Genomic DNA, 57,248 nt, shown 5'->3' on the forward strand with positions numbered 1-57,248 from the left:
TTTCCTTAGTGGTTGGTCGATGTGTACCCACAATGGACTTTCACCACCTAGATAGTTGCCATGCCTGGCACACAATAAAAAGGATGCCACTCACGGCACCCCTTACCTATTCACAATTTTTTTCAAATGCAGCGGTTAAATTATTCATAATATCTTCCATTGAGTGACTTTCAATTTCATGTCTTGGAATAAAATGAACAACTTGTTTACCTTTTAACAACGCCATTGACGGCGAGGATGGCTCATAGCCTTCGAAATATTCTCTCATTGTTGAGGTCGCTTCTTTATCTTGTCCTGCGAATACGGTCACTAAGTGTGAGGGCTTCTTTTCAGAAATAAGTACTGCTTGTGTTGCTGCCGGTCTTGCCAATCCTGCTGCACAACCACAAACTGAATTCACCACTACTAATGTTGTCCCTGCAATCTCACTTATAAATTCTGTAACCTCTTGGCTTGTTGTTAGCTCTTTAAACCCAGCATTCACGAGTTCGGCTCTCATTGGTTTAACCACTTGTTTCATATATTCATCATACGCCATTGACATAAATACACCCCTAATCTTACATTTTCCTATGTAAAAGCATACTACAAGCACTTTGCTTGAAGCAACTTTTAACTATGAATTTCGATTTTCTGTCATTTGCTTCCAAATCGAACCTTTTGCCTCTTCCCCGCCTTCAATACGCTCAATCGCAATCTTAATTTGCATGCTAACCTCAAACTCCGAATCATTTTGAGCTTCTTTCAAGGCTGGAAGTGCGGTTTCGTCACCTTCCTCAAATAAAAACATGGCGGCCCTCCAGCGAATCAGCTTGTTCCGATCTTTTAGGGCTTCAATCATCGGCTGTGTGGCTTTTTTATTACCAATATCAGATAAGCAGTCCCCAGCTGTTCTTCTAACAGTTACAGTTGAATCTTTTAAAGCAAAAAATAACAGAGGTAGAACTTCCTCACTTTTTATCATTCCTAAATATACTGTAGCTTGTCTACGGATAGAAGGTTTTTCATCCTTTAGAGCCTTTGCGAGAACTTGAAGATCCTCCAATGTTGGATTCATTTGTTCTAAGTGGTTATATCGATTTTTCCAATCCTTCTCATCAAGCATTTCTAATGTAACCGGGTAGCTCTTTCGTTGGATTGGACTGCTCTCTTTTGAGTGAGCCTGAGAGATCATTCGATTTAGCCGCTCATCTGAATAAATAGCAGAAATTTCATCAACGACTTCTTTTGCAATTTCATCCATTACCCCATAACGAATGCCTTGTTCCTTCCACTTTCTCTCTTTAACTAAATTTTCAGAAGCACACTCTGATGCCATCGCCGCCTTCATAAATCTTTCTGGCAAGCCTACTCTTTGCTCTGTTGCTCCGTCTGTAATCTTTAACTGCATGGGAATACCACGGAACTGCTGGACAAACACCCTTACTTCTCCGAAAGCATCTTTTGCTTGTATACTGTTGCTTTCATTTGTTTTTTCTTCTCCAAAGACTTCACGAACGCTCGCTAAAATATCCTTCCAATCGTACTTGGAATTACGTTCAATTGCTAGAAAGTCCGCAACATGATAAACACCTTTTACACCTTCAATGTTTAAAAGGTGTTGAATTGGCTCTGGTGCTTCCTCGATATTCTTCTTCGTATAATTATTTCTCTCATGACTCTTTAGTTCTTGGTCTAATAAGACCTTCATTGTATTCGGACTAGGAGTTGGCTCAATAGATTTAATGTTCATGACATTTCCTCCAGTATCTTTAATATAAAAATAGTAACATACGAACAATCACGATTCCATTTATGGGTATTTTGCGTTATTTCAACTTGTAACAAGATTGCACGAAGGATTCTGTCATATTTTGTTTGCCTTTTAAATATCGATAACATAGCTAGATATTTTAAACACCTAGATATTCACCAAGGAGGGTACACCATGAAAAAACGGAATGGAGTTGGGGAAGCACTATTCATTACAACAGTAGCTGCTGGCATTGTCTTAATGTCTCCTGAACAAACCCAAGCATCTGAAGCCCAACCATTAATGTCCAACCAGGAAACCTTTAATACGAACCAAGTTCTTAGATATGGTTATAAAGGTCATTCAGTAACGTCTCTTCAACTTGAGCTAAAAGCACTTCAGTTCTATACAGGTAAGGTAGATGGGCATTTTGGTCCGGCTACTCAGTCTGCCGTAAAGGAATTTCAATTTGTTCATCATATAAAGGTTGACGGGATTGCTGGACCAACTACCTTGAACCGATTATTTTTCTCGACTGATACAATAACGTATCAACAATTTACTTCGAGTAAGCTCTTAAGTGGAGATAAAGGCGAACAAGTAAGGCAGCTTCAAGAAAAGTTAAGCAAGCTTGGATATTACGTTTATAGTATTGATGGTAGCTTTGGACCTCTAACTAAAGGGGCAGTGACGGACTATCAGAATAAGTATGGAATTCCTGTAGATGGTGTTGCAGGTCCGGCTACATTAAAGCACTTGTTTTCAAATCAAAATGTAAAGGGTAAAACGATCGTTTCAAAAACGGTAAAGAAGCAGAGTTCTTATTCAGTCGATACCTCGCTTATCAAGCATGCTACACAATTAGTTGGAGTACCCTACAAATGGGGTGGTACTTCTGCAAATGGATTTGATTGCAGTGGTTTTTTGCAATTTGTTTTTTCACAAAAAGGGTTCTCCATTCCAAGAACAGTTAGTGACATTTGGAACTCCGGCGTTGGAGTGTCCAAACCAAGTGTTGGCGATCTAGTCTTTTTCCAAACTTATAAAAAAGGACCATCTCACGCTGGAATTTATTTGGGAGACGGTAAATTTATTCACTCTGGTTCAAAAGGTGTAACCATTAGTCAAATGAATATTTCCTATTGGGAACAACGATATCTTGGGTCAAAAAGAATTGTTCAATATAATTAAGAGGTCAAAATACTTAAAAGTAGCATTGAGTATCAATCAATGCTACTTTCTTCATGATTTAAATTTGTTAATGCATCTATATCATTTATGTTTTGAAACACTTTGGAATCAACCATTAAATCCGTTTCGTTTACATATCGTACGTTTACCTCTTTTAGTAATGACATCAGCCGAAAACTCTTGCTAAGTAAGAGTTCTTTTATTTTGGGGTAAATGGAACAATGGTATAAACCAACTAGTGGCTGCACCCTACCCTCTATCACGGGTATAATGGCCTGTATAGCTTCGTCCCGTTGAGTAAGGAGCTCCGTAATCACAAGATTTTGGATAGCTGGAATATCACAAGACAAAACCATATACCAATCTGCTTTCACATGCTTCATTGCGGAGAAAATACCAGCCATTGGACCATTTCCTTGAAAAAGGTTATCATCTACTATGACGGGTAGATTTGTGGTCATCTTAAATCTGTCAACTAAGGAAGGGTGACTTACAATAACTTGTGTGTTTGTTACCTCTTCCAATGCTTTGAACGAATACTCCCAAAACGGAACTTCTTTAAATTGGGCAAATGCTTTTGGTGCCCCGAATCTCCTTGACTCTCCACCTGCAAGGATTACTCCACAAACATCATACTCCAAGCTAAAACCTCCTTTAAGAAAAGCGCAAGAGCCTTGTTCAGACCAGGCATAGCAAATGAATGTTCTCAAGCCATAAAGGCGCTCTTTGCCTTTTTGGCTTGAGATTATTTGACCTCGAGGGGCTAGGCGTTGGAGCTAGACATAGACCCTGTTTGAACAAACTTATACTTTTGTATCTTTTAAAAAAGACTTCTAGTCACCTAGAAGCCCATCTCTTGAACTATTGTTCATCTAATTCTTCAATAAGTTCTGATAAGTAAGACCAACGTTCAACAGTCTCATTTAATTCCTGCTTTAGCTTTCGTTCCTTATCCATCAAAGATGAGATCTCTCCATAATTGGAACCTGCTTCAGCTATTTTCTTTGAAATGGTTACTAGTTCTGCTTCAAGACTTGAAATTTTGTCTTCAATACCATCCCAATCCTTTTGTTCTTGAAAAGACAACTTCCTTTTTTTTGTTTTTTCCTCTTTTTCAACTATTGGTGTGACTTGCTTTCCTTTTCCAGAAGTAGCTTTTTCATCCGCTTTTTTCTTTTCCAAGTAGTCGCTATAGCTACCAAAGTAGGTAGACACTTTCCCTCCACCTTCAACAATTAACAGTTGCTCTACGACCTTGTCTAAATAGTATCGATCATGGGAAACGGATATAACTACGCCAGGATATTGTTCTAAATAATCCTCTAAAACCGTTAAAGTTTCCGTATCCAAATCATTCGTAGGTTCATCCAGTAATAAGATATTCGGCTCTTCCATTAATATTTTAAGTAGATACAGCCTTCTTCTTTCACCACCAGAAAGCTTACCTATTGGAGTCCCGTGAGTAGATGGTAGAAATAGGAATCGTTCAAGCATTTGAGATGCTGAAACAGAAGAACCATCCTTTACTTGAATAACGGAAGCCGATTCTTTTATATAGTCTAGCATCCTTTGACCAAGATCCATTTCCTCATTTTCTTGCGTGTAATAGCCTATTTTTACGGTTTGACCAATATCAATATGACCACTGTCCGGTGAATAAATTCCTGCAACCATATTTAACAAAGATGATTTGCCGGTACCATTCTTCCCAATGATTCCAATTCGGTCATGAGGCTTTAATAAAAAGCTAAAGTTTTCTATAATTTTTTTCGTTTCGAATGATTTGGAGACCTTGTCAAATTCTATAATCTTCTTACCTAATCGATTACTGTTCAAGCTTAAATCGACTTTACCCGTTTTTTGAGGAACATCTACTTGGTCAAGTTGTTCAAAGCGCTGTATTCTTGCTTGCTGCTTCGTAGTTCGAGCTTTAGCACCTTTTCTAATCCATTCCAGCTCTTTTTTATAAAGCTGTTCATGCTTATGCCATGACTTTTGGTCCTCTACCATTCGAATTGTTTTTGCCTCTAGGTAATAAGAGTAATTACCTTTATAGGTAAACAGCTTCCCTTGATCTAATTCAATAATGCGATTGGCCACACGATCTAGGAAATAACGATCATGGGTCACAAACAATAAAGAACCCTGGTATTTACTAAGCCATTCTTCTAGCCACTCAATTAATTCTGCATCTAGATGGTTGGTTGGTTCATCTAAAATCAGGAGATCTGGCATTTCAATGAGACACTGTGCAAGAGCTACCCTCTTCTTTTGACCACCTGAAAGTTCTTTAATGACTTGATTAAAATCAGTAATACCTAGCTTTGTTAAAATAGCCTTGCCATTCGCATTCGCATCCCAAGCACCCAGTGTGTCCATTTCTTGCTGCAGGGCGTATAAAGTATCTAATAATTGTTCATCTGAAGGTCTTTCTTCCAAATCTATAAGAATCTTTTCATAGTCTCTTACGACAATGTTAGTTGGTGTATCTTTATAAAATAGCTGCTCGATCACGGTAAGGTCATCTTTTTGGTCAGGGTGCTGAGATAAAAAAGTAATGGTGTAATCCTTGGAAGTCACAACATTACCACTATCTGGGGTCTCAAATCCTGCAATTATTTTTAAGAGAGTGGATTTACCCGTACCATTTACCCCAATAATTCCGATTCGTTCTTGTTCAGTAATACTAAATGAAATATCTTGAAATAATTTCTTTTCTACGTATGTTTTAGAAATATGCTCAACTGTCATCATTTTCATGCTTGTCCATACCATTCCTTCATAAACTGATTTATAAAATTTTCCATATATTCATGTCTTTGCTCCGCTATTCTTTTAGCGGAGTCTGTATTCATTAAGCTTTTCAGCTTAAGCAATTTTTCATAAAAGTGATTGATTGATGTAGATTTCCCATTTCGATACTCGTCTTTAGTCATGGTATCTCTAGCTGGTAAGTTTGGGTCGTGCATGATATCACCAATAGATCCAGCATAAGCGAATGTTCTAGCTATCCCAATTGCACCAATAGCATCCAAACGATCTGCATCCTGTACAACTTTTCCCTCAATTGTAGAAAGTAACGTATGATTCCCACCTTTAAAAGACATATTTTGAATAATCGTCAAAATATGCTGTTTCACGGATTCCTCTAATTTACATACTTCTAGCCATTCTGCAACCTTTTTCAAACCAGCTTCTTCTGACACATTGAGTTTTTCATCGGCTACATCATGCAAAAGAGCTGACATCTCGACAACAAACAAGTTAGCCTCTTCTTGTTCTGCAAGCATTCTTGCTAAATTATGTACTCGAACGATGTGCCACCAATCATGACCACTTGCATCATTCTCTAAAATTTTCTTAACAAATTCCTTTGTTCTCTCAATCATTTCGTCCATACATAGCTCCTTTAATCACAGCAAGTATATCTATTTTACCACTATTTCTGGGTAAAAGCTGATTTTACCTGCGGACAACTGGCAATATGCCTAGTATGACATATGCTGATGTATACGAACAACATCATGTTCAAGGAATTTTCCCCATTAGGAGCGATGTAGGATGAATTCAAATAGAGAGATTGGAACGGCATGGTTTGGACGACACGTCGTGATTATTAGATGTATGCCTTACACAAATCAATTGATCGGGATGCACACAAGCTTACATGCACCGACTGAACCCCCGTCTGTCTATTGTGCAGAAACATTATCACAATTTTTCAGTATCGGCTATACTCCTATTGGAACGTACACGGTTTCAGCTTCCGAAGTGCAATATGTTCTTATTAAATAAATTTTCCTTATTCTACTTGTACCAGCTTATTCCAATCGTGTTCGCTCCTGCATGCACACAAACAACAGCTCCAAGTGGACAAGTACTAATTGTGAGATTTGGATATAGTTCTTGAATCTTTTGTTTCCAAGCATCAGCCACTTCGGGATATCTACCATAAATCAAAGTAAGTTCCTTAATTGTAGGATGATTGGACAAGGCCGTCGTAAAAATATCAATCATTCTTTGTTCAGCCTTTTTCTCAGTTCGTACTTTTTCTGATATTTTCAATTCGCCATCATTTAAGGCTAAAATTGGTTTAATTTTCAAAGCGGATCCTATTAAATATTGAGCACCATTCATTCTCCCACCGCGGTGTAGTTGTTCGAGACTCCCAATCAATACATATGTTTCATGCTGATTTGCCAAAATTGTTAAATCCTTTACGATATCGTCGAAACTTTTATCTTCGTGCTGAAGCTCTAATCCTCGTTGAATGATCTTACCCATTGGTAAAGATATGACTCTAGAATCAATAACTTCAATCGGAAAATCAACCATATTTGCTGCTTGTACACTAGTAGAATACGTGCCACTTAGCTTGCTTGAAACATGAACAGCTATGATTGCGTCATAGTTCGTTTTTAATGATTCATAAAGCTCTACAAATGTCCCGACAGCTGGTTGGGAGGAGGTAGGTAGCTTTGATGAGGCTTCAAGCTTTTGAAAAAATTCATCCGGTTCTAAATCTATTCCATCTCTAAACTCTTCTCCATTAAACATAATAAGCATCGGAACACTATAAATATCTGGATGGTTCCTATATTTTTCATCTAAATTAACTGTACTATCAGTCACCCACGCAATTTTCATAAAAAAACCCCTTTTTATCAAATTATACAGAATCTTCTTTAAATATTCATCACAGTAATATAAATTTATAATTGATAGACTGAGTACTACCTAATATATTGTTTGCTATGAGTATTGATTACATAATTAGAGCATTGGAGTTGTTAATTATGCACCTATTTCATTTTAGTGAAGATTCTTCCATACGTATTTTCCATCCTCGCCCACACCCAACGCATCCAAACCTGCCAAATTTGGTATGGGCAATTGATGAAGATCGTTCTCCTATGTATTTAGTACCGAGAGATTGTCCGAGGATTGCTTACTGGCCTGTCCATAGTACTTCCCTTAGAAGACAAAGAGCTTTTCTATAACCAAACATCTGCAAAGATGATTATCACTGTGGAGCAGCGTTGGTTCCAGACCATTCGGTCTACCTCATTAACACAGTATACTTTTTTGAGTTCCTTATTTTCAAACTTTGATGAAGGTGCTGGCTATTACACTTCAACTAAAACAATCAATCCTGTGAAAGTAGAACAGCTACATAATTTACTAGACCACTTAACTTCTAAAGATGTGGAAGTTAGGTTTACTCCCTCTCTCAAACCTTTAAGCCAATGGCTTCTTGGTCAAAGCTACCACTTTTCAATGATTAGAATGAGAAATGCAAAATGAAAAGCTGTCAAGGATGCTTGACAGCTTTTATGTATTAAATAGAAAATTTTGGGCTTGCTGTCGGATCTGGGTGTTTATCTACCGCTAGAAACTGACTGGCTGTTGGATCTGGGTGTTTATCTACTGCAAAAAATTGATTGGCTGTTGGATCTGGATGCTTATCTACTGCAAAAAATTGACTGGCTGTTGGATCTGGATGCTTATCTACTGCAAAAAATTGACTGGCTGTTGGATCTGGATGCTTATCTACTGCAATCATTTGACTGGCTGTTGGATCTGGGTGCTTATCTACTGCAATCATTTGACTGGCTGTTGGATCTGGGTGCTTATCTACTGCAATCATTTGACTGGCTGTTGGATCTGGGTGCTTATCTACTGCAACCATTTGACTGTCTGTTGGATTTGGGCGCTTATCGACATTTGTTAAATTAGTAAAGTCTTTCACCGTCATTGGAGACGCTAGGAAAGCTAATAAAATAAATACGTGTAGATATACATTCGAAATTGATTTTTTCATATAACTTCTCTCCTCTTAATTTATATATTATTAACTCTCTTTAAAGCATCATTAGAAACCCTTAAGTAAGTACTAGCCTGTTTATATTTATAACCTTTTTCAAAATACTTCGCTAAAACATCAGAATAATCTGCCACATACTTATAATTTTTATGCTTCTCAAAGTATGGTATTACAAGTTCTTTCAAGAAATCTTCAAATTCAATTGTGCTCTCAGTCATTAAATATTGGTATGTTTTAAAGTGATAAAAGTATTCTTTGGTCTCTTCACTTCCTGTTAATTTCTCTAAACCCTTACTCACCCATTTCAAACCGTGTTTAAATTCTTTTTTATTGTAGTACTCTTTAATAATGGCATGAATTGTAGGGAAAGTTTGCTTGTAATTAACATCTTCATGAAAGGCGATACTTTTTTCATAGTGTTTAATTCCAAGTTCTGTTTTCCCTTGAATAGAGTATAGATATCCTAAATTGTGATGAATGAAGCCTTTTAAATTAGAGTTATCGAGTGTGTTTGCAATTTTATCTGCCAACAAATAGCTCTCTTCTGCTTTATTTAACTCGTCACTTCTTCTGTATGATATTCCTAAAAGAATTTGACATTCTGCACTTCTTTTGTAGTTATAATGAGCTTGATAAATAGCTAGTGCCTGATTTGTATAGTTTATACATAGTGTAACTTTCCAGAGCTGGCTAGTTGTTAAACCTAGGGAGTAATAAAGATCTGCTTCCTCCCATTTTTCAAACACACTTCTTAAAAGAATGCTTTCTGCTTTTTTATAGCAATTATAAGCATCGTTATATTTTTCTATAATGTAATCATGTAATCCAGTAAATTTATACAAATAATAATTTAATTCCTCCGTAAATATATCTGCTATTTCATTCAATTTTTCTAATGTTTTCATAGCCTCATCTAATTTACGAACTTGTAAAAAATACCTAAGTTCAAATAACATAAAATAAACAAGAGATGATGAATCTCGTGATCTCTCCATCTGATCTTTAATCTTTGGGTATAAATTCTCTGCCTCTTCTGTTTCACCTGAGATAATTAACTTATACCAATCCTTCAACTCCTCTATAAGCAACGGCTCTTCTTCGTCTAGGAATCTAATGCCTAGTCTTTCACAGAGACGATCAACAACATCGAGACTTGGAAGGCTTTGATTGTTTTCTATTTTGGATAAGTAGGATATGGAGATAACGCCACTAGCTAGTTCGTCTTGTGTTTTGTTTTGCTGGATCCTAAAGAATCGTAAACGATCTCCAATTTTCATTTTCATCAACTCCACTGCGATTCTATTTTACTATATGATTACATTCTCTATTTAAATTCATTTTCCTGCTAATTCGATGTTGGGAAAATAGGGGGTCAAAAACACGAATGATTCGTGTTTTTAGGTACCTACTTTCCCAACATTTGAAGTTTTATTGATATAATCTGTATTTTTTTGTAAAAAGCGACTAATTTAAGATCGCAATGGAGAAATCTTGAGGTCCTGAAGGCACATTATAGGCATCAACTTCAATGGTATATGTCCCCTTTTCTGAAAGTGAGACAAACACATTTTCAACATTGTTTTTGGAATCCCAGTTATTATTGTATGGACTAGTGAAATCATTACCCACAAAAACTTTCCCAGTTGGTGATGTAATAATTAAATCAAGGTCATTAACTAGAGTAGTAGCTGCAGTAGTACTACCAGGATAATCGGTCCAAACAAGGGAAATTTTCAACTGATCTGTACCATCTGCTGCAAATGTAAAGCTAGCTTTTTCACCCGTTCTTAAAGCACTCGTTTCATTAACGTAAGCAATATTTAGTGAGCGATCTAACGAAACTCGACCCCATCCTTGGTTATTACTAGGGAATCCTTGACCAACATCAACTGCTCCTGCTACAAGAGCCGCCTTAATCAAAGATGGCTTAGGTGTTACCCCCCTTGTGTCCATAAAGTGCTCACGTAATAATGCCACACTTCCCGCAACTATTGGCGTTGCCATAGAAGTACCACCCATGTACGCATACTTACTGCTATAGTTAGCCCAGAAAGAAGAATCCGGAGCTAGAGATGATCTTGCGGAAAGAATGTAAGTACCCGGTGCCATAATGTCAGGCTTGATACGTCCGTCCGTTGTAGGTCCTCTTGAAGAAAACGTTGCCACATGATTTTGGTTATCTGCATTGGTACCAAAGCTTGGGCGATAATTTTCAGTTGCACCAACTGTAATTGAATTTTTCGCAGTACCTGGAGCACTAATCGTACGAGTACCAGAGCCCTCGTTTCCTGCTGCAAACAATAGAGTCATATCGTTGTTCCAAACATATTCATCTACTTGTCTAGAATCTATTGTGTATGCACCGTTCACGGGTGAACCCCAAGAGTTTGTATGAATTCTTGCTCCTGCATTATATGCTTGTGAGAAGAGAGTCTTTAAATCACTAGGTAAGCCACCAAGGCCACCTGAGCTATCCATAATAGATTGGAAAATTAGATTTGCTCTAGGTGCCATCCCTTTTGATAATGTTCCATTTCCAAGAACAGAACCGGCGACGTGAGTCCCGTGACCATTTGGATCATTCGAGTTATTCGTTCTTCCCCATGCATAAATGTTGGAGATATGACCTCTAAATGCTTCATGCATCGTACTATCATTCTTGCCTGTATCTAGACCAGTGTCCGCAACAGCTACCGTCTGCCCGAGTCCATCTAATCCATAAGTAGTTTTCAATGTATTAACACGGATTATTTTAGCTGCTTCATCATTCATCAGCTTATACTCAGAATCCTTTGAAACAAATGCTACATCGTTCCTAGAAGCATATTGAATCAGTTCATCAAGGCCTTTCGCTTGAATCTTTTCTTTCTTTCCTTTGACTGTTTGAATGGTTGCTTTGACTAAGGCTGATGTTCCTTGTTGAACGAGTTGAGGATCAAATTTGTAGAGTGGTTTAAGTGCCTCGACTGTTTCAACGTTTTGTATGTTTTTTATAGTAGTTAAATTAACTCCTTTTGTATCTACGATAAAAGCATAATCTGGAATATAATCTCCCATAACTACACCCGTTGACACTAAGGCTTGCTTTTCTTTTTCTGTGATCGGACCACTAAATTGAACGACATAAAGAGAGTTGTCAGCTGGTACCTTTTCTAGTTTCTTTTGAAGTCCTTTAGGTAGTTTAGAAAGACTGTCTTCAATAAGAAATCTGGCTTTCCCATATGACCCTTTTTTGTTCTCACTTTGCGTGGATTGTTTCACCTCAACAAATGTCAGTTCTCCATTTGAGGCTGTTGTATTGTTTGGACTTGCAAATACTAAGGATGCCATTAGTGCCGCTGTTGTTAAGGTTGCGAAGATTGCATTTTTTCTCTTGCTCATCTTTTCACTCTCCCCAATTTTTAATTCTCATCATCTACTTCTTACTGTAACAGAGTTTGAATATTTTGAGTATTGGTATAATTGGGGTCAAAAACATGCGATTAGAGGTCCTTTTCCCCACCTATTTTCCCAATACGAAAAGTTTGAATATGTGCTATACTAATTTGTTAAACAAAAAAAGCACGAGATCACTCTCGCACCTTCACCACGCTTATCTTAAAAATGGTTTGATTTTGGGAAATACCTTTACTGCGGTGTTAAAGAATACATCCTGATGGTATTCTACTGGTATAATTTCTCGAATAAATTCAATGTAAGGCTTAATTGGGGTTAATGGCCAATCCGTGCCAAACAAAAACTTCTCGTAATTGTTCGTGAAGGTCAATGCATGAAGGAGGTGGTCGAAAAACCTTGATTGCTGCAGGCGTCTTATGTCCCCATTCGCTCCGACAACTAATCCTGATAAATCAGCGAAAACATTGCTGTTTTTATAGACAACCTCTGCTCCGTCTAAAACCCAAGGATCCCCGAAATGAGCCATCATAATTTTCATATCCCGATGCTTGACTGCCACTTCATCAATGGCCAAAGGGTGGGAGAAACGAAGTCTACCACGCTCAGAATAGGTATCTCCTGTATGAAAAACAACAGGAACCCCATATTCCTTTGCTACTTTATAGACAGGCTCATACACCTCGTCATATGCGTAGAATGGATAATAGCCTAAATAGATTTTTATTCCTACACACTCTGGCTTATCAAGGTCGTTTTTCAACGCTTCCAAAGATCCCTTATCAAGCTTAAAAGGATTAATCCCTGCAGCATAAACAATATTTTTTGGTATCTCACTTGATAAATCAATCCCCATAGGGGACAGGGAAGCGGAGTCTGGAAACCCCTCCCCATCTGTTTCTGTAACCCCCATGGCAATTCCTAGGACCACATTATTTTCCTTAAACTCCTTTTGAATACCCTCAAAAGAATAATCAACCTTTGAAATGTCCTGTGCGGTATCATGGAAGCTTCTTATATCTGAATAATGAATATGTGCATCTATAATCTTCATTTTATCCCTCATTAAACGTGATCCTTTGTAGCTGTTTCACTTCGTCTTTCGTTACTATCGTATCAAGAGCAACAAAGAAAGTGGGTGATGATAGCCACTCTTTACCATCCGCTAAGTGAAGCTCTCTCCAAATGGACATTGACTGAACCTCTTTGTTGACATATGATTCGATTTCCAGAGCTTCTCGATCCGCCACAATTTGGAGAATATGCTCATCTTTGGTTGATCCAACTAACACATGGTCACAAAGACTTGACGCAAACTCCGTCTTGCCAGCGACATACCTCTCTTTTTCTCCATTACTCTTAATCCAGCCTTGATCCATTGTTTCTCCTGGCATAAAAGCACATTCTGAATACCATTTTTTATAATGAAGATAGGCTCCAGTGTTTTGTATAAACTTCGTGGCATATGCAACAATCGGAACACCAGGTAGCATGACATAATATTGTTCCATTCCAAGACCTTTATATTCTTCATTTTCCGCAAAGATTGTGGAGATCTTGATTCCTTTCCACTCTTTTTTGAATGAGTCGATTAGAACGGCCTCAGAAACAGTCGACTTCTCTTTTGCAAAGGATTTATGGTTGATTCCTTCGAAGCTTGTACGGATTCCTCCACTCCATGGATTCCACCACGACTTCGGTTGTAAATTCGGGAATGATGAATGCAGCCATTCCTTTCCAAAAGCTGATAAAGAAAATAGGGCAGGATAAAAAGATTCAGCAGCAGCAATAGACAAATGACCGTTAGAAGCTTTCCATTCTTCATGCCCATCTTTATATTCCTTCTGAATAGTAATTTCGTCCTTACTAGGATTAAAAACTAGCGTCCGCTTTGAAGATTGAGTCCCGTTAATTTCATAATTCGCAAGAGCAAATGAAAGTGGCGACACGGCTTTTTGAACAATAGCTGATGACTTTCTAACCTCGTCTTGTAATGAATAGGAGTTACATAGAACCTTTTCCTGTTCATTTGACAATTCAACCGTTCCTTGAAAAAAACTAGACTTCTTATCTTGTAAACTTATTTCTATTTCCTGATCATTTACAGCTAAAGCGGTTAACATTAAATCCTCTGCTGTAGCTACTCTATCCATTTTTCTCTTATTGGCAAAATCTCTAAATTCTTCCCATGATTGGTATGCGCCAAAAGATAGGTAAACGGGGTCTGTCTTGAATTCAGTTCCCGAGGGTAGGATGCCAAGCTCATGCTCTACGTACATATACCAGGTTTCAAAGCTAACCTTAGAGCTTTTTGGCCAGCAAATACCATGTGCATATGGAGAATGTCTAGAAAACAACCAGTTCTCAGTTAAATCCTTACTGTCCCATAGTCCGTATTCTGCACTTGCTTGTTCATTTAGCTCTACTACTTGGTTATTTGAGGCAAAAACTGGTTTATAGAGTTCATGATAGATGGGTTGATACACCCAAATAGGTTGATCTGTTTCACTGCTACCGTTATTTCTGACGATGTACGACTGCTCAAGCAATCCTTCTGCATAAAGCTTTGAAACACTTACAAGCTCAGTATTCGGAAAATCATTTGATACGTAAGTAGCGTTTAAAACCATTGCCCCTTCTTGATTTTCGTATTGAACAGATTTCGGTTTTCTCTTTGAGAATTCACTTGAATAGGGCTTACCAAGCTTAGGGAAGAGACCAATGGTTTTCTGCGTATCCTTTGTTTTCCTTCCTGCAACAAGTTCATTATCAAACTTTCTCAAATACAAGTGATATAAACCATTATAAACATGCCAATAGTCATCACATTCACCATGGAATTTTGCTCCGATTCCTTTAAAGCCCATACCGAGTTGTTTTTTAAAATGAAGAATTTCCCCGGATTCTTTTACAACTCTAAATGAAATCAAAGGTTCGTAGAAACCAAATTTAATTAGCTTGTAGGTAATCGGAATGGATACTTTACCTTTTTCCGGAATGAACATCTCAAAGCTACTTTTATCTAAAGTAAGAATTTCATTCTGTGGTAAATGGAAAGTAAAGCAGGCACCCTCGTCAAAATTGTTCTCCATATTTATATAGAATGTTGCAGGCACATCTAAATAGCATTGTGACCCAGGTACCACAGCCGTTACCTTAGCAGGTAGTTTTGGCAAAATTCCCATTGAGAATGCAGCCTTTTTACCATTGATCGTAAGATTCGTTTTTACAGAAGGATGGGTTCTCCAGTTACTTTGCTCCTCATCTAGTCCCTTCAGACTAAAAGTAGCTTCCACAATTGATTCCCCTTCCACTTGTATAGACTGCTGATAAGGAAACTCGACAAGTTTATGGTTTTCCCCTTGAAAATCAATGTTTAGTGCCTTACCCGTTTTGTTTTTAACAAAGTACCGAACGGTATAGCTAGAATCACACACCAGCTTAAAATCCTCCACTTCAGCTGATAGGAGATAATCATTCGTCTCAATTAGACGCAAGCCTCTTCCTGTCCGTTCAAATTCCATACGTAAAAAGTCCTGATCGTTTTCCCACTTGTATTCATAATAAGCAAATTCGTTTTCTTTTCGACCATCTGGTGCTACTTCTATCACTCTAGTACTAGCATCATACCAATTTGTACGCTGGAAAAAATCTTGGACAGCCTCCGTATTTAAAACGGTTGGCATAAAGTTCATCAAATGAGTGACATCATCACGATCCTCCCAGAAAAAGCCGCACTTCTTGTATAGAGGAACAGCCTTTGTGTTACCTGGCCATGTGTAAAGATCCAGTCTTGGCCACCCTAATTCCACGGTCCGCTCTAAAGCCTTTAGAACAAGTAGCTTTCCAATCTTCAACCCGTGATAATCTGTTCTCACATTTAATAATGGGATGTAAAGTGCTCCGGAATCTTCTCTATATTCGCATAATCCACAATACCCGACCACTTTTTCCCCGTCCATAGCTAAATAGAGGTTTAGATTACTAGAGTTCGCTTCCTGCGTTCGGACCTTTTCCTCGGTCGTAACATGGGAATCTCCGCCCCATCCCTCTCGACTAAGATTCCACATCTCAGCAACTCCGCCAGCCAGCCCTTCGTGATACTCAACGATTTCAATTTTCTTGCTTGTCTGTTCCATTTTGACCTCCGTTATGATCTCTTTTCTACGTTTCAATCTTCCTATCCCCTTCAATTTTCATAGATTCGTTTTTAACACTTGTGTTAATCATTTTGCATCTCCTCCTTTTTAGAATGGTTTTAGAAATCCATAGTCGTATCGATTACTAGAAAAATATGGTTAAATAACCACACCTCCACTATAAAGGAGGTTTATCTTTAATGTAAAGGAATTTTCAGAATTTATTACAGAAAAAAAGAGACCGTTTTGGCCTCTTTTTTACTGGTGAAGTAGGTTTTCAATTTGTTTTTTTATAGATAATGGACTGGTTGCTGGAGCGAATCGTCCCTCCACTTTTCCTTTTTTATTAATGAGAAATTTGGTGAAATTCCATTTAATGGACTTTAATCCAAGAAAACCTTTTTCTTGAGCGGATAAGAATTGAAAAAGCGGATGTGCGCTCTCTCCATTTACATCAACCTTTTCGAACATCGGGAAAGTCACCCCATAATTCAGCTGGCAAAACTCTTGTATATCCTGATTTGTTCCAGGATCCTGATTCATGAACTGATTACATGGGAATCCTAGGATAGTTAAACCCTGATCCTTGTAAAGGTCAAATAGCTGTTGCAACTCATTAAATTGAGGCGTAAACCCGCAATTACTGGCAGTATTAACAATCAATAAAACGTTACCTTCATACTGACTTAAAGAAACCTCTTCACCCTTTATATTCATGGCCGAGAACTGATACACTGACATGACGCAACCCCTTCCTACCTCCACTTTAAATCATTGGATTCCAACTTAGCTATTTTTAACTCTTTTTTGAATGTTTTTGAGGTGACTTTATCTTTTGCTTCACAGGCTTTGGTTTTTTATCGGTCCATTCACCATTATGAAGAGTCATCTTTTCTAGGGAAAGAGTTAATTTTCTATCAAAGGCTAGTAACGATTTCTCTTCGTTAGCAGTAACGATGGAAACGACGGTTCCAGAAGCTCCCATACGGCCTGTTCGACCTGATCTGTGGACGAATTGATCAATGGATTCAGGAATATCTAAGTGAATGACATGAGTAACACCTTCAATGTCTAGTCCTCTAGAGGCTACATCTGTTGCCAATAGGAGTTGATATTTCCCTATTCTGAATTTCTTTATCGTTGCTTCCCGTTCAGCTTGAGTGGATTGACTAAATAAGACACCCGCCTCAATTTTTTTGTACTTCATCTTCTCGGCTAGTGCCTCTAAATGAAAGGCATCATTAATAAAAGCAATCGCCTTTACATTTGGTTCTGTATATAAAATCTTACGTAAGAAGTCAATCTTCTCTCTTCGTTCACACACTATATAAACTTGCTTAATTTTCTCCTTTAACTCAAAAGAGGTTTCAATCCTGATTTTGACGGGCTCTTTCATAAGCTTTTCTAGCAGCTTACTTGTATTGTCAGGAATAGTAGCTGAAAAAGCCACTAGATGTCGATCTCTTAAAGTGGATTGAATGATTCGATCCACTTCCTTTGTCACTCCTGAACTTATGAGCTGATCTGCCTCATCGAGAACAACTGTTTTTACCTCATGCATTTTAAGTTTTTTTAATTCAATAAGCTCAACTATACGATGTGGCGTACCAATAATAATTTGAGGGTGCTTTTTAAACTTTTCGAGTTGACGTTTAAGGTCCGCTCCCCCAATAAATGAGGCGGATGAAAAGGGACTATCCTTAAGAAACCTTGTCGCCTCTTCATGAATTTGCATGACTAGTTCTTTTGTAGGTGCAACTACGACAGCCTGTGGACTTTTCAAGCTTTCATTCAGTGATTGAAAAATAGGAACTAAATAGCCAAGGGTCTTACCTGTTCCTGGCGGTGATTCAACGATGACATCTTTATTTTCTAGCATGGTAGGTATGGCTTTTTTTTGCACATCTGTAAGGGTAGTAAAACCAGCCTTTTCCCATGCCTCTTTTATATAAGGGTGAAATTGATCCATGTGTTCCATTTGCATTCTCCTAGTTTGTTAGTAACCATTTTGTTGTAGCAACTTAAGTGTATCTTCCATAAAACTGAACATCAACAAAAGATCATCAATATCTTCTTCATATATGACACGATCAAAAGTTATCTTTACCTTAAATTGAACGTCCTTCAGTAATGGGTAAGGTGATAATAGGGTGTACTCCTTATTACGGTCTCCCCATACATTATCCATGATCGTTTGAATCATTTGCAACAGATGTTCTTCTTGCGGGACTTTAACAGTAAACTCAACGTTCGTTGAACATCCTTGCCCTGTTAGATCCGATTTAGCTAATATCTCATTTGATAGCTGATCCAATGTAGAGGTAAGTTCCCACCTACATGTTGAACGAGTTTGATTAGGGAGCTGAAAAAATAGATAGAATTTCCTAGACATAATGGCAAGATCAATCCTATCACTTCTATCAATCACATTTAAACGACCTTCTAGGTCTTGATCATACACGGCGCCTTCAATGACTACTTTTAAATTATCAAAAATTGTAGGATCAAACAAATTTCAGCCCACCTTTACACGTAAATTTCTTTACCTCTAAAACAATCCGACTATTTTTCCGTCATCATCCACGTTCATATTTAGTGCTGCTGGTTCCTTCGGTAAGCCGGGCATTGTCATAACTGAACCTGTCAAGGCCACGATAAAGCCTGCTCCAATGGAAGCCTTAAGCTCCCGAATTGTTACTGTGAAGTCTTCTGGGCGACCAAGCTTAGTAGGATCATCCGATAAAGAATACTGAGTTTTGGCCATACAAACCGGCAGATTCCCCCATCCTTCTTTGTCAAATTGAATCAACTGCTTTTTTGCAGTTGCACTGAATTCAACGTTTTTGGCACCGTAAACACGAGTAGCAATGGTCGTAATTTTTTCCTCAATACTATGGTTTATCTCATATAAAAAGGCAAATTCATTGCGGTCCTCTTTGATAGCAGCCAAGACCTTCTCTCCTAGATCAAGGCCCCCTTTACCGCCCTTTTCCCATACCTCCGTAAGAGATACTCTGACTTGTTTCTCGTTACACCACTGCTGTAACCAATTGATTTCCTCATCGCTATCTGAAATGAAACGATTGATGGCCACAACAAATGGTAAGCCAAAAGCTTGGATCGTCTCTATGTGTTTCTCCAAATTCAATATACCCTTTTGAAGTGCTGACACATTTTCTTCCTTAAGTTCATTTTTTGGTTGCCCTCCATGCAGCTTCAAGGCTCTAATTGTAGCAACAATGACGACCACGCTAGGTTTTATATTTGCTGAGCGACATTTAATATGTAAAAACTTTTCAGCTCCTAAATCAGCACCAAATCCAGACTCCGTTACGACATAATCACCTAATTTAGCTGCCATTTTTGTTGCAAGCACGCTATTGCACCCATGAGCAATATTGGCAAATGGACCACCATGGATGAGCGCAGGTGTATTTTCTAAGGTCTGAACTAAATTGGGCTTTAGAGCATCTTTAAGAAGCATGGCAAGTGCTCCTTCAAAACCTAATCTCTTTACTGTGAGTGGCTTCTTCTCATGGCTATACCCGAAGACGATTTCCCCGAGTCTATGTTTCAAGTCATGAAGATCTGTGGATAAACAAAGCACAGCCATAATTTCTGATGCAACGGTTATATCAAAGCCATCCTCACGGGGAACTCCCTGCGTCGGACCACCAAGTCCTACAATGACCTGTCTTAAAGCGCGATCGTTTAGATCAACAACACGCTTCCATGTGATCCTTCTAGGGTCAATGTTTAATTGATTCCCTTGATGGATATGGTTATCGATAAAGGCCGCTAGCGCATTGTTCGCTGCTGTTATAGCATGAATATCCCCAGTAAAATGAAGGTTTATGTCTTCCATGGGAACAACCTGTGAAAATCCTCCACCCGTCGCACCACCTTTGATACCCATTGTAGGTCCAAGCGAAGGTTCCCTCATAGCAACAATCGCTTTTTTCCCTAATTTATTTAAGGCTTGTCCAAGTCCAACAGTAACAGTAGATTTCCCCTCACCTGCCGTGGTAGGATTAATAGATGTAACAAGTACAATGTGACCATCCTTTTTGTCTTTAAGTCGGTTCATTATGTTTAGACTAATCTTTCCTTTGTAATGACCATATGGTTCTAGTTCCTCTTGAAGAACACCAATACCCTCTGCTATTTCATAAATTTGATTTAACTGGGCATCTTGGGCTATTTCAATATCGGATAAGTCTTTTTTCATCAAAATCCCTCGCTTCTTATATTTATTTCCAAAAACAATTGCCGAAAGTTCTAAATATTTCTATAATGAAATCATGAATTGAAAGTATTGTTAATAGAATCTTTAATAATATCTACATAAAATTATCTTTAACTTAATAATTTTTCATTGTCCATTCATATTTCCATTACAATTATATGATAATTTTATAGTGTACTGGAAATGCAAATGTGCATATCCAAGAAATGTTAGGAGTGAACTTAGTGGCTAAGCGTCCTAAAATCTTAATTTTAACGGCTAGATATGGAAACGGTCATATTCAAGTTGCAAAATCATTAGAAAATAAATGTAAAGAAAAAGGCATTAATGATGTCATCGTTTGTGATCTATTTGCAGAATCTCATCCTATTATAACAGACATTACACAATATCTTTATTTAAAGAGCTTTACAATTGGCCCGCAATTTTATCGCATGTTTTACTACGGTGTGGAAAAAATCCATGATAAGAAAGTAGCAAGCTGGTACAAAAACTTTGGCAAAAGAAGATTATCTTATATTATTGACAAAGAAAAGCCTGATATTATCATAAACACGTTTCCGATGATCGTCGTGCCAGAATTTAGAAAAAAAACCGGAATTGTGATCCCAACCTTTAATGTCTTGACTGATTTTTGTTTGCACCGTATTTGGATTCATAGTGAAATTGATAAATATTATGTAGCAACAGAAGAATTAAAAAAGAAAATGGTTGCCCAAGGAGTCCCTTCATTTAGAATTCATGTTACAGGAATTCCAATTAGAGAATCTTTTGAAGAATCCATTCAGCCTTCTGTCCTTTTTAAAAAGTATGGAATTAATCCTACTAAAAAAGTTGTACTTCTAATGGCAGGAGCACATGGTGTATTAAAGAACACGGTTGAGCATTGCCAAAGCTTACTAAAGGATGAAAAAATACAAGTAGCTGTTGTTTGTGGTAAGAATGAAACATTGAGAGAAGAACTTCATGGTATCGCATCAGCTTATCCAGATCGTTTACATGTATTTGGTTATGTTGAACGAGTTGATGAACTCTTCCGTATTTCATCATGCATGGTTACAAAACCTGGGGGAATTACGTTAAGTGAAGCCTCAGCCATTGGTCTGCCTGTTGTACTATATAAACCTATTCCAGGGCAAGAAAAAGAGAATGCCCAGTTTTTCCAAAGTAAAGGGGCAGCTATTATCGCAAATCGTCCTGAGGATGTTATAACTGAAGTTACCGATTTATTAAAGAACGAACAAAAGCTTGTTGCTATGAAAAGTCAAATGAAACAAATCCATAAAGAGAATTCATCCCAGTCCATTATTGAGGATATTTTATTAGAAAGCAAAATGTACACCAAAAGACAGATTGTTCAGTCTGTCGTATATTAATCATTTTCTAGTTTAATAGATTAAATCATACACATGGAGGGTGCCAGAATGGATACGAGTACCCATATCACGATGGGTTTTGGTTTAGCTGGTTTAGCTTATATAGATCCTTCCATAGCAGCTTCTCCAGAGCTTGCTAGTGCAGTTTTACTAGGTACTGTCATTGGTTCAAATGCACCTGATTTTGATTTTGTATATAAGGTTAAAGGTAATAGTGCTTATTTCCGCCACCATCGTGGATTATCTCACTCACTCCCTGCTCTACCGCTTTGGGCTCTTGCCCTTTCAAGTATAATTTGGATGTTTCATCAGAATGTTAGCTTTTTTCATCTATTTATATGGACATTTTTAGCCGTCATTCTTCATGTTCTATTTGATATTTTTAATGTGTATGGGACACAAGCTGGTAGACCTATTTCAAAAGAATGGCTTGCCTTAAATTGTATCCCACTTTTTGATCCTTTTATCACGGGATCTCATATTGTTGGCTTTATCTTGTGGTATAACGGTTTTCACCCAGGAATTTGTTTTCTACTTATATACGGACTTATATCTATTTATTTACTAGAAAGATATTTTAGTATGAAGCGAACCCTCAACTTTATAAGTCTGCATAGTGGGAAAATAGGCCAGATAAAGTTAATCCCCTCTATGTCATGGATCAATTGGGGATTTATTATCGAAAATGATACACATTACTATGTAGGTTCATTAAAGAATAAAAGAATCGAACTAAAGCATACGTTTCAAAAGCTAGTAGAAGATACTGACATTCTCAAAAAGGCAAGGCAGGATGAAAACGTACAGAATTTCTTGTCTAGCACTAATTATGCTCATCCACTGGTCATCACTAAGCCCCATGGATACGAGGTACGTTGGTTTGACTTGCGCTTTAGATCTAAAAACCACTACCCTTTAATGGCTGTTGTTCAATTGAACAAGGATTTAATCATTCAGTCTTCGTTTACAGGTTGGTTTCACCAGACAGATCAAATTGAGAAGAAATTGTCTTTACAAAAATCAATGTAAAAAGCTCCTGTTCTAGGAGCTTTTTTTTTGAAGAATACTAACCCACATAAATGTTAAAGCTTGCTTTAATTCAGATGGAAGCCCACTCAGAGTTGTCGGTTTGACTTCTCTCTTATATACCCCTAGCCCATCAATAACTGTATATCCATTTTCAGTAGCTAACTGTTCTAGCTCCCAGGGCATCATCGTATTACAAACAACTCTTTCACCATATAATCGCTGAAAGCTATTTTTTCTTGGCACAGCAGTTGGTCCAAGTAGACCGATACATAAGTATCCCTTCTCTTTTAAAAGCCTACTCAACTCCTTAAGAACTGAAAGTGGATCTTCTGTCCATTCTAAGGAATTTATGGCCATAATCGCCTCAAATTCTTCGTCCTGAAATGGTAGTTTGGTTAAATCACCTTGTATGAACTGTAACGACTTCCCTGTCTCACGCTTCTTGGCTATTTTCACCATCTGTTTAGAAAGATCGACACCTATTACTTGATAGCCTTGCTCACTAAGCTTAAATGCTCCATATCCATCCCCACAACCAGCATCTAAAACTGTACATGGTGGTTCAATATGCTTTTGAAAAAAAGGAATAATGGTACTACGACTTCCATGATCCCACATTTCCTGACTATTTTGATTCCAAAAATCTGCCCGCTCGTCCCATTTTTTCTCTGCTTCTTTGTGCCATTGCGACATGTTGAATCACCCACTCTATGTATGATTTTTCTATCATCTTATTATACCTAATACATGAAAATAATAGTTGTCGCAAATAATAGTGTAGATTGTTACTATTATTTAGGAGGAACTCTGTCATGACGAAACGACCTAACAAAGGGAGCAACAACCAAAACTCCCCGCAAAGTGGCAACCAATTAGAGGAATTCTCTTCTGAACAAATTCCCGGCGACAATAGTAAAGGAAACAAACGCAATCAAAAGAGTAAAACAAATAAGCAAAATTAGTTTGATTAAATCTCTGGTCGGCTCTATGTAAGAAAGCATATCTTATTTTTTAAAAAAACTCTCTAAGAAAAGCGCAAGCGCCTGTTCAGACCAGGCATAGCAAATGTCCTGAAGCAAAAAAAGGGTGATCTTTCCTTTTATTTACTTCAGGTTATTTGACCTCGAGGGGCAGGGCGCTGGAGCCGGATTCAGATGCACTAGCTCATATAAATTCTGATATTATAAAAAATGGACGATTATTTTCGTCCTTTTAATTAATCTCATATGTTCCAAATCACCACGACCGGGCTTAATAGAACCTATTTAATTAATTATATTCTTAGATGGCACTACTTGCTGAATTTGGACGTCTAAAACCTCCCCATCCTGCACATAAACAATAATTAAGCCATCACTGCCATCGGATACGGCAATACATTCACTTACATAAGATAGTAGACTTTCACCTAGATCTAGTAAAGCATGGATAATTTGTTCTTCTTTCGATACGTCCCTTTTCTTGTATAATAATGAAAATCGGATGACTACTTGTTTATCGTTAATTGAGGTAAGGTACATTAAGAACACTCCCAAATCTTCAATGTTTCCTTCATTCTATGTTTGATGGAAATGGAGTATTCCGAGCATCTTTGCAGTGAGTACTATCAATAATTTGTATGTATAGTTCGACCTAATTGGGTCACTCTATAGTTGAAAGATTGAAAGGGGAGTTTTTAAATGTCTGAGCCATTTAATGATATTAAACAGGTTGAAATGTCAGTTCATGCGGCACAAAAGATGGTTGGAACAGCCACGATGAGTATGGATCCTGAACAATTAGAAGAAGCAAAAGAAGCTTTACAAGTTGCAAGACAACAATTAGCACAGGCTGTTAGCAGCCAAACAGGCGTTGATGAAGAGTTTCTACAAGGACAACAAACACTTCTCGCTCAAAGTGAACAACAACTAAATGAAGCGAACCAATAAAAAGGGAATCTATACTCCCTTTTTTCTATGATAACAGCTTTCCGTACTCTTTTAACTGTTGGCCAACTGTACATTCTTTAATACAGAAGGTTTGAGCAAAGCATTTACCATGTTCCTTTTTGAAATGGCCATTAACAAAACAATTCTCGCAGAAAGTGTCTAATAAGTTACTGACCTCGAGTAGTACCCTCTTTTGCTCCACAATCATCGTCCCCTTTTATTCAGTTAGATTCAGATGACTGGTCACCATGGTACCTTCTAAGGCCTGACTTGCCAGTTGGTCCGCTTCTTTATTTTCTTTTCTTGAAATGGGTGTGAATTTTGGCCTTATACCCAGATGCTTTATTTTATCTTCAATCCGATCTAACCATTTTGTAAATTCATCCTCAAAGCATGGCCAGTCCCCTGATAATTGATTTAATACAACTTGAGAGTCCCCTTTAAACTGAACACTCATATTTTGGACTCCTAACTCTTCCAGTCTAAGAACTGCCTGCCAAAAGGCCGCATACTCAGCTTCATTATTTGAATCTAATTGCTGTAGCACTTTATTCTCTCGAATTCGAAAATCTTTATTGTTTCTTGAATAGTATATGACGACTCCAGCACCTGCTTTTTTCGAGTCTATATCATATCCTCCATCAAAAAAAACTAAAATATTATGCGGCTCTTCTTCCACTTCTGCTAATAGCTTTTCAAATTCTTTCTTTGTCCACATTATATGTTGTTCATCATAAAACACTAAATCCTTGGTTCGCCCAGTCTTTAAGAAATCATTGGAAATAAGCAAAGCCTTAATAGCCGGTATCGTTTCAGTGGTTAATGTTACCTCTAAATTTTTGGTTGTTTTGTATGTCCATTCAATCCAAACATCCACATTCATTCATCCTCCAAAAAGATCAGTATCTTCATTTTCCCTTACTTTTAATGGCTTATTCATTATTCTCAGTTTCCTTTGCAATAACGCTTTCCGGTAAACTTAATCAATGTTATAGTATGTTTCATACGTCCATAACTTTAAGGAGGTTCTCACTTGATTGAAGTTTACATTGATGGAGCAAGTGCAGGTAATCCCGGCCCATCTGGTGCGGGAGTCTATATCAAAGGAAATGGAAACATAGATAGATACTCCATACCACTTGGAATTATGACCAATCACGAGGCCGAATATTACTCTCTGATTAAAGCTTTAGAGATTTGTATCGAAAAAAAGTTTACCACTGTTTCCTTCAGAACGGATTCACAGCTTGTTGATCAAACAATAGAAAAAGAATATGTCAAGAACAAACAATATATTCCGCTTTTAGAACGAGCAATAAAACTAACTAAAAGTTTTGACTTATTCTTCATCAAATGGATTCCTAGCAGTCAAAACAAGATTGCAGATGAATTAGCCAGACTTGCCATTCGACAAAATGAAGGGTCAAAGTAGGAAAGGGATTAAGATGGATAAACGATTATTCGCCGACTTTATTTTATTATTTGTGGCTTTTATTTGGGGAGCAACTTTTGTATTAGTACAGCAAGCCCTATCTTTTTTAGATCCATTTACGTTTAATGCCATACGTTTTACTCTTGCCGCTATTATACTTTCCATATGGTTCTTACTATTCAAACGTGAACAGCTTCAATCACTTAATCGAAAATTTCTAGTAGCTGGATTTTTCATTGGAATGAGTTTATTTTTTGGTTATGCACTCCAGACAATGGGTTTGCTTTATACGACCTCATCCAAAGCAGGATTTATTACGGGGCTTAGTGTTGTGTTAGTTCCGTTATTAGCTTATTTCTTACTAAAACAAAATCTCCGTCCTTTAGCCATTATAGGATCCATCATTGCTGTTATTGGGTTATTTCTGTTAACTGTTGGTGATTCTATCTCCTTAAATATTGGCGATCTTTTCGTTTTAGGCTGCGCAGTAGCTTTTGCCATGCATATTGTTTTAATTGGAAAATATACAAATGAGTTTCCGGCATTGCTGCTTACTCTAGGCCAAATTATCGGTGTTGCAATAGCTTCAAGTGTTTCAGCCCTTGTTTTTGAGGACTGGAGCCTAGCCTTCAATATAGAGACACTTTCTGAAAAAGATGTTTTGATTGCCTTACTCGTCACATCAATTTTGGCAACAGCCTTCGCATTCTTAGCTCAAACGAAACTACAGCAATATACCACACCAACTCGGGTTGCTTTAATTTTTGCAACAGAACCCGTTTTTGCAGCGATTACTGCTTACTTTTGGGCGGATGAACGTTTAGGCTACATACCTATTGTCGGTTGTGCTCTTATTTTCATTGGCATGATTCTTTCAGAACTAAAAGTAAAAAAGCTAACAATCCAGACTATATCTCAAAAAAACCCACTTTAAGTAAGTGGGTTTTTTGTTAATCCCTCAGGATTCCTTTTTGTTTAGCATACTGAAATGAATCTTTTCGATTCGTGATATTCTCACCTTTAAGTTGTTCGAGTAAGGCAACAAAATAACTTCCATCAAAATGGCGTTGAGCCTTCAGAGTGATTTCAATTGCCGCAATAACTTGGTCGTCACTTGTTGCAGAGTACCTTTGCCCAAACGAGATAAAGCCTAGTTCTTCCTCACCAAAATGAAACCCTTTATCTGTTAAAAATTGCACGTACTCATCTACTGTTTTTACAGCGTTTGTTGTCACACTTTTCCCCATCCTTAAAATAAAGCTACCTTTAGTCATGATACAGAAAAAATACGATATTGACTATTATTTCTTTGTTAAGAAATGACTAATCGTACCTGAAAGAACTCCTAATATGGCTCCACCCAATACCTCTTCAGGCTGGTGACCGAGCATTTCCTTTAATTTTCTTTCTTTTCGATCATGAAAATGAAAATCGGTTTGACCCTGAATATGTTCTAGCTCTTCATCAATATCGTTTACCACTAATGTAAGCTCTCCTGTTTGTCTTCGTATCCCTTGAGCATCGTACATGACAATTAATCCGAAAATGGAAGCTAGGGCGAAGTCTACAGTTGGGATCCCTCTCTTTAAAGCAATAAAAGTAGCCAATGATGTCACACCCGCAGAATGTGAACTAGGCATCCCTCCTGTTTCCATGAAGGTTCCCCAGTCCCATTCTCCCGTTTTTATCTTCTTTAGCGGTATTTTCAAGAACTGAGCTAATCCAATTGTTGCAACAGCCGTTACCATTCCTTTATTCATCTCTTTCACCTCTACCTTATTTTTTAAATAGAGGGGAGAAACTATTCGTCATTTACATAATTGTTATATGTAAGTCAAACAATAGGGATGGAGGTGATTGTAAAATGGCAAAGAAAGAAAATAATCGTGGGATGGCAGCACATGGTGTGAATCCCCAAGGATTTGCTGATGATATTCCTACACCAGAGCCCAAAAGTAAGCTTGAGGAAGCAGCTAAAAAATCAAATACAAAGTAGATTGGGAATTCCCAATCTATCCTAGTAATTGATCCAATCCTTTAAATTCTAATTCGTTAAATTTGTTTCGTGCGTGTTCTTTATTTATTTGTAGCAAAGCTTTCTCTATTGCGCATTCAATTGGAACCTCACAATGGATGCGCGCAAGCTTATGAGACAAATGGAGCATGTCTATGCTCTGCTCAATTTTACTACGATGGGAATTAGATAGGTTAGACATATTTTCCAAAATACCCTCAACTGATCCAAACTGTAATAAAAGCTTTATCGCTGTTTTTTCTCCGATTCCTTTGACACCAGGATAATTATCACTAGGATCACCCATAAGAGCTTTTAGATCTATCATTTGATCTGGTGTAATCCCCTTCTCCTCTAATAGTCTGGCAGGCTGGTACACATCATAATTCCCATAACCTTTTCTAATAATGGCAACCGAAACATTTTCTGTAAGTAATTGAAGAATATCTTGGTCCCCAGTTAGAATAACCACAGAAAATTCATCACTATATTGCTTTACAAGAGTTCCAATGCAATCATCTGCCTCAAAACCCTTTAGCCCAATATTGGGAATATTAAGGGCCTCCACGACTGTCTTAACAAGGTCAAATTGAGGAACAAGTTCAATTGGTGCCGCAGATCGATTGGCTTTATATTCTGGGAATTGTTCACTTCTAAATGTCTTACTCCCCATATCCCAGCAACATATGACATGACTAGGATTGAAATGCTCCACAGCCGTAAATAAGTGCTTTACAAATCCGTGAACACCATTTGTCGGAATTCCTTTACTATTTATCATAAAATAATTATTAACGGCAGTTGCGTAAAACGCTCTGAATAATAAGGCCATTCCATCTACAAGTAGGATGGATTTTTTCAATTCTTCCATATCAGCACTCCTTAACTTTCTAATGCTTGTCTATTATATCATAATAGGCGAACTTAAACGGATACCAATCAGAGATGATTTATGGAATCGAGTAGAGGGAAATTAAATTAGTTTTATTTTTTCCCTTCTCGGAACACTTATCCCGACTTCCTCGTTGTATCAAGTGAACTACTCCCATCACTTACCACCCTTAAGGGTTGCTTGAAGTGGGGGCTTCTTGGGTAATTGGCTTTCTCACCCTCACTATCAACAAACAACCCATCCATCGCAAAATCTAAACCAACAACTTTTTTAATTTCCTTGCTTTCAATTCCCTTCTCGTACTCTGTAAGAATAGAAATAGTGTACTTCCCTGAAGAATTTATAGATATGGTGCAAGATTTGATTGTATATTAAGAAGGAATTTCACGATGTTGCTTGATTTTGACTAATTTAAATTTAGGTAATTTGATTGTACCTGTACCATCCAAAGCCTGGCACACAAGAAAAAGACGCCTTATTAGACGTCTAGCTTTCACCTGGGAGAACACGAACTAATTCAACATTTATATCTCTAAGTGCATCATAAATTCGTCTTTTATTTAGTTGAACCTCTCTCGTGATAGGAAGATAAAATATTTCCCCGTTTTGGAAAGTGAATTCAAGGTTTCCTTCGACCATAACACCATTTTTAATTGTCTGATGCTGCTTTGCTTCAACTACTTCTTCCCACTTATGATGCCTGACCTTTAGTTCTGTCAAAGTCGTAAAGTGAATTCCTTCATCATTTAAATAAAAGTAATGGTTTAAGGTTAACGGAATGATAAGGACTCCTGGTATTAAAAGAAGCAGGAAGGGAAATATTTGAATTTTTCTCTCCTCCATTTGTCTTTTGCTTCTATAGACTAGAAAAATAATAATTACGACTGAAAACCAGATCAAAGCTCCAGCAAACAGTAAGTATGTAAGGGGTGGTGTTCCGAAAAACCATGCTTCAACATTTTTAATGAAAATATCTTGATAGGTGTAAATAGCTATAAATGGTAAAAATATACACGAAAGAAATAAAATGAAGGAAATCATGATTAAATAACCTGTCACATCAAATTTCTTCTTTTTTGTAATCGTATAACTTGCCACAATTTCCCTCCTATTTCTTTACATACAACTATTTTAACAGAATACTCCGTAAAAAGGAGAGAGTTTTTCAGGAGTTCTACCACTTGTTCTTTCATAAAAAAGACCCTGTCTACATTTTTTTTGCGACAGGGCCTTACCAACAATATTCAGTATCACCCACATGTGCCGTTCATTTACTACACAAGTAACAGCTTCACAAACACTGTAGGAGTTACATTACCTTTATTATTTTTTCTTTTTTGAGTTTGCTTTATCAGCTTCAACTTCTGCATATGAAGCAAATTCAGTATCGTTGTCTTTTTTCACGTTATCATTTCTTTGTGCATTTGCATTCGCATTTTTTGTTCTTCCCACTGTAGTAGATCAACTCCTTTTATTTAATCACCAATGTAGTATCTGCAAGAAGAACTTTTTTTATGTTGGACCTTCTAGATGAACATATAAAAAACCCTTATCATTAAAGATAAGGACCTACTCTTTTGCGATTGGGTTATCCTCGTAAGAAATCCAATCACTCCAACTACCTGCATAAAGCAAAACATCCTTAAAGCCCGCTTCCTTCAAGGCTAGAACGTTTGGGCATGCCGTTACACCTGAACCACAGTAAACGATGATTGACTGATCCTTGGGTAAGTGATCCAATCTCTTTTTTTGAAGTTTTTGTTCGTTCCATGTACCTTCATGGTTACTATTATCCAGCCAGAAAAGATTTAGAGCTCCTGGAATGTGACCTGCGATACTATCGATTGGTTCCTCTAGTCCCTTGTATCTCTTTGCTTCTCTAGAATCAATCAAAGTAAAATTCGGATTGTTTAAACAAGCCCTTACTTCATCAACTGTTACTAGCATGTCTGAATGAATGCGGGGTTTGAACATTCTTCTTTGAAAGGTAGGAATGGTCGAATCAACCTGAAAGCCCTTTTGCTCCCATGTTGAATATGAACCATTCATCACAAAAACTTTTTCATGACCTAGGTAGCGAAGGATCCACCATAATCTTGAAGCCATGGCTCCGTTTTGGTCATCATAGACAACAACAGTTACTTTCTCGTCTATACCTATACTCGAAAGTTTCTCGGAGAGGATTTCAATATCTGGGAGGGGATGCCTCCCACCATGATGCAAGGCAGGACTAGCGAGATCTTTCTCTAAACTCATATAAGCCGAATTTGGCAGATGTACTGTTCGATAAGCAACTTCCCCAGCAGTAGCATCGTTAAGCTGAAAGCGGCAGTCCACAATTCGTACATTTTCATCGTTTATATGCTCTGATATCCAGTCGAAGGATTTTATGTGGGACATTACTTTGTCTTCCCTAGTTTGAATGCATAATCCTTTACCATTTCAATTGTTACCAGCTTTCTTTGAGGAACAACTCCTTGTTTAGCTAGTTCATTAATTTCCTTTGTAATAATATTAATTTTCTCTGTTGAGAACTCTACTTTTTGTTTACATAATGACACAGCTTCTTCAATATACAACTCGCGCTGATGGTCTAGTTGTAAGAAATCCTTTAGGATTTGATGTTGCTTTGAAGAATGCTTTGTAATCGCTTCATGAACATTCATAATGATTCCCCTTTCTTTAAAAAACCTCTTTTTTCCATAAGCTTTTTCACTTGCTCCAATGGATCCCAACAATTGAATTGATGGGTAGGTTTGGTTTCAAACCCTAATCTCGAGCATTTGTAGACAGTACGCTTTTGAGTTTTCACCACCTCATAATGGATACAGGTAGCACATGCATGAAATGATTGGTGGTTTATTGGAATCTCCCCCTATTCCTCATACCATTTCTGATACTTGTGTTTCGATATTTTTAAGCTCATTAATATCCATTTTTTCTGAAAGGATATCAAACAATCCTTCAAAATAATAGTCGACTTCAGAGCAAGATGATCGTTTCCAACCCTGAACTTGACTCGAAAAGAGCACCGCATAGTAATCGGTCAATTTCATCCTGTTTTTCTCCAAGTATAAGCCAACCGGTTCTTGAAGAAGGAACTCTAGATCATCTCTCATTTTCTTCTTTCCGTTGTTTTCGAAAAATGTTTTCGTATTCTTAAACAAAGCTAAAGGCTTACTAATGGAAAGTTGGTCTAAATCTTGGGTAATACTACTAAAATCAAGTAAATCCATGTTAGGTGGTTGTATATATGTGAGTTGTAACGACTCATGAATCTTTCTTGCTTCTGTATATGTCGTCATATGGATAGAGAATAACTGTTTTTTTATGAAATCTTCAATTCTAACACTCGTTGCCCTCAGCTCTTGAGAAAGATCAAATGCTACAGATTCAGTAAGTTCATCTAGACAACCTTTAAGGGCTACTTTTATGCTCTGATTCTCATCAGAGAGAACAGACGGATGGAATGACTCATTAAACATACCCGTAAATCGTAAAAACATACGTTGTTTAACATAAAAGAGTAATTCCTTAATCTCCTTCTCTAAAGCTTTTTTGGAAGGCTCAAGCTCAGTTGATTCAATTCGGGTAAGAATCTCATTTTTTACCAGGTGTAATTGGTTCCTGCGATTCTCTTTTTCTTCATTCCCAATTAAAGCTGTTTGGATATATTCATTTAATACACCATGTACCCTTTTCAAATCTAATCTGGCAGATGTTACGGTCATCTCGATTAGCTCATGTTGAATAAAGTCTTCAAAACTTTCTTCAAAAGTAGATATTCCGGAGTCTTCCATCACCGTTTGATTTGGGACAGTCATACCTTGCTTTTCTTTCAGCGCAAGTAGACTTGAAATTGGGAATAAACGTGGCTTTCTAATTCCATAGGATAATAATTGTGTACTCACATAAGATTGAACAAGCTGTAGCTCCTCTTTTGACGAAGCAAGATCTGCTGCGTTTATTAAAAAGAACATCTTATCGAGCTCAAAGATATCTTTCACACGACCCAACTGGATCAAGAACTCACGGTCAGCTTTAGAAAATGCATGGTTATAGTATGTTACAAAAAGTATGGCATCTGCGTTTTTTATATATTCGAACGCAACTCCTGTATGTCTCGCATTTATAGAGTCCGCACCTGGTGTATCAACAAGTGTAATCCCTTGTCTTGTTAGATCACAATCATAGAAAACTTCGATCCACTCAACAAAGCAAGACTTTTCTTCATTAGCGACAAAATCCCCAAACTGGTCTAAATCAACAAACAGAATCCGCCCAAAATGATCTCTCATTTGCTCATAGCCTAATTGAACAGCCTTTAAAAAGCTATAATGGGGTTTTTGTCTCGGCTCCACTTGTTCAAGTTTTAGCACGGTTTGGATATGGTTTAATGCCTCTTCTATCGTTGTGAAGGATAGATGAAAGTGTTTCAGTGAAACCTCTAAATCAATCTCTAGTTGTTGAACATCCTTCACCTGAACTCTTACTGTTCCATGAGGAAATTCAGCTGTTACAGGTTTAATTTTGTTAATCGTTGCAGTTGTCGGATTAGGAGAAACAGGTAACAGCTTTGTCCCCATCAGGGCATTTGCAAAGGATGATTTCCCTGCACTGAATGCACCGAATAATGCAATTGTAAAGGACTGATTCGCCAATCGTGCTCCTTTTTCTTTTAGCTGTTGCACGACTGTCTGTAAGCCCTTCACATGTTGAAGTGACTCTGTAACAGAATGAATCTTCTTGACCATATCCGCAGAATTCACTTTATCTTTGTGTTTTAGTTCTTGCACTAAAACAACTTCTTCATCCGGTGCCGAATTGTTACCCTCATCGGACTTCATAAAAACAGCACTTGGAGGTTTAGGTTCATATAGAAAAGATTTTAAGATAGATTCTTTCACAATCTCAACATTCTCTATAGGTCCTTCATTAAGCAGCTTCATCAATATAAGATTGCTGGACTTAAGAATTTCTCCGCTCTCATTAAGTTGTTGGATAGTGACTTTGTATTTCTCATACTTCCCTAATTCATTCTCTAAGCCTTTAATTACATTACTGTTTGCACCATCTAGAACCTTTAGCCAATTCTCCATTATTTCTAAAGCCACTACTCGGTATTTCCTCTTACATTCAAAAGCAAGATCATTTGTAAAATTAAGAAGAGCATCTCCGGTAGCCTTTGCACCTTTTTTTACAGTTTCACGGATATCAGACGGTTCAAGCATTACTTTAAACTCATACACATCATTTAATAATGTTTCTGGCAATTGATTATGTTTACAAAACTTAGTAAGCAACTCACCCACGTGCCAATTGATTTGTGAATTTACTTTACCCATTAAATCCTGGTAAAACGCTTGAAGTCTATCCTCTTTTTCTTTATCCGTTTTTTGCTTAGAGAAAATAAATCCTACTTTGAAATCTGGCTGCTCACTCTCTAAAAATCTTTGTGCGAGCTCCCTTGTTTCAAACGGCATTAAGTAGGCATTATCTAACAGTTTAGTTAGATCCTGTTTAAAAATAAACTTTTGCTCAGTGACTAGTGACGTTTGTAATGAGATCTTTGTTTTTAAAGATTCAATTTTAGTTGGTACTTCTACTCTTTCAATTGAACTTAAGCTAGAAAGGTGTTGTTCCCATTGTTCAACTTTTTCCATGTTGTATTCTTTAACCCAATTTAAATGGTCAAGAATTAATGTTTGAGCGGAATCGAAAATGCCTTTAATGAGGGCCTCATCTCGTCCTCCCCAAGCAAAGGATAAGAAAGATTTCAAGTCAGATAATTGGTTGTCAGGATGCTCCTGTACTTTTAAGCTCGTATAAAAAATCCCATCTGGCTTTACTCCCCAATTATGAAAAGCATGAAGAACTCCTTCTTGAAATTCATGAAATGAAAGCTCTGTCTCTTGGTGTTTATCTATCTGATTTATAATCAAGTAAAGAGGCTTCTTCATCTCTTGTAGTTTTTTCGTAAATTGAAAGCTTATTTCTGATTGAACATGATTATAATCCATCATGTAAAAAATGATGTCTGCTAAATGAAGAGCAGATTCCGTTGATATCCGGTGAGCATCGTCAACAGAATCAATACCAGGAGTGTCTAAAATGGTAACCCCAGTTGGTACTTTAGACGATTTTGTTCCGATTTCAATCCACTCTACCTCTTGACCATTCATACAAAACTTCTTAATCTGTTCTATATTGTAAGGGGAAGGAAACTCTACGACTTCACCATTAAATAAGAATACACGTGCAACGTCATCTGAGGACTGAACCTTTACTAAATTCGCACTAGTCGGTATCGGACTAGAAGGTAAAATCTCAGCTCCCACTAGTTCATTAATCATACTTGATTTCCCTGCTGAGAAGTGTCCACAAAATCCAATGCTATATTCACGATCATTTAATTTTTTTATGAGTTGTTTTACTTTCTTTGACTGTCCAAGATCTCCTGCTTTTTCAAACTCAAGAAAAAGACCTGTTAAATTTATCAGTAAGTTGCCCTCAGACATTACCTTTTCAATTGGTGCTATAATTTGACTCATGTCGTTTAATCCCCTTTTAAACTCCCAATAGCATTTTCTAATTATTTATTTTACTGTATAAGTCGATATTTTCCTATAAAAATAACCCTGAAATGCAGAAAAGACTAGAAAGTACACTCTAGTCGTTACATTTTTTTAAAGGTATGGGAGAGAATCGTGAAATCTTTGCAAACTTCTCTTGATAATCTGTTTCTGCCATTAAGGCCTTTTCTTCAAGTGGAATTCGAACGGATAGCATCCACGCGTTTAATATAGAGAATATGGCAGCTGTCCAATATGCTTGAAATAATAAAGGGATTAACAGTATTTCTACTATAACAATGACATAGTTAGGATGCCGTAAGTATTTATATGGACCTTTTTTTACAATTGTGGTGTTTGGAAGAACGATGATTTTTGTGTTCCAGTACTTACCTAGAGAAAGTAATGCCCATACCCTCATTGCTTGCGTGACTAAAAACAAGATTGCTAAGAATGGCCAAAACGAAGTTAACTCTTTATCTAAAATAAGAACCTCAAGTAGAAGTGTGATGAAGAAGGCTGAATGCATAAGAACCATCAAGGAATAATGTTCTTCTCCAACCTCATACCCACCTTTTTCCTTCATCCATCGTTCATTTTTCGATGCGACCTTTAATTCACATAGCCTCTGAAGTATGATTAAAGTGAATACTAGATAAAAGATCAATCTAAATCCCCCATTTCACTAGCAGTAGTTCAGAACTAAATCCCGGACCCAAGGCAGCAATTAATCCGAATTCACCCGCTTGTTGATCACACTTCATAAACTCATCTAAGACATAATACACAGTCGCAGACGACATGTTACCATGTTCTTGTAGAACCTTTCGAGAAATTTCAGTCTTGGCCTTACTAAAGCCTAACGATTTTTCATAAGCCTCAATAACCTTTTTCCCACCAGGATGTGCGATAAAGTGCTCAACATCCTGCAATGATAATTGATGCTTGTGAAGAAATTTCTCTACATTAGGTTTTAGCCAATCTGTGATAATGGTTGGAATATCCTTTGAAAAGATGACATACAGGCCCTCGTTTTTTATATCCCAGCCCATAACATCCTCAGAGTGGGGCATTAGAGTTGATTGTGTATCTATAATGGATGGTATGTATTCATGTTTTTTGCTTCTGTGAATGGTTGCGTTGTCGCCCATAACAAGTAAAGTCGCGACACCATCACCAAATAAAGATGTACCAATTAGGTTGCTTTTTGAACGGTCATTTTTTTGGAAAGTTAAGCTACAGAGCTCAACAGCTACAACAAGTACTTTTGAGGAGGGGTAGGCAAGACAATATTCAAATGCCCTTGATAAGCCTGATGCACCACCCGCACAACCTAGACCCCATATCGGAATTCGTTTTGTATGAGGAGAAAAAGGCAAGTGGTTCATTATTTTCGCATCAATTGTAGGAGTAGAAAGTCCAGAAGTAGAAATAAAGAAAATGGCTTCAATTTCATCATAGCGCACTTTTTTTTCTAAGTACTCCTTATTTGAAAGGCACTGTTTAACAGACTCTACACCAAATTCAACCGCATGCTCAATGTATGCTTGATTTTTTTCTTCAAACGTATGATCATCCTTAAACCAATTTATATCCTTCGCAAAATTACGCTTCTGGATTTCTCCATTTTCAAAAACGGTTAATAATCTCGACATATCCTTAAACGAGTCTTGGAAAAGTTCACGAGCAAATTCCACAGTTGTTGCTTGTGTGACAGGGTTAGGGGGTACACAAACACCAACGGAGGCAATTTTCGGCATAAAATCCCTCCTTTTAATACAACAAAGTATCATTACTTTTACCAAATTCCGCTAAAATATTCAACCGTGTTTTATATCACGCTATAATGGTAGAGTACAAAAGAGTAAATAGAATCCTTAAGTTCACACGTGAGCAGCAGTAGGAGTCAGGTACAAAACTTAAAGGTATGCCTATAAAAAAAGCCTCCCGTAAAATGGGAAGCCAACGTTTTTTGGAGAATTTATAAAGTTGCTGTGCCTCTTTATTATAACTCATTACGGTTAAATCTACATCTCGAAAATTTTGGAAATTACGATTAAAATGAGCTCTGATTATTTACTTACAGTTGCTAAATATTGAACCTCTTGTAGAACTTCTTCCCTTTTTTTATCCACTTTTTCAAAGTCCATGGATTGAATATAGTATTCTTCAAGTCGGTCATGGAGACGTTTGGCTTCACTTAGGAAATTTGTCGCGAGTGCCATTTTATTACGATAAGATATATTTAATTCACTGAGTCGCTCTTTATGAACTTCTTCCACACTTGTATCCATGCATAACTTAAACATATCAACAACAACATCATTTAAACGAAAAGGATCTACAACATGTGGTGCTGTGCCATCAACAACTGCCACACTTAAGGATGGAATAATAACCATATCGATACTATTTGGATCAAAGGCACATGGGTAGTATTCAACTGATAAACCACTAGATTCAGCTTGGCTACCTATTTTTTTCATTAATGTCGACTTTCCACTTCCAGGTCTACCCTTAATGACAAATCTTCTCGTAATATCTTCTGTAATATTATCAATGAAGTTTACAGCACCCATTGGTGTAGACGCGCCGAAGAACCTTTTTGTTACTATGGGATATGCGTCTCTTTCAAAAGGTTGCTCAAAGATTGAACGCAATAGATCTTGTGTTATATGATTTGCTTTTTCAAAGTTCATCGAACTTATATAGATTTCTTCTTTTTTTAGATGAATATTCTTTGCTTCTTGCATGGTTTGATAGGCTGCTTTATAACTAGTTCCGATGTCATTTGTAATCGAGATAATATTCTTTTTATATTGTGCTAAGTATGCATCGTTTCTATAGGCACCAAGATCAATTAACTTTTCAACAACTCCAGGATATTTGGGTTCAATTATATGTGGAGCTGTACCATCTACAATCCCTACCTTCAATTCAGGTATAATTATCCCATCAATGGACTTATTATCACTTGAACAGTGAAGATACTGTAGATTAAACCCCTTATCAATCATGACTAAACCAATCTTCCTCATAAAGGTGGACTTGCCCGTACCAGGTCCTCCTTTAAGTATATAAAGCCTTTCTAGATCCTTTGTAGCATCGTCATATAAGGAATAAAAGCCTTGACTAGAATTTGTTCCCGCATAGAAGTTTTTGATTGTCGCCATGTCACCATCTCCTTTGAAATTCTAGGGTGATCGCCTAAGATAGGATATGGGTGATTCTATGTATTGTGACACTTCATTTGAGTGAAATGAAAAAAACTGCCCATTGATTGGACAGTTAGAAATTCATTGAAATTAAAAACCGTGTATAGTCATGCCACCGTCTACAAATAGGGTTTGACCTGTTATATAGTTGGCTGCATCTGATGATAAGAAAACCGCAGGTCCAACAAGTTCTGGAAGTTCACCTACGCGTTTTAAAGGTGTAACAGAAAGAATTTCGTTCACATATTTCTGATCTTGCAAAAGCTTTTCAGTTAAGGGTGTTCTAAAATACCAGGGACCAATAGAATTCACATTAATCCCATACTCCCCCCATTCTAGTGCTAACACCTTTGTCATTTGAATCATTGCTGCCTTTGTAGCCGCGTATACTATGCCTGTGCGAAGTGCTACATGACCTGCAACAGAAGATATATTAATGATTCTACCTTTTATATTACTATCCTTCATTTGTCTACCTACTTCTTGAGACATCATGAAGGCAGATTTTAAATTTGTATCCATGATCTTTTGCCATTCTTCCTCTGTAACATCTAGAGCTTTAGATCTAATATTCATACCTGCATTATTAACTAGAATATTAACTTCCGAAAACTCTTCACTTACTTTTCTAAGAGCTTGCTGAATACTCACTTTACTTGTTACATCTGTAACAACAGGCAAAGCTCGTCTACCTAGAGTTTTTATATGCTCTGCAACCTCAATTAAATCTTCTTCTGTTCTAGAAAATAGGGCAACATCTGCTCCAGCTTCTGCCATCCCAATAGCAATAGCTCGTCCAATTCCTCTACCTGCACCAGTAACGACTACTACTTTTCCATGAAGCTCAAAAGAAGGCAAAAACATAATTAAAGCATCCCCTTTACTTGTTTATTTCCATCAATGAGAACGGACAATTTGCCAGTATTAGAATCAATTATTAATCCATGAACAATAATATCCTTAGGTAAAAGAGGGTGGTTCTTTATCATTTCAACTGACTCACTTACACTAACTTCTACGCTTTCAAAACCCTTCAGAAAGCCTTCAATATTGATTCCTGCATTTTGCAAGATCTCAATACTTTCAGGTGATACACCTGCCTCTTTTGCCTTATCCAGTATTGGAGTAGCATGTAAACCTATCATTCCACAATCTTGATGTCCTATAACAAAAACTTCCTTTGCTTGTAAGCTATACACAGCAACTAAAATACTTCTCATAATGCTGCCAAAAGGATGGGATACTAGTGCACCTGCATTTTTTATTATTTTTGCATCGCCATTTCGGATATTCATTGCTTTAGGAAGTAATTCGACTAATCTAGTATCCATGCACGTTAAAATAACCATTTGTTTATCTGGATATTTTGTTGTATGGAAAGGTTGATATTCCTTCTTTTCAACAAACTCACTATTATATTTTAAAATTTCATTAAGTTTAGACATAAATATCTCTCTCTTATGTAATATTTTATTTTCTATTTGATATGAAAAGATATGCCCTATTCTAATATAACATGTTAAATTTTCAAATTGGATGTAGTAATTATGTAACTTCTTTACATAATAGTACTTAACCAGTAATAAAATGGAATTCCAAAAATTAAATTGAAAGGTAATGTTAGTCCTAAAGATGATCCTAAATAGATTCCAGAATTTGCACTAGGTATAGCATGTCCTATTGCAGCAGGCGCAGCGATATAGGATGAACTAGCAGTAAGTACACCTAGCATAAATGCACCACCTACTGACATTCCGATTAATGAGCCTACTAGTACCCCGATAATTCCACCTATAATTGGAAGGATAAAAGCAAAAGCGAAAGAACGTATTTTAAAATCTTCTATCTTTTTTATTTGTTGTGTCGCTACCATTCCAATATGTAATAAGAAGATACATAATAGACCATAAAATAAGTCTCCAAATAAAGGTTCAATTTTAGCCAGACCTTCTTTATGTGCTACTAGACCAATAAATATGCCTCCAATGAGGAGAAATATGCTTTTACCAAAGAAAGCATCTTTAATTGCAAAGCTCAGGTTTGCCTTTACTTTCGGACCTGCTTCACTTCTAACTAAATTAAATAGCACGATCGCTGCGATAATAGCTGGGCCTTCCATCACAACTAAGATAGCTGAGATATAGCTTTCATAAGGAACATTTATTTTATCGAGAAAGCCGATACCGGCTATAAACGTTACGGCACTTACGGATCCGTAATGTGCAGCAGTGGCTAAGGAGTCTGTTTTAGAAAACTTAAATACTTTGTTAATAAAGAAATAAGCAATCACCAACATAATTAGACTTAGAAATAACGCAGCAATTACTGGAATAATCATCGTCCAAAAGCTAATATTTCTTAATTCTACGCCACCCTTTATTCCAATTGTAAATAAAATAATCATAGTATAGCCACTATAAAAGGCTTCTGGAACCTTTAAATCTGAATTTACAATTACAGCTACAATTCCCAACACAAAAAATAAAATCATGGGCGAAAGTAAGTTACTATATACAATCTCCAGTATTAAATCCATTTATTGTTTGACCTCCCAAGCATTGTATACGAAACAAAATATACAGTTAATATATATATATCTCATATATTAACTGTAATTTCATTTACTAACAATCTTTTTTAAATGGGGGACAGGACTTCACTACTTTAAATCAGTGAAGTAAAACTATTTTTTTACTGTTAGATTTTGACCGATATTGATTGTGTTGATTTTGAGTTTGTTCCATGTTTTTAAATCACTAATGGTTGTTTTATACTTTTTAGCTAGGTTATATAATGTATCTCCTTTTTGTACTTTGATGACAACCTCGGTTTTCACAATTAATATCTGACCTATATAAATAGTATTTGATTTTAATTTGTTCATTTCCTTTAGTTTTGCAACAGTTGTCTTATTGTTTTTGGCTAATGAATTTAAGGTATCTCCCTTTTTTACGACTATTTCATTCGACTCTTTCACGACTAGAGATTTACCAGTGTAAATGGTGTTTGATGTAAGCTTATTTGCAAGCTTTAGTTCTTCTACGGTCATTTGATTTTTGTGTGCTAGGCTATACAAGGTATCTCCTTTTTTTACAACTACACTTGAAGCTGCTTCTGCTGAGTGTACTCCTAAGATTCCGAGCGAAAGCATTAGTCCAACTGAAAAAGCCGCAATAGATTTTTTCATATGATGTTTCCTCCTGATGTCATTTTCTTGTTCATAACTAAAGACGGTACCTATTGAAATATAGTTACAGGAGGACAAGCCTAAAAAAACTCAAATATAAAATAGACCAATTCAATGAATTGGTCTACACATTTATCATAGCTTATAGATGGCTGAATATTTCTGTTGTAGATGCTTGATTAAATGCTCAGCGTTTAATCCTTCACCCGTTACATCCTTTAGGATCTCTAAAGGTTTCTTCATACGACCATGACGGTGTATTTTATCAGTAAGCCATTCTCTAACCGCAACCAAATTCCCCTGTTCAAGTAACTCATCAAAATTAGGTAGATCTTTTAGCATAGCCTCTTTAATTTGAGCAGCATACATATAGCCAAGTCCATATGACGGAAAGTAACCGAAAGCCCCTCCAGACCAATGTACATCCTGTAGTACGCCCTCGGCATCATTCTCAGGTCGAACCTCAAGGTACTCTTTCATTTTTTGATTCCAAATCTCAGGTAAGTCCTTCACTAAAATTTGGTCATTAAATAAACCCTTTTCAATTTCGTAACGAACCATAACATGTAACGGGTATGTCAGTTCGTCTGCCTCAATCCGAATAAGTGAGGGTTTTGACTCGTTGATCGCACGATAAAAGTCTTCTAATGAAATGTCATTAAATTGTCCCTTTGCATGTTGTTTAAACAAGTCATAGTTTTTCTTCCAAAAATGAAGATTACGTCCTACAAAATTTTCATAAAATAGAGATTGTGATTCATGAATCCCCATAGATGTTCCACTACAAAGAGGTGTCCCAATTAATTCCGGTGAAATATTTTGCTCATATAAAGCATGACCACATTCATGAATTGTGCCAAAAATAGCATTTCTAAAATCATTTTCATCATATTTCGTTGTCACACGAACATCCCCAGGATTCAAGCCTGTGGCGAATGGATGTACCGTTTCATCTAAGCGACCAGATTGAAAATTATACCCTAATTCCTTTAAGACAGCTAAGCTAAATTCTTGCTGTTGCTTTTTAGGAAATGATTGATACAAGAAATCTGTTTTGGGTTTATTTTTTGATTCAGCAATAGCCGCTACAAGTGGAACAATGCTCTCTCTTAATTGCCCGAAAACTTGATCTAATACATCTACGGTAACTCCCGGCTCATAATCATCTAGTAAAGTGTTATACTTGTTACCTTCGTGACCCCAATACCCAATAAATTTCTTATTAAACTCGACTAATTTTTCTAAGTAAGGTTGAAACGATGCAAAATCCGAAGCTTTTTTGGCTGTCTCCCATGCTGATTCGGATTTGGATTGTAGAATTACGTATTCTTTATATTCCTCTGCGGGAACTTTTTTATTTCTTTCAAAATCCTTCTTGCATTGTTCAACTGACTTCCTTGTAATTTCAGAGATCTGTTGACCTGCTTCAGGAGTTGATAAGGTCTGTATGTACTCCTCCATCTTTTCTGATGTAGAAAGGGCAAAAACTTCAGAGGATAAGACACCCAATACCTCTGAGCGCTGTTCCATTCCATTTTTCGGAGCACCTGTACGAAGATCCCAATGAATTAATCCAATGGCCTCATTATAAGAGCCCATCTTCTTTGTATGGTCTAAAAATTGTTTTTCTACTTGTTGAATTGTACTCATTACACAACCCCCTTTTCCTATGTAATTGTTCGACAACTATCCTTATTCTTCCTCTTATAAAAAAATAGGTTTTGTTTGACAGACCTCTTTAATGACTTCAAGAATAGCAACGTCAAGTGACTCAGGTACCATTATCGTTACAATTCCATTGTCTTCCTGTGTGCGTATCAATCTACCGATTCCCTGTCTTAAGCGTAAAAGCATATATGGAACTTCTACATCCCACACGTAATCTTTCGCTGTCTTTCTCTTCGATTGAAAAACGGGATCATGAGGTGGAAAAGGAAGTGACCAAATAATTATGTTTGATAAAGATGGTCCTGGAATATCGAGTCCTTCCCAAAGGTGAACAGCACATAGGATGGTCTCTTCTTCATTTTGAAAAATAGAAACTAATTCACTTATTTCTCGGTCACCTTCAAACAAAAACGTGTAGGTCTCATTAAGTTGGACGCCTCGTTTGAACTCCTGAAGCTCCTCATTTGATGTGAACAATAGAAGGGCTCGACCTTTTGTGCGATCAATTTGCTGCATGGCTGTCTCAAATTTTTGTTGGAAGCTAGTACTCTCCCCAAACCGTTTCATGTAGATTTTCATTTTTTCTACATAATCAAATGGAGAATCAACTGTAAATGAGGAATACTTTTTGATTCCCAGGCTGTCCGCAATGTAATCGAATTGACTGTTTTGAGACAATGTTGCTGACGAAAACACAAAAGGGATCCTTTGAGAAAAAACTTGCTCATCTAATACTTCTTGAACGGTTCTAGGCATAATAACTAAATGATAACTGTCCGAATCTAACTCTACCCAAGAGATAACATCCTCTGTCTTAAGGAACAATTTCAAGGAATGTTCCAGCTGATCTAAATGCTCTTCTACAATATGAAGATCATAGTGGTTGATTGTATATAATTGCTCTTCAAATACAAGGGCCTCGCCAATTTCAACAATTCTTGAATAAAGGATCCTTGCTTGCTCGAGTAGCGCGTTCGAGAATGTAATTTCTACACGGTTCGAACCAGCAACCTTTGTACTATTTGATTTTAGTTCATGAAAGAATACCTCATTATCCTGAACGACTAATTCAACTAATTCGGCAAACTCTTCACGTAGGTTGTTTCCAAGTAACCTTGTTAGCAATTCCTCTAGTGTTCGTTCCTTAATTCTATATGTTAATGCCTTTTGTGCTGCAATTTCCACTAAATGACCTTCATCAAAAACAACACAGCTCGCCTCTGGTAAAAGAGGCAATTGTCCTTCTCTTTTTCTAGATTCCACCGTCCAAATATGCTCCATGTAAAAATCATGTGAACAGATAATGATGTCCGTCGCTTTACGATAGTGATCTCTAGAAAGTGTCTGCCCACAACGGTGCCTTTTTGAACAGGCAAAACAATCTTGAAAATGATCCCACGACACATTTCCCCATTCTTCATCCGTAAAATGGGCATAATCCTTTCGATCTCCATAATGATTAAACTGCTGCATTCCACTGTGATCATGGACAAAATCAGGTAACATATCAAATAGATCTTCTTCCTTAATAGAAGGATCGCCTGACATCCGGTCATCTAGTTTTTTTAGACATAAATATTGATTAGGTGACTTTGCCAATCTAGCATCCACAGTCAATTCAAGGAAACTGGCAAGCTTCGCAATATCTCCTTCCTTTTTTACCAGCTGTTCAATCAAGGTTTCATCTGCACATGCAATGATGGCAGGTTTACCTGTGAAACGTGCATAGCAAACGGCATATAGCAGATAAACGATCGTCTTCCCTGTACCCACACCTGCCTCTGCAAATACCACTTGCTTTTCCTTAAATGCTTTCTCAAGCTGAAAGGCCATAAAGATTTGCTCATCACGAAGTTCAAATCCAGCTTCAGGAAGGATATCGTAGAACACGTCCCCTACCCATTCGTTCAATTTTGTAAAAAAATTATCTGTTTTCCCTATTTCAAAAGGGAGTTTTTGACCTATCATCAATCATTACCCTCCAACTAAAAACCAATATGCATACTGACTTGTTTATCATTCGATACCTATTACTAAAATCCCTCTACTTTTTACTGTAGGAAAATTCTAATCAACTATTTCTTCAAACGAATTTGATAAACTGCCTACTATACTCTTGGCGGCTTTGGTCCCCAATATTGATAGTAATCAGTACGGATAAATCCGTTAAATAGCTTTCTTTTTTTGGTAGCTTGCTTTCCGTACAGTTTTTCAAAATCCGGATGTGAAGTTAGCATGTATACGGACCAGGTCGGGAGCTTTTCAAACACTTTACCCATGTCTTTATAAATTTCCTCTACTTCCTTCTCTTCTCCTAATCTTTCCCCGTATGGCGGATTCCCTATAATGACTCCGTATTCATCTCTAGTTGTAATATCTTTCACCTGCATTTGCTTAAAGGTGATCAAGTCGCCAAGACCCGCTTCAAACGCATTATCATTCGCTATATTTACCATTCGATGATCAATGTCAGACCCCATTATTTGTAAAGGCTGATCATACTTTGCTAGATCCTCTACCTCAACTCTTGCCTTGTCCCAATTGTTTTGACCAATCCAATCCCAGTTTTCGGAGGCAAAATCGCGGTTAAATCCTGGTGCGATATTTTGACCGATCAATGCAGCTTCAATAGCTATTGTTCCCGAGCCACAAACCGGATCTATAAACGGCCTGTCTGCTGTCCAGCGTGACAGCCTGACTAAAGCAGCAGCAAGTGTTTCCTTCAAAGGAGCTTCACCCTGTTCAGTTCTGTACCCTCTTTTATGGAGTGCGACTCCACTCGTATCAATTGTGAGTGTGGCAACATCATTTAACATGGCAATTTCAATCCGGTAAAAAGGTCCGTTTTCTTCAAACCAAGTTGTTCCCTTATAAGTGTTTTTTAAGCTCTCGACTACTGCCTTTTTGACAATGCTTTGGCAATCCGAGACACTAAAGAGTGTTGACTTTACTGACTTACCTATAACTGGGAATTCAGCGTTAACTGGTATATACCTTGCCCAATCTAGTCTTTTTGTTCTCTCAAATAGTTCATCAAAGGTTGTTGCTTTGAATTCACCAACCTTTAGCTTGACCCGGTCAGCCGTTCTCAGCCAAAGGTTAGCCCGGCAGATTGCCAATTCATCTGCTTCAAAGATGACCTTTCCGTTCTCTACTACACAATCTTCATACCCAAGGCTTCGCACTTCGTCGGCTACAATTGCCTCTATTCCCATTGCAGCTGTTGCAATCAATGTTACTTTACCCATATTTTTCTCCTTTTTTCACCTATATTACTTACATCTTAGCGCAGATGAAACCTATTTATACGTATGTAAATGCAAAAAGCTCTCCGTAGTGGAGAGCTAAATCACTTCTTAGAAGTCCATCAATAGCGTTCTGTAAGCCATGTTTTGTACCGTTGTACTGCAAGCGACGGACTTTTTCGTCTCGTACTCAGGTGGTAATCATCTATCTACAGATGAATCATCATCTGTCGTTCCCATCGTTTGATTCCTTAGAGAACGCGCCCCTACCATTATTTGGGTTTCTCGCTCGTGGGGTTTACCTCGTTCCACTCCAACCATTTCTGATTGGACTCCGTCACTGTGGCACTTTCAAGGTATTCGGACCATATCCCTTAAAGGACTTAGGTCGTTTCCCTGCCGTCAACCAAAGAACTTTGGCTGCCCTAGCTTATGAATTAGCTAGGCACGAACACTACAAGCATCTCAGCTATGTGCGAGCATGGACTTTCCTCTACATGACAAGCATGCAGCAATTACCCAAACGCTATTGATCAAGCAAGACTTAGTATATTACAACCCAAAGCATTTCGCAATATCAATTGTTGGAAGACTTACCAGCAATCGATCAATCAAATAGCTTACTTCCAAATACATGTTTTTCTAGATTTGAAATTCGTTTTAAAATATCAAAGTTAGTGTTCCCAGCCGCAGGCTGGCTTGGTCGTTTCGTTACATCATCAGCCTGTCTCTTCAAATGGAGGTTTTCCTGTTGAAGTTCTTCAATTTCTTGATGAAACACTTCATAGTCTTTAATAACGTAATCCAAAAACTTATCAACGTCTTCTTGGCTATACCCTCTAAAGGATGTTTTAAATTCTTTTTCTAAAATATCCTTCGCTGTTAACTTGATTTTATCTGATAGCATATTATTCACCTCTATAACCTTTACCATTCATCTTCTCTTATTTTTTCAAAAAAAAGCGAAAATGTCAATTTATCTTTTTAATAATTCCAATTTGAGGATTCATTATATTCTTCCTCATTTATTATGTCCTCAATATCATATGGTGTTATGTAGAAAATATGGTAGTTCCCATGCTCTATTTTTTTTTGGGCTTCTTGTACCATAAAAAAAGGACTCCCTTTTTTTTCATCATCATAAAAAGCCATTAAGGCGTCACTTTTTTTTACAATATATTGATTTTTCACTTTAAGCTGTCTAGGATTATCATATGGACGTTTGGTTATACTTTCAACAAAATCTGCCTGAGACAGAATGAACTCATATTGTTCTTTATTTGTGTCATTCCATTTGGCTTCTTGATCTAAGTGAGGCGTTAATACCGCTAAACGAAGCTCCGAATAATCTAGCTGTAATTCAAAAATCACTTCCGCTGCCCAAAGCTCAGTTCCAAGTTGACCGCTTATAATGACCCATTCTAATCCATCTTCAATCATGGGTACTAATCTCTTTTTAATTGCTTTTTTTATGTAGGTAATCCCTTTGTGGTCTTGCTTAAATATTCCTAGTTCAAATGCTTTATAACCAGTAATAGCTAGTACTTTAATCATTATACAGTTCCTTTCCAAAGTTGAAAATAAGAACTGACTAAAAGCCAGTTCTTACTTTATCCCTATCTTCTTGGCATAAAGCCTGGGAACATTCCTGGGCGGCCAGGACCTGGACCTGGACAGTTAAAGTGCTGATTTGAAAGTTCATTTACCATTGATTCTGTTTGAGGGAAATAGTGATTATGCTGATACATTTGGTGATTTACATGTGTAGTGTGACTTGGATGAATGTGTGGAACAATGGTAGTAGAGTAAGAATGTTGTACACAGCACTTTGTTGGGTGGACAATTGGTGCCATCATATTGGGTCTGCCATTCATGCTAATTTCTCCTTTCATCTCTCTAATAGTTACTACATTAATAGCCTATGAAGAAAGGAGTGTACATGTACTGATGAATTCACCTATTTTTTATAGATAATATGCTTCAATTTACTCTTGCTTAATAAAAGAGTTGATGGAGGCTTTGTTTATATTCAGAGAAAATAAATACTGTTAAACAAATCATAAAGAAAAAGAGAAATAATAATGTCTTTCTCACGAGCTAATCTCTCCTAAATAAGATTTACAAGCGTTCATTTTATCTCCATTTTCTTCATAAAACAACAAGTAATTTCTAGAAATTACATACTCTCTTATAATTCGACAGTAGACTTTGGCGATTTATAGGGATTAGTGCGCTTGCCTAGGAAATATTTAGACTATTTCTCCTTTTATTTTCTAAACGATGTATTCGTTTTTCTAGCTGCAAGTACCCTTTTCCTTTACCCATAGGATTTTCCCTGCCATCCCTACAAAACTCAATGGCCATTTTAGCATATTGGAGTGCCTTTTCTACTTCTTTCGTTTTATGCTCATAATATTTAGCAAGTTCGATTGACGCTATTAAATTGTTAGGAAATGGTGCTTGTTCATCAGCTACAACTTCCACCCAAAGCCTAGTAGCTTCTGACAAGTTTTGTTCTTTTTTACACAATGCTGCTAGAGCAGATTTTGCTTCTACCGTTTGATTACCTGCTACTTGTGAAAGTTCGTAGAAGTGCTCCATGGCAGATTGACGCTCGCCAACAGAATCTAACCATCTTGCCACTTCAAACTTCTCTGCTTGACTTCCTTGTTCAGTATGAAGGAGCTTATTGGAGACATGAATATACAAACTGATGAGTGTTAAGATGTCTGTCTCATTATGACTCATCATTCCAAATATACCTTCAGGATTTGGATCCTCTAAATAGTGAAAATAAATCATTGGTGCCATGAAACCAGGAGTATCACTTTCTCTTACAATATGGAGGATTTCCTTCTCGACAATACTTAGCTTAAGAGAAGCATACTCTTTTTTCCATAACCGTCTACTGCCATGCAATAAGTCAAAGTGACCAAATTTCGGAAGCTTTGGAACGTGGTCACGTACTAACGTATGTCTTGTTTTCACCTGTGGCCAGTCAAAGGCTTTCCCGTTATATGTGACTAGTGTAGTATAGTCAACGTCCTGTAAAAAATAATGGTAAAGGGCAACTTCCGAGGCTGGACTAGGTAAGAAAAACTGCTTTACAATCACTTTCTTCTCAAATACACGAGCATAACCAAGCAGGAAAATAGTCGTACCTGTCCCACCATTTAACCCAGTCGTCTCTGTATCGAAAAAGAAAAGATCTTGAGCTTGGAATCCAGATACAGACAATGGATGACTGAAGGGTGATGAGTTCCAATCCTGCACTACATCATGTAATTCGCCGAATTCATATAAGCCGTGTTTGGCTGTTAAAGGATATTCTTTTTCTCGAATGAAGATATATTCACCCTCGAAATAATAGGGTTTGGCATCAAATTTCTCCCAATCCAGTAGGTAAGGTATTTCTTCTGTATTTTGTTTTTGTTCTACTTTGACCTCAGTTTCTACTACTTCTGTCACAAGATGCTTTTTCATTCGATTCAACTTTGATTTCAAAGACATACATACACCTCATTTCTAACCATTCCTTTCCGTCATTTGTTTCAGTAGCTCTAACGTAACCTTTTTTGTGTTTGTATCAAAAGCATCTAATCCTACACAAGACGGACAGCCACTTTCACATAAACACCTTTGAATCGACGTTTCTGCTTCCATCAAAATATGATCCATTTTTTCGTAAAGCTTTTCACTGAGACCAATTCCACCTGGATAGCGATCGTATAAATAGATGGTGGGTTCACCAGAATGAGTCGATTTAACCTGTGGGACGATGTGAACATCTCCAGGGTCACACATGACAAGCAATGGCACAATATGTTTAATGGAGTGGGCAATTCCTAGTAATCCTTGCTCAAGCTTTGATTCCGTCATTTCAGAATCCTTGCTAAAAGTAAGCCAGACTGAATTTGTATGAAGCTCAGCTTCAGGCAAGTGAATAGGACCAGAGCCAATGTTTTCATGTGTTTCAAATTTAATCTTTTTAAAAATGGTAGCCATTGCTGTCACCATGACATCCCCGTAGCCATATCCCATAATTTCATGCTTTTCTTCTTTATCAACCTCTAGTACCTTTAATTGAACCGCTAGATTTGCATCTGTATAGTAATCTACTTCTACCTCTCGAACGAAAGCCTTCTTTTCCTCCCAGTCTAGCTTTTCTACTTGAAACTGGGTACCTTGATGTAAATAGATTGCTTCATCATGCAATAGTGTCATGGCACTAAAGGTGTCCATTTCACCGATTACCTTTGCTTTACCTGTAGTTGTCACATCAATTATAACCACGTTTTCTTGTGAGGCAGACCGAAGACTGATGTTATGGGCAGGAAAGGCATCATTCATCCAATACCATTTTTCACTTTTATGATGAAGGACCTTTTCTTCTGTCAGAAATTCGAGTATATCTTCTAGTTCCACACCACCAAATTGGTCACCACGTTTAAATGGAAGTTCATAGGCTCCACATTTAATATGATCAAGAAGGATGACTAAATTATCGGGGTTAATTCGAGCTGTCTCAGGATTTTGTTCAAAGACGTACTCGGGATGCCCAATCACATATTGATCTAAGGGGCTTGAGCTACCTACCATAATGATTAAAGCTTCCCCTTGCCTTCTGCCCGCTCGACCTGCTTGCTGCCATGCACTGGCAATCGTACCGGGATAACCAGTCATGATACACACTTGCAATTGACCGATATCCACTCCAAGCTCGAGGGCGTTTGTACTAACCACTCCATAAATTTCTCCATTTCGCAATCCACGCTCAATTTCTCGCCGTTGCTCCGGAAGATACCCCCCACGGTAGCCACGAATCGACTTTGCTCCGATCTCAGCCGATACAAGCTCTTTTAGGTACGTTAAGATAATCTCTACACGAACCCGACTTCGTGCAAATACGATCGTCTGAATTTTATTTTTTAAAAACTGACCTGCTAAATCTCGTACTTCTAGGGTGGCACTTTTGCGAATATTTAATGGCTTGTTCACAATAGGCGGATTGTAAAAAGCAAAATGCTTTCGTCCTGATGGCGCACCATTATTGTTAACCAGCTCCATTTCACTGCCTGTTAGTTGTTCAGCCAATTCCTTAGGGTTTGCGATCGTGGCAGATGTACAAATAAACTGTGGGCTACTGCCATAAAATTCACATATTCGTTTTAAGCGCCGAATCACATTCGCCACATGACTCCCAAAAACCCCACGGTAAATATGTAGTTCATCAATGACAATGAACTTTAAATTTTCAAATAGGGAGACCCACTTTGTATGGTGTGGAAGGATGGCAGAATGGAGCATATCGGGGTTTGTAATTACGATATGACCAGCCTTTCTCACCTTTTGTCTGATAGACGGAGAGGTATCTCCGTCGTATGTATAGCTATTGATATTGACTCCAATCTGATCAATCAGTTCATTTAATTCACTTTTTTGGTCTTGAGCCAATGCTTTCGTTGGGAATAGGTAAAGAGCCCTAGTATTAGAATTTTCGAGTATAGATTGTAAGACTGGTAAATTATAACAAAGTGTCTTCCCGGAAGCAGTGGGTGTCACTGCTACAAAGCTTTTACCACTCTGAATGGTCTCAAATGCCTTTTCCTGATGAGAGTAAATCTGGTTAACACCCCTATTTTGTAAGGCCGCTACTAGCTTCGGATGAATGGATCCAGGTATAGGTGCTTCAATTGCTTTTTTCGCCTCAATCGTATGCCAATGGACAATTTGCTTATTCTTTTTTAGGTCTTCCATAATGTCTTGTATCGTTTGTTTTCCAAAACGTTTCATTTGTACTCACCTCATGTTATCTTACTTTATATTTTAACGAATAAACGTTCGTTTAGTAAACATAAAAAAAAACGATCTGTCTAGATCGTTGCTTAACATGACCTATAACCTTGATATAACAGTATTAGCTGTTGATAGGTAAAATTTTCACATTACTATTAGATTAGATTATTGCCGATTTGATGGTACTCAGAAGTAAATGGCTCGAAAATTGCTTACTAAGAATTTTACTAAGAAAAGATTGTACAAAGTTCATAAAAAAATTGCTTTAATCCGTGTCACCTTGGATTCATATCACTACTTATTTTTACCATTTATTAATGCGGTTCGATCTTCAGCCATTGGAGGTTTCTCAAACCATCCTCTTTCTAGCATAATTTGTGCTCCATCCTCGGAATATAATAATTGTTTTCCAATCAGATTTAAATATTGAAGATATAAATCTTTTCTCATACATACGGCTTGTCCTGCACCATAAAATCCGACTGCAGCTGATGATAAAGTTCCTATATGAAACATCAGGAGTTTATCTGAAAATGGAGATGTTGTTGAATTTGTAATCGTAGAATCCTAATAAATGGGAGAATTCAAATTACTTTCAATGAAAAACCCATTAAATACTTCCGTCATTTTTGTAGATAGTTTTAATCCTCTTTGTAAATATTTTCGAACTTTTTCATCCTTAGCCACTTGGGCAAATGCCATGGAAACTGCTTTACTTAAATTCGTTTTATTCATATTGAAAGTTATATTACTGATTTCAATGGAGGTTAAAGGTCTGCGCTTTCCAAGCCATCCAGTCATGATATCTTTTTCTGCCCATTCTTCTAGTCCAGAGACGAGTAAATATAAGGTGGCCTTGTGTATAACCCCTTTGATAACAATAAATCCATAATCTCATTAAAAAATTTGATTGCTTCCAAATTACACTCCGTATAGTATTCTCTTACATCTGGTCTTGAAGAAACTTGCAATGAGACGGAATATCCAGTCATTTCATGCTGAATCATAATCAATAAATAATTTAAAAAGAAACTATCTAAAAATAAACGTGGAGCATTCAAGTTGACATCTTGTTCTGTAAAACCAAAAGGAATTGGGAATTGTTCATTATTAAAGAACTCCTTTATTTTAACTACATGTCTTTCTGATAAATCTAAAGATGTCTCATATATCTTTTTAATATCGGGATCTTCAATTATTTCTAATGCGTATTTACTAAAACAAATAGATAATGTGTCATTCATATATTGTGTCCATAATGCTGCTATTTCTGGTGATGTTAGAATTGCAGTTGTATTATGTTTCATTTTCTCACCCACTTGAATTTTTTTTACTTACCTGCAATGCAACCTTGCTTAAATTTGTGGTAAGATTTTAAAATAGAAAAGGAGAATTTGATGTATAAACCAAACCTTTTGTCTCTTTTTATTTTCTTAACTTTTTTTCTTTTTATTGGCTGTGAACAAGTACCTATCGAAACAAAAAATGCGGATACAATCGAACAAGAGGATTCTAATCAATCTATTAAGTCAAATGAAACAACTGATTCTGAAACCAAAAAAAATGATCAAGATAACCTGAGAAGTGATTCTACTGTCGAGAATCAAATCATAGAAGGATCTAATCATTTACCTGAACTCAAAGTCCATTACATTGATGTAGGTCAGGGTGATTCAACCTTGCTTCAATACTCACAAGATGGAGAAGATTTCACGATACTAATTGACGCTGGTAATTGGAATAGCAACAATGTGGTGAATTATCTAAATTCTCAAAATGTAACGCAAATTGACATTGCGATAGGTACACACCCCGACGCAGATCACATAGGACAGTTAGATAAAGTTTTAAATACATTTGAAGTTGGTGAAGTCTGGCTACCCGGTAACACAAGCACGTCTCAGACTTTTCAAAGACTCTTAGGTGCAATAGATTCTAGTGGTGTAGATTACTACGAACCAAGAATGGGCGATGAATTTGAAATTGGTTTACTAGGAATTGATGTTTTATACCCAAAAACAATATCGGAGCAGGATAACGAGGAATCCATCTCTTTAAAAATAACGTATGGTGAGGTACGTTTTATCTTTACAGGGGATGCAAGCAAGAGCGACGAATTAAATATGCTGCAAAGTGGATTTAATTTACAAGCAGACATTCTACATCTTGGGCATCACGGCTCTTCAACCTCTACCCATCCATCCTTTTTAAGTGAAGTAAAGCCTTCAATTGCTATATATAGTGCTGGATTAAACAATAGCTATGGCCATCCACATGAGGAGGTTGTCGATTTAGTTCAGAGCTCTGGTGTGAACCTTTACGGCACCGATGTTCATGGTACGGTTATCGTTACAACAGATGGAAAGGACTATAAGGTATTCACAAAAATGAATGGTACTATCTCACCTGCAAGCAATAGTCAGTCTAACCACGAAAAGGATTCTGAGAGAGAACCAGCACCGTCCACTAACAGTTGTATTGATGTTAATTCTGCAACACCCGAGCAGTTACAAGAGATTATTCATATTGGTCCAGCTCGTGCTACAGACTTGATAGATTTAAGACCTTTTGATTCAGTTGATGATTTAACAATAATAAGTGGGTTGGGTGCATCAAGAATTCAAGATATCAAATCGCAAGGTCTTGCTTGCATTGGAGGTTAAGAACATGAAAGGTTATTTAGACAGGATTGAAGATAATCAATTTGCCGTTATTTTGGTAGAAGAAATCAAAAAAGAGTTTATTATACCAAAGGCTGAGTTACCAGAAGGAAGTGTCGAAAAATCATATTTTGACCTTATAATCGAAAATGATTTGATCAAATCAATGAAATTAAACGAGCAAACGACGAGTTCTGAACAACAAAATGTAGCCAATCTGATGTCAAAGCTTCGATCTAAGAGTAAAGGTAGCAAATTCAAGAGAAAATAGAGTTCAAATGAATTTAGAATTAACATCAAAAAAACACTTCAATTTGAGGGAGGCCGCTGAAAAACTCCTTTTTCTAAAAAAAATTTGCTGAAATACCTGTTGATTTCCACTCCAGGATGCTCGCTGCAATCAACCACTACTCCATTGGTTAAATAGCAACAATGTTTACGAAAACAGCCTTTCTTTATTACCGATTAAAATAAATTGATATATTTCCCACTATTACTAACAAAGTTACATACACCCCTCGCTTCATTTAAAACATGACTATTTTTATCATAATTAGCTTCATGACTGAGAAGACTATCATTCATAAAAGACATTGATGTGAAATGTGAGGGGCTTATTTTGAAGAAGAATAAAGAAGAAACTATACTTTATGCTCTTACTTTTTTAGGTTTTATTCTTTTTCCTTTTGTATTTAGGAAAAAGCCCATTAAGGATTGGGTGATTGTTTATCTTCTGAAAGCATATATATCAAGTTTGATTGACTCCTGGACAGTATCAGCAGGAAAGATTTCTTATCCTGTGCGCCTATCGCCTAATTCATTCCGAATCAGCCTATTATTTGATTACTTGTTATTTCCAATCCTGTGTGTCTTCTATAATCAATTTACATTTAGATTTCGCCTTTTACCTACTATGTTAAGTGTATTTATCTTTTCTATACCAATGATTATCATAGAAGTATTACTTGAGAGGTTTACAAACTTGATTAATTTTAAAAAGGGTTGGAATTGGTTCACAAGTTTTTATACACTTACCCTTACTTTTTGGTTTGTACGTGGGACCGTTTACCTTCTAAATTATAACTCTAAGGAAGATACTAGAAGTCAAGAGGCTCAATTGTCTAAACAATCCATTTAGCCAAATGATATCTTTGTTTCTTTTTGATATTCATCTTTACGAAGTACTCTTTGTATTCTTGTTTAAAAGAAAAAGAGTTTCCAAAGCAACCCATTTGTATTTATCTAGAACGGCAATTTTTACATACTTGAATAATCAGATTCTCATCCGTTTTATGAGGATACAATAACTTGATTCTTTTCCTTTCACAAAGCAGGCATTCGCCTCGCCCTTTTGAAGGAAGTTTTCGTAAGGTCCTTCCTCTATATCTCTTAGCCATTTCCATCCATCCCACTAGTTCATTTTTATTGTTTCTTTATCTAATGATGGATGGGACAAAGGATTGTTGGGTTTTTTACTCATTTATCATCAAATAGGACAAATTTTTAAAAAAAAATGAATAGTAGACTTCACAGCAAAAGGATAGCTCTATTTGTGTAGAAAGGGACTATTTAGTGACGTGGTACAAAAAGCAGTCAACACTTCCTCAAGACCTCAAACATGACAAGCAAAGTCATACAATCACTTTTCACGGCATACCTTTTAATGATGAAATTTACGGAGGTGTGTTTGCATGGTTAGTCCTTTTCAA

General features: G+C 37.1%; 57 protein-coding genes, 1 other RNA gene and 2 pseudogenes. 14 read left to right on the top strand and 46 right to left on the bottom strand.

Annotation, left to right across the window (positions count from 1 at the left end):
• Positions 1 to 106 precede the first annotated feature (106 nt).
• Positions 107 to 544 carry a BrxA/BrxB family bacilliredoxin gene (locus ACOI1C_RS16930; protein WP_422511780.1) on the bottom strand — a complete coding sequence of 146 codons (438 nt, stop codon included), beginning with the start codon at positions 542 to 544 and terminating at the stop codon, positions 107 to 109.
• 72 nt (positions 545 to 616) lie between these two features.
• Entirely contained in the window at positions 617 to 1,732 is a 1,116-nt protein-coding gene (locus ACOI1C_RS16935) for a conserved virulence factor C family protein (protein WP_422511781.1), read from the bottom strand.
• Positions 1,733 to 1,927: 195 nt separating this feature from the next.
• Between ACOI1C_RS16935 and ACOI1C_RS16940 the strand changes: the two genes are divergently transcribed.
• On the top strand, positions 1,928 to 2,923 hold the full coding sequence (locus ACOI1C_RS16940) for a peptidoglycan-binding protein (RefSeq protein ID WP_422511782.1): 996 nt from the start codon (positions 1,928 to 1,930) through the stop codon (positions 2,921 to 2,923).
• 32 nt (positions 2,924 to 2,955) lie between these two features.
• Here the strand turns inward: ACOI1C_RS16940 and ACOI1C_RS16945 are convergent, their stop codons facing one another.
• The 3 genes from ACOI1C_RS16945 to ACOI1C_RS16955 form a co-directional block, all read right to left on the bottom strand.
• Positions 2,956 to 3,564: a molybdenum cofactor guanylyltransferase gene (locus ACOI1C_RS16945; RefSeq protein WP_422511783.1), complete on the bottom strand. Its 609-nt coding sequence runs from the start codon at positions 3,562 to 3,564 to the stop codon at positions 2,956 to 2,958.
• 220 nt (positions 3,565 to 3,784) lie between these two features.
• Positions 3,785 to 5,683 (bottom strand): ABC-F family ATP-binding cassette domain-containing protein, encoded by a 1,899-nt coding sequence (locus ACOI1C_RS16950; protein ID WP_422511784.1) that lies wholly within the window; start codon positions 5,681 to 5,683, stop codon positions 3,785 to 3,787.
• Positions 5,680 to 6,321 (bottom strand): HD domain-containing protein, encoded by a 642-nt coding sequence (locus ACOI1C_RS16955; RefSeq protein WP_422511785.1) that lies wholly within the window; start codon positions 6,319 to 6,321, stop codon positions 5,680 to 5,682. The genes ACOI1C_RS16950 and ACOI1C_RS16955 overlap by 4 nt, the downstream gene beginning before the upstream one ends.
• Positions 6,322 to 6,484: 163 nt before the next feature.
• On the opposite strand from ACOI1C_RS16955, the gene ACOI1C_RS16960 reads away from it, so the two are divergent.
• The gene (locus tag ACOI1C_RS16960; protein WP_422511786.1) at positions 6,485 to 6,718 is read left to right on the top strand and encodes a hypothetical protein; all 234 of its coding nucleotides are present in this window, start codon (positions 6,485 to 6,487) and stop codon (positions 6,716 to 6,718) included.
• Between the two features lie 12 nt (positions 6,719 to 6,730).
• Here the strand turns inward: ACOI1C_RS16960 and ACOI1C_RS16965 are convergent, their stop codons facing one another.
• Complete coding sequence (locus ACOI1C_RS16965) at positions 6,731 to 7,570, bottom strand: DegV family protein (protein WP_422511787.1); 840 nt, start codon at positions 7,568 to 7,570, stop codon at positions 6,731 to 6,733.
• Between the two features lie 149 nt (positions 7,571 to 7,719).
• Here ACOI1C_RS16965 and ACOI1C_RS16970 point away from each other — a divergent pair, with 149 nt between their 5' ends.
• Positions 7,720 to 7,923 (top strand): DUF6886 family protein, encoded by a 204-nt coding sequence (locus tag ACOI1C_RS16970; RefSeq protein WP_422511788.1) that lies wholly within the window; start codon positions 7,720 to 7,722, stop codon positions 7,921 to 7,923.
• A gap of 28 nt (positions 7,924 to 7,951) precedes the next feature.
• The gene (locus tag ACOI1C_RS16975) at positions 7,952 to 8,227 is read left to right on the top strand and encodes a DUF6886 family protein (RefSeq protein WP_422511789.1); all 276 of its coding nucleotides are present in this window, start codon (positions 7,952 to 7,954) and stop codon (positions 8,225 to 8,227) included.
• Positions 8,228 to 8,261: 34 nt separating this feature from the next.
• On the opposite strand, the gene ACOI1C_RS16980 is transcribed toward ACOI1C_RS16975, so the two are convergent.
• The 9 genes from ACOI1C_RS16980 to ACOI1C_RS17020 form a co-directional block, all read right to left on the bottom strand.
• A complete protein-coding gene (locus tag ACOI1C_RS16980) occupies positions 8,262 to 8,744 on the bottom strand; it encodes a hypothetical protein (protein ID WP_422511790.1) in 483 nt (160 codons plus the stop codon).
• A 20-nt stretch (positions 8,745 to 8,764) separates the two neighbouring features.
• Positions 8,765 to 10,024 (bottom strand): helix-turn-helix domain-containing protein, encoded by a 1,260-nt coding sequence (locus ACOI1C_RS16985; RefSeq protein WP_422511791.1) that lies wholly within the window; start codon positions 10,022 to 10,024, stop codon positions 8,765 to 8,767.
• A 187-nt stretch (positions 10,025 to 10,211) separates the two neighbouring features.
• Complete coding sequence (locus ACOI1C_RS16990) at positions 10,212 to 12,128, bottom strand: S8 family serine peptidase (protein WP_422511792.1); 1,917 nt, start codon at positions 12,126 to 12,128, stop codon at positions 10,212 to 10,214.
• A gap of 211 nt (positions 12,129 to 12,339) precedes the next feature.
• Complete coding sequence (locus tag ACOI1C_RS16995; protein ID WP_422511793.1) at positions 12,340 to 13,194, bottom strand: amidohydrolase family protein; 855 nt, start codon at positions 13,192 to 13,194, stop codon at positions 12,340 to 12,342.
• Position 13,195: 1 nt separating this feature from the next.
• Positions 13,196 to 16,315 (bottom strand): GNAT family N-acetyltransferase, encoded by a 3,120-nt coding sequence (locus ACOI1C_RS17000; RefSeq protein WP_422511794.1) that lies wholly within the window; start codon positions 16,313 to 16,315, stop codon positions 13,196 to 13,198.
• A gap of 222 nt (positions 16,316 to 16,537) precedes the next feature.
• Positions 16,538 to 17,020 (bottom strand): glutathione peroxidase, encoded by a 483-nt coding sequence (locus tag ACOI1C_RS17005; RefSeq protein WP_422511795.1) that lies wholly within the window; start codon positions 17,018 to 17,020, stop codon positions 16,538 to 16,540.
• A 55-nt stretch (positions 17,021 to 17,075) separates the two neighbouring features.
• Positions 17,076 to 18,248: a DEAD/DEAH box helicase gene (locus ACOI1C_RS17010; protein WP_422511832.1), complete on the bottom strand. Its 1,173-nt coding sequence runs from the start codon at positions 18,246 to 18,248 to the stop codon at positions 17,076 to 17,078.
• A 27-nt stretch (positions 18,249 to 18,275) separates the two neighbouring features.
• Entirely contained in the window at positions 18,276 to 18,791 is a 516-nt protein-coding gene (locus ACOI1C_RS17015; protein WP_422511796.1) for a hypothetical protein, read from the bottom strand.
• A 36-nt stretch (positions 18,792 to 18,827) separates the two neighbouring features.
• The gene (locus ACOI1C_RS17020; RefSeq protein WP_422511797.1) at positions 18,828 to 20,507 is read right to left on the bottom strand and encodes a formate--tetrahydrofolate ligase; all 1,680 of its coding nucleotides are present in this window, start codon (positions 20,505 to 20,507) and stop codon (positions 18,828 to 18,830) included.
• 242 nt (positions 20,508 to 20,749) lie between these two features.
• Here ACOI1C_RS17020 and ACOI1C_RS17025 point away from each other — a divergent pair, with 242 nt between their 5' ends.
• Entirely contained in the window at positions 20,750 to 21,901 is a 1,152-nt protein-coding gene (locus ACOI1C_RS17025; protein ID WP_422511798.1) for a diglucosyl diacylglycerol synthase, read from the top strand.
• 48 nt (positions 21,902 to 21,949) lie between these two features.
• Complete coding sequence (locus ACOI1C_RS17030) at positions 21,950 to 22,930, top strand: metal-dependent hydrolase (protein ID WP_422511799.1); 981 nt, start codon at positions 21,950 to 21,952, stop codon at positions 22,928 to 22,930.
• Positions 22,931 to 22,942: 12 nt separating this feature from the next.
• Here ACOI1C_RS17030 and ACOI1C_RS17035 read toward each other — a convergent pair whose 3' ends face one another.
• Positions 22,943 to 23,623 carry a class I SAM-dependent methyltransferase gene (locus ACOI1C_RS17035; RefSeq protein WP_422511800.1) on the bottom strand — a complete coding sequence of 227 codons (681 nt, stop codon included), beginning with the start codon at positions 23,621 to 23,623 and terminating at the stop codon, positions 22,943 to 22,945.
• A gap of 119 nt (positions 23,624 to 23,742) precedes the next feature.
• On the opposite strand from ACOI1C_RS17035, the gene ACOI1C_RS17040 reads away from it, so the two are divergent.
• Positions 23,743 to 23,892, top strand: a complete 150-nt coding sequence (locus ACOI1C_RS17040; protein ID WP_422511801.1) for a hypothetical protein — start codon at positions 23,743 to 23,745, stop codon at positions 23,890 to 23,892.
• 303 nt (positions 23,893 to 24,195) lie between these two features.
• Here ACOI1C_RS17040 and ACOI1C_RS17045 read toward each other — a convergent pair whose 3' ends face one another.
• The gene (locus ACOI1C_RS17045; protein WP_422511802.1) at positions 24,196 to 24,450 is read right to left on the bottom strand and encodes a hypothetical protein; all 255 of its coding nucleotides are present in this window, start codon (positions 24,448 to 24,450) and stop codon (positions 24,196 to 24,198) included.
• 159 nt (positions 24,451 to 24,609) lie between these two features.
• On the opposite strand from ACOI1C_RS17045, the gene ACOI1C_RS17050 reads away from it, so the two are divergent.
• The gene (locus tag ACOI1C_RS17050; protein WP_422511803.1) at positions 24,610 to 24,858 is read left to right on the top strand and encodes a DUF2564 family protein; all 249 of its coding nucleotides are present in this window, start codon (positions 24,610 to 24,612) and stop codon (positions 24,856 to 24,858) included.
• Positions 24,859 to 24,883: 25 nt separating this feature from the next.
• Here ACOI1C_RS17050 and ACOI1C_RS17055 read toward each other — a convergent pair whose 3' ends face one another.
• Both ACOI1C_RS17055 and ACOI1C_RS17060 read right to left on the bottom strand, forming a co-directional pair.
• A complete protein-coding gene (locus ACOI1C_RS17055; protein ID WP_422511804.1) occupies positions 24,884 to 25,066 on the bottom strand; it encodes a zinc-finger domain-containing protein in 183 nt (60 codons plus the stop codon).
• A gap of 9 nt (positions 25,067 to 25,075) precedes the next feature.
• Positions 25,076 to 25,735 carry a ribonuclease H family protein gene (locus ACOI1C_RS17060; RefSeq protein ID WP_422511833.1) on the bottom strand — a complete coding sequence of 220 codons (660 nt, stop codon included), beginning with the start codon at positions 25,733 to 25,735 and terminating at the stop codon, positions 25,076 to 25,078.
• Between the two features lie 156 nt (positions 25,736 to 25,891).
• On the opposite strand from ACOI1C_RS17060, the gene ACOI1C_RS17065 reads away from it, so the two are divergent.
• Complete coding sequence (locus tag ACOI1C_RS17065; protein ID WP_422511805.1) at positions 25,892 to 26,290, top strand: reverse transcriptase-like protein; 399 nt, start codon at positions 25,892 to 25,894, stop codon at positions 26,288 to 26,290.
• 13 nt (positions 26,291 to 26,303) lie between these two features.
• Positions 26,304 to 27,224, top strand: a complete 921-nt coding sequence (locus ACOI1C_RS17070) for a DMT family transporter (RefSeq protein WP_422511806.1) — start codon at positions 26,304 to 26,306, stop codon at positions 27,222 to 27,224.
• A gap of 16 nt (positions 27,225 to 27,240) precedes the next feature.
• On the opposite strand, the gene ACOI1C_RS17075 is transcribed toward ACOI1C_RS17070, so the two are convergent.
• Together ACOI1C_RS17075 and ACOI1C_RS17080 are read right to left on the bottom strand one after the other, a co-directional pair.
• Complete coding sequence (locus tag ACOI1C_RS17075; RefSeq protein ID WP_422511807.1) at positions 27,241 to 27,525, bottom strand: DUF6123 family protein; 285 nt, start codon at positions 27,523 to 27,525, stop codon at positions 27,241 to 27,243.
• A gap of 66 nt (positions 27,526 to 27,591) precedes the next feature.
• Complete coding sequence (locus ACOI1C_RS17080) at positions 27,592 to 28,050, bottom strand: divergent PAP2 family protein (protein ID WP_422511808.1); 459 nt, start codon at positions 28,048 to 28,050, stop codon at positions 27,592 to 27,594.
• Between the two features lie 104 nt (positions 28,051 to 28,154).
• On the opposite strand from ACOI1C_RS17080, the gene sspL reads away from it, so the two are divergent.
• Positions 28,155 to 28,286, top strand: a complete 132-nt coding sequence (gene sspL / locus ACOI1C_RS17085; protein WP_422511809.1) for a small, acid-soluble spore protein L — start codon at positions 28,155 to 28,157, stop codon at positions 28,284 to 28,286.
• Positions 28,287 to 28,302: 16 nt separating this feature from the next.
• Here the strand turns inward: sspL and ACOI1C_RS17090 are convergent, their stop codons facing one another.
• The 25 genes and pseudogenes from ACOI1C_RS17090 to ACOI1C_RS17210 all read right to left on the bottom strand — a co-directional run bounded on the left by ACOI1C_RS17090 (position 28,303) and on the right by ACOI1C_RS17210 (position 54,186).
• The gene (locus tag ACOI1C_RS17090) at positions 28,303 to 29,175 is read right to left on the bottom strand and encodes a 5'-3' exonuclease (RefSeq protein ID WP_422511810.1); all 873 of its coding nucleotides are present in this window, start codon (positions 29,173 to 29,175) and stop codon (positions 28,303 to 28,305) included.
• 215 nt (positions 29,176 to 29,390) lie between these two features.
• Positions 29,391 to 29,675: pseudogene (locus ACOI1C_RS17095) on the bottom strand (hypothetical protein); the annotation flags it as partial.
• A gap of 7 nt (positions 29,676 to 29,682) precedes the next feature.
• Complete coding sequence (locus tag ACOI1C_RS17100) at positions 29,683 to 30,294, bottom strand: hypothetical protein (protein WP_422511811.1); 612 nt, start codon at positions 30,292 to 30,294, stop codon at positions 29,683 to 29,685.
• 225 nt (positions 30,295 to 30,519) lie between these two features.
• Positions 30,520 to 30,648, bottom strand: coding sequence for a hypothetical protein (locus ACOI1C_RS17105; RefSeq protein ID WP_422511812.1), 129 nt, complete (start codon positions 30,646 to 30,648; stop codon positions 30,520 to 30,522).
• 117 nt (positions 30,649 to 30,765) lie between these two features.
• Positions 30,766 to 31,596 carry a sulfurtransferase gene (locus tag ACOI1C_RS17110; RefSeq protein ID WP_422511813.1) on the bottom strand — a complete coding sequence of 277 codons (831 nt, stop codon included), beginning with the start codon at positions 31,594 to 31,596 and terminating at the stop codon, positions 30,766 to 30,768.
• The gene (locus tag ACOI1C_RS17115; RefSeq protein ID WP_422511814.1) at positions 31,596 to 31,862 is read right to left on the bottom strand and encodes a YpbS family protein; all 267 of its coding nucleotides are present in this window, start codon (positions 31,860 to 31,862) and stop codon (positions 31,596 to 31,598) included. The genes ACOI1C_RS17110 and ACOI1C_RS17115 overlap by 1 nt, the downstream gene beginning before the upstream one ends.
• A gap of 216 nt (positions 31,863 to 32,078) precedes the next feature.
• Positions 32,079 to 35,747: a dynamin family protein gene (locus tag ACOI1C_RS17120; protein ID WP_422511815.1), complete on the bottom strand. Its 3,669-nt coding sequence runs from the start codon at positions 35,745 to 35,747 to the stop codon at positions 32,079 to 32,081.
• 118 nt (positions 35,748 to 35,865) lie between these two features.
• Positions 35,866 to 36,435 carry an isoprenylcysteine carboxyl methyltransferase family protein gene (locus tag ACOI1C_RS17125; protein ID WP_422511816.1) on the bottom strand — a complete coding sequence of 190 codons (570 nt, stop codon included), beginning with the start codon at positions 36,433 to 36,435 and terminating at the stop codon, positions 35,866 to 35,868.
• A 1-nt stretch (position 36,436) separates the two neighbouring features.
• Positions 36,437 to 37,528 (bottom strand): type III polyketide synthase, encoded by a 1,092-nt coding sequence (locus ACOI1C_RS17130; RefSeq protein ID WP_422511817.1) that lies wholly within the window; start codon positions 37,526 to 37,528, stop codon positions 36,437 to 36,439.
• Between the two features lie 312 nt (positions 37,529 to 37,840).
• Positions 37,841 to 38,941, bottom strand: a complete 1,101-nt coding sequence (locus tag ACOI1C_RS17135; protein WP_422511818.1) for a PRK06851 family protein — start codon at positions 38,939 to 38,941, stop codon at positions 37,841 to 37,843.
• 132 nt (positions 38,942 to 39,073) lie between these two features.
• Positions 39,074 to 39,847 carry an SDR family NAD(P)-dependent oxidoreductase gene (locus ACOI1C_RS17140; RefSeq protein ID WP_422511819.1) on the bottom strand — a complete coding sequence of 258 codons (774 nt, stop codon included), beginning with the start codon at positions 39,845 to 39,847 and terminating at the stop codon, positions 39,074 to 39,076.
• 2 nt (positions 39,848 to 39,849) lie between these two features.
• A complete protein-coding gene (locus ACOI1C_RS17145; protein WP_422511820.1) occupies positions 39,850 to 40,428 on the bottom strand; it encodes a beta-class carbonic anhydrase in 579 nt (192 codons plus the stop codon).
• Between the two features lie 113 nt (positions 40,429 to 40,541).
• Positions 40,542 to 41,519, bottom strand: coding sequence for a sodium-dependent bicarbonate transport family permease (locus tag ACOI1C_RS17150; RefSeq protein WP_422511821.1), 978 nt, complete (start codon positions 41,517 to 41,519; stop codon positions 40,542 to 40,544).
• A gap of 147 nt (positions 41,520 to 41,666) precedes the next feature.
• The gene (locus tag ACOI1C_RS17155; RefSeq protein ID WP_422511822.1) at positions 41,667 to 42,170 is read right to left on the bottom strand and encodes a LysM peptidoglycan-binding domain-containing protein; all 504 of its coding nucleotides are present in this window, start codon (positions 42,168 to 42,170) and stop codon (positions 41,667 to 41,669) included.
• Between the two features lie 135 nt (positions 42,171 to 42,305).
• On the bottom strand, positions 42,306 to 43,820 hold the full coding sequence (locus tag ACOI1C_RS17160) for a carboxypeptidase M32 (RefSeq protein ID WP_422511823.1): 1,515 nt from the start codon (positions 43,818 to 43,820) through the stop codon (positions 42,306 to 42,308).
• A 54-nt stretch (positions 43,821 to 43,874) separates the two neighbouring features.
• Complete coding sequence (locus ACOI1C_RS17165; RefSeq protein ID WP_422511834.1) at positions 43,875 to 45,806, bottom strand: ATP-dependent DNA helicase; 1,932 nt, start codon at positions 45,804 to 45,806, stop codon at positions 43,875 to 43,877.
• A 140-nt stretch (positions 45,807 to 45,946) separates the two neighbouring features.
• Positions 45,947 to 47,086 (bottom strand): THUMP domain-containing class I SAM-dependent RNA methyltransferase, encoded by a 1,140-nt coding sequence (locus tag ACOI1C_RS17170; protein ID WP_422511824.1) that lies wholly within the window; start codon positions 47,084 to 47,086, stop codon positions 45,947 to 45,949.
• Positions 47,087 to 47,214: 128 nt separating this feature from the next.
• Positions 47,215 to 47,610, bottom strand: an RNA gene (rnpB, locus tag ACOI1C_RS17175) — RNase P RNA component class B.
• 80 nt (positions 47,611 to 47,690) lie between these two features.
• Positions 47,691 to 47,990 (bottom strand): cell division regulator GpsB, encoded by a 300-nt coding sequence (gene gpsB, locus ACOI1C_RS17180; protein ID WP_422511835.1) that lies wholly within the window; start codon positions 47,988 to 47,990, stop codon positions 47,691 to 47,693.
• A 77-nt stretch (positions 47,991 to 48,067) separates the two neighbouring features.
• A complete protein-coding gene (locus ACOI1C_RS17185) occupies positions 48,068 to 48,634 on the bottom strand; it encodes a DUF1273 domain-containing protein (RefSeq protein ID WP_422511836.1) in 567 nt (188 codons plus the stop codon).
• Positions 48,635 to 48,699: 65 nt separating this feature from the next.
• Positions 48,700 to 48,957 (bottom strand): CotD family spore coat protein, encoded by a 258-nt coding sequence (locus ACOI1C_RS17190; RefSeq protein ID WP_422511825.1) that lies wholly within the window; start codon positions 48,955 to 48,957, stop codon positions 48,700 to 48,702.
• 364 nt (positions 48,958 to 49,321) lie between these two features.
• Positions 49,322 to 50,593, bottom strand: a complete 1,272-nt coding sequence (locus tag ACOI1C_RS17195) for a ribonuclease H-like domain-containing protein (RefSeq protein WP_422511826.1) — start codon at positions 50,591 to 50,593, stop codon at positions 49,322 to 49,324.
• Between the two features lie 15 nt (positions 50,594 to 50,608).
• Positions 50,609 to 52,876, bottom strand: a complete 2,268-nt coding sequence (locus ACOI1C_RS17200) for a DEAD/DEAH box helicase (RefSeq protein ID WP_422511827.1) — start codon at positions 52,874 to 52,876, stop codon at positions 50,609 to 50,611.
• 297 nt (positions 52,877 to 53,173) lie between these two features.
• Positions 53,174 to 53,680: pseudogene (locus ACOI1C_RS17205) on the bottom strand (DUF3231 family protein).
• 23 nt (positions 53,681 to 53,703) lie between these two features.
• The gene (locus ACOI1C_RS17210) at positions 53,704 to 54,186 is read right to left on the bottom strand and encodes a DUF3231 family protein (protein ID WP_422511828.1); all 483 of its coding nucleotides are present in this window, start codon (positions 54,184 to 54,186) and stop codon (positions 53,704 to 53,706) included.
• 90 nt (positions 54,187 to 54,276) lie between these two features.
• Between ACOI1C_RS17210 and ACOI1C_RS17215 the strand changes: the two genes are divergently transcribed.
• From ACOI1C_RS17215 to ACOI1C_RS17225, 3 genes are all read left to right on the top strand, one after another.
• On the top strand, positions 54,277 to 55,542 hold the full coding sequence (locus tag ACOI1C_RS17215; protein ID WP_422511829.1) for an MBL fold metallo-hydrolase: 1,266 nt from the start codon (positions 54,277 to 54,279) through the stop codon (positions 55,540 to 55,542).
• A 4-nt stretch (positions 55,543 to 55,546) separates the two neighbouring features.
• A complete protein-coding gene (locus ACOI1C_RS17220) occupies positions 55,547 to 55,810 on the top strand; it encodes a DUF3006 family protein (RefSeq protein ID WP_422511830.1) in 264 nt (87 codons plus the stop codon).
• A 348-nt stretch (positions 55,811 to 56,158) separates the two neighbouring features.
• Positions 56,159 to 56,677: a CBO0543 family protein gene (locus tag ACOI1C_RS17225; RefSeq protein ID WP_422511831.1), complete on the top strand. Its 519-nt coding sequence runs from the start codon at positions 56,159 to 56,161 to the stop codon at positions 56,675 to 56,677.
• The last annotated feature ends 571 nt before the right edge of the window (positions 56,678 to 57,248 follow it).

The sequence above is a fragment of the Bacillus sp. DJP31 genome (genome assembly GCF_049310945.1).
Classification (GTDB): domain Bacteria; phylum Bacillota; class Bacilli; order Bacillales; family SA4; genus Bacillus_BS.

Coding starts and splice junctions, on each gene's coding strand:
- ACOI1C_RS16930 (WP_422511780.1), bottom strand. CDS start 544: ATGTCAATGGCGTATGATGAATATATGAAACAAGTGGTTAAACCAATG.
- ACOI1C_RS16935 (WP_422511781.1), bottom strand. CDS start 1,732: ATGAACATTAAATCTATTGAGCCAACTCCTAGTCCGAATACAATGAAG.
- ACOI1C_RS16940 (WP_422511782.1), top strand. CDS start 1,928: ATGAAAAAACGGAATGGAGTTGGGGAAGCACTATTCATTACAACAGTA.
- ACOI1C_RS16950 (WP_422511784.1), bottom strand. CDS start 5,683: ATGAAAATGATGACAGTTGAGCATATTTCTAAAACATACGTAGAAAAG.
- ACOI1C_RS16955 (WP_422511785.1), bottom strand. CDS start 6,321: ATGGACGAAATGATTGAGAGAACAAAGGAATTTGTTAAGAAAATTTTA.
- ACOI1C_RS16960 (WP_422511786.1), top strand. CDS start 6,485: ATGAATTCAAATAGAGAGATTGGAACGGCATGGTTTGGACGACACGTC.
- ACOI1C_RS16965 (WP_422511787.1), bottom strand. CDS start 7,570: ATGAAAATTGCGTGGGTGACTGATAGTACAGTTAATTTAGATGAAAAA.
- ACOI1C_RS16970 (WP_422511788.1), top strand. CDS start 7,720: ATGCACCTATTTCATTTTAGTGAAGATTCTTCCATACGTATTTTCCAT.
- ACOI1C_RS16980 (WP_422511790.1), bottom strand. CDS start 8,744: ATGAAAAAATCAATTTCGAATGTATATCTACACGTATTTATTTTATTA.
- ACOI1C_RS16985 (WP_422511791.1), bottom strand. CDS start 10,024: ATGAAAATTGGAGATCGTTTACGATTCTTTAGGATCCAGCAAAACAAA.
- ACOI1C_RS16990 (WP_422511792.1), bottom strand. CDS start 12,128: ATGAGCAAGAGAAAAAATGCAATCTTCGCAACCTTAACAACAGCGGCA.
- ACOI1C_RS16995 (WP_422511793.1), bottom strand. CDS start 13,194: ATGAAGATTATAGATGCACATATTCATTATTCAGATATAAGAAGCTTC.
- ACOI1C_RS17005 (WP_422511795.1), bottom strand. CDS start 17,020: ATGTCAGTGTATCAGTTCTCGGCCATGAATATAAAGGGTGAAGAGGTT.
- ACOI1C_RS17010 (WP_422511832.1), bottom strand. CDS start 18,248: ATGGATCAATTTCACCCTTATATAAAAGAGGCATGGGAAAAGGCTGGT.
- ACOI1C_RS17020 (WP_422511797.1), bottom strand. CDS start 20,507: ATGAAAAAAGACTTATCCGATATTGAAATAGCCCAAGATGCCCAGTTA.
- ACOI1C_RS17030 (WP_422511799.1), top strand. CDS start 21,950: ATGGATACGAGTACCCATATCACGATGGGTTTTGGTTTAGCTGGTTTA.
- ACOI1C_RS17035 (WP_422511800.1), bottom strand. CDS start 23,623: ATGTCGCAATGGCACAAAGAAGCAGAGAAAAAATGGGACGAGCGGGCA.
- ACOI1C_RS17040 (WP_422511801.1), top strand. CDS start 23,743: ATGACGAAACGACCTAACAAAGGGAGCAACAACCAAAACTCCCCGCAA.
- ACOI1C_RS17045 (WP_422511802.1), bottom strand. CDS start 24,450: ATGTACCTTACCTCAATTAACGATAAACAAGTAGTCATCCGATTTTCA.
- ACOI1C_RS17050 (WP_422511803.1), top strand. CDS start 24,610: ATGTCTGAGCCATTTAATGATATTAAACAGGTTGAAATGTCAGTTCAT.
- ACOI1C_RS17055 (WP_422511804.1), bottom strand. CDS start 25,066: ATGATTGTGGAGCAAAAGAGGGTACTACTCGAGGTCAGTAACTTATTA.
- ACOI1C_RS17070 (WP_422511806.1), top strand. CDS start 26,304: ATGGATAAACGATTATTCGCCGACTTTATTTTATTATTTGTGGCTTTT.
- ACOI1C_RS17080 (WP_422511808.1), bottom strand. CDS start 28,050: ATGAATAAAGGAATGGTAACGGCTGTTGCAACAATTGGATTAGCTCAG.
- sspL (WP_422511809.1), top strand. CDS start 28,155: ATGGCAAAGAAAGAAAATAATCGTGGGATGGCAGCACATGGTGTGAAT.
- ACOI1C_RS17090 (WP_422511810.1), bottom strand. CDS start 29,175: ATGGAAGAATTGAAAAAATCCATCCTACTTGTAGATGGAATGGCCTTA.
- ACOI1C_RS17110 (WP_422511813.1), bottom strand. CDS start 31,596: ATGTCCCACATAAAATCCTTCGACTGGATATCAGAGCATATAAACGAT.
- ACOI1C_RS17115 (WP_422511814.1), bottom strand. CDS start 31,862: ATGAATGTTCATGAAGCGATTACAAAGCATTCTTCAAAGCAACATCAA.
- ACOI1C_RS17120 (WP_422511815.1), bottom strand. CDS start 35,747: ATGAGTCAAATTATAGCACCAATTGAAAAGGTAATGTCTGAGGGCAAC.
- ACOI1C_RS17130 (WP_422511817.1), bottom strand. CDS start 37,528: ATGCCGAAAATTGCCTCCGTTGGTGTTTGTGTACCCCCTAACCCTGTC.
- ACOI1C_RS17135 (WP_422511818.1), bottom strand. CDS start 38,941: ATGGCGACAATCAAAAACTTCTATGCGGGAACAAATTCTAGTCAAGGC.
- ACOI1C_RS17140 (WP_422511819.1), bottom strand. CDS start 39,847: ATGTTTTTGCCTTCTTTTGAGCTTCATGGAAAAGTAGTAGTCGTTACT.
- ACOI1C_RS17145 (WP_422511820.1), bottom strand. CDS start 40,428: ATGTCTAAACTTAATGAAATTTTAAAATATAATAGTGAGTTTGTTGAA.
- ACOI1C_RS17150 (WP_422511821.1), bottom strand. CDS start 41,519: ATGGATTTAATACTGGAGATTGTATATAGTAACTTACTTTCGCCCATG.
- ACOI1C_RS17155 (WP_422511822.1), bottom strand. CDS start 42,170: ATGAAAAAATCTATTGCGGCTTTTTCAGTTGGACTAATGCTTTCGCTC.
- ACOI1C_RS17160 (WP_422511823.1), bottom strand. CDS start 43,820: ATGAGTACAATTCAACAAGTAGAAAAACAATTTTTAGACCATACAAAG.
- ACOI1C_RS17165 (WP_422511834.1), bottom strand. CDS start 45,806: ATGATAGGTCAAAAACTCCCTTTTGAAATAGGGAAAACAGATAATTTT.
- ACOI1C_RS17170 (WP_422511824.1), bottom strand. CDS start 47,086: ATGGGTAAAGTAACATTGATTGCAACAGCTGCAATGGGAATAGAGGCA.
- gpsB (WP_422511835.1), bottom strand. CDS start 47,990: ATGCTATCAGATAAAATCAAGTTAACAGCGAAGGATATTTTAGAAAAA.
- ACOI1C_RS17190 (WP_422511825.1), bottom strand. CDS start 48,957: ATGAATGGCAGACCCAATATGATGGCACCAATTGTCCACCCAACAAAG.
- ACOI1C_RS17195 (WP_422511826.1), bottom strand. CDS start 50,593: ATGTCTTTGAAATCAAAGTTGAATCGAATGAAAAAGCATCTTGTGACA.
- ACOI1C_RS17200 (WP_422511827.1), bottom strand. CDS start 52,876: ATGAAACGTTTTGGAAAACAAACGATACAAGACATTATGGAAGACCTA.
- ACOI1C_RS17210 (WP_422511828.1), bottom strand. CDS start 54,186: ATGAAACATAATACAACTGCAATTCTAACATCACCAGAAATAGCAGCA.
- ACOI1C_RS17215 (WP_422511829.1), top strand. CDS start 54,277: ATGTATAAACCAAACCTTTTGTCTCTTTTTATTTTCTTAACTTTTTTT.
- ACOI1C_RS17220 (WP_422511830.1), top strand. CDS start 55,547: ATGAAAGGTTATTTAGACAGGATTGAAGATAATCAATTTGCCGTTATT.